This window comes from Porphyrobacter sp. MBR-49 (genome assembly GCF_053628655.1).
The window spans coordinates 55,031-110,244 of the sequence record NZ_JBRJGU010000007.1 but is presented as its reverse complement, the minus strand read 5'-3'; the positions used below and the strand labels follow the sequence as shown (position 1 = coordinate 110,244).

Genomic DNA, 55,214 nt, shown 5'->3' with positions numbered 1-55,214 from the left:
GGACCGGCAACCCGGACAAGGGCGTTGAAATTGCCGAACAGCTCGAAACCGGGACAGTGTGGGTCAACGAATACCTTCACCTTTCGCCCTTCGCACCGTTCGGCGGGCACAAGCAGTCCGGCTTTGGCGCCGAATATGGCAAGGAAGGCCTGAAGGAGTTCACCTATTCGCAGGTTATTACTGTGAAGAAGGACAAAATCCCCGCGTAACGCCATGGGTATGTCACCGGACGAACTGAGCGCCGGGCTGGCGCGGGTCTGTGCCCGCGCTGGGCTCGGCGCTTTGTTGTTGGAGCCGCAGCGGCTCACCGGCGGGGCGGTGATGGAAAGCTGGCGGTTTGTGGCGGACGACAGCGCCTACGTGCTGCGCCGCGCGCCCAGCCTCGCCTTCATGGAGGGGCGGCCTTATGGGCATTCGACCGAGGCGGCGTTGATCGAGGCGGCGCGGTTAGCGGGCGTGACCGCGCCGGAAGTGGTGGCAGTGCTGGAGCCGGCAGACGGCCTTGGTTCGGGCTTCATCATGCGCGCTTTGCCGGGGACGGCTGATCCCAAGGTGATCCTTGGCTGCGACGATCCGAAAGACTTGCTGCGGCAGGCGGCGCGCGATCTGGCGCGCATCCATCGCTTGCGGCCAGCGGTCGTGCCGGACGGCGTGCCGGTGATGGACACCCGCGCAGGCATAGCCGACCTCAAGGCGCAGTTCATCGAGGCAGGCGGGGATCGCCCGATCATTGCGCTCGGCCTCAAGTGGCTGGAGGACAATTGCCCGCCGCCCGTCGAGCCTGTCCTCAACCACGGCGATTACCGGATGGGCAATCTGCTGGTGGAAGGATCGACGCTCACGGGGGTGCTCGACTGGGAAATCGCCCATTTCGGCGACCGCCACGAGGACTTGGCCTTTGGCTGCATGGCGGTGTGGCGCTTTGCCCGGTATGACCGCCCGGCGCTGGGGCTGGGGAGCCTTGAGGATTACATCGCCGCTTACGAAGCCGAGAGCGGCGCCCAAGTTGACCCCGCCCGCTTTCGCTTCTGGACGATCTACCGCACCGTGTGGTGGGCGCTCGGCTGCCTCAAGATGGCGGCGCAATGGCGCAGCGGCGCGGACCGGATGCTCGAACGCGTGGTAATCTCGCGCCGGACGAGCGAGCAGGAACTCGATCTGCTGCTGCTGCTGGAGGAGGATGCGCCGGAAGCGGAGCGGGCGCGTGAGGTCACAAAGCCATTCAGGACACGTGCTCGGACGCTGCCCCCTCAGGGCGATGCGACGATTGCAGAGCTAGTGACTGCGGTCTCCGAATGGCTCGGTAGCGTGAAGCACCGCATGGAGGGGCATGACCGTTTCCAACTGGCGGTCGCTCGCAACGCACTCGGCATCGTCGCGCGTGAAATGGACATTGAATACTCCGGCGTCGATCCGCGAGACATGTCCGAGTATTTCCTGTCCGGCGATGACACCCTCGAGACCAAGGGCGTGCTGGCCAAGCTTCGCTTCGATGCTCTGGAATTGATCGAGGTCGATAGCCCTAAATATCCCGCGCTCGCGGTCGCCCAAAAGAAGTGGCTAGGAGAGAACTAATGGACTTCGCCATCCCCGCCGACCTGCAAGCCTATCTCGATGAACTCGACGCCTTCATCGCGGCCGAGATCAAGCCGCTGGAGCAGCAGGACGACAACATCCGCTTCTTCGACCACCGCCGTGAATATGCGCGGACGGACTTTGAAGCGGGCGGGCTGCCCCGGCACGAGTGGGAGGAACTGCTCAAGGAAGCCACCCGCCGTGCCGACAAGGCGGGCCATTGGCGCTTCTCCGCGCCCAAGCGTTACGGCGGGAGGGATGGCAGCAACCTCTGGATGGCAGTGATCCGCGAACATTTTGCGCGCCATGGCCTCGGCCTGCACAATGACTTGCAGAACGAACACTCGATCGTCGGCAACTTCCCCTTCGTCGCCATGTTCGACCAGTGGGGAACCGAAGAACAGAAAGCCGAATTCATCACCGGAGGCTTTGAACGCACCCGCCGCGTGGCTTTTGGTCTGACCGAAGCGAACCATGGCTCCGACGCCACCCACATGGAAACCGTGGCGGTGCGGGAAGCCCGCGACGGCGTGGATGGCTGGCGGATCGATGGCGAGAAAATGTGGATCACCGGGATGCACGTCGCCACCCACTGCGCGATGTTTGCGCGCACTTCCGGCCAAGCGGGGGATGCGAGCGGGATCACCTGCTTCCTCGTCCCCAATCCCACCCCCGGCCTCGAAATCGAGGAGTGGATGTGGACGTTCAATATGCCCACCGATCACCCGCGCCTCAGCGTCACCAATGTCTGGGTGCCCGACAGCGCAATTATCGGCGTCGAGGGCCGCGGCCTCGCGCTGGCGCAAAGCTTCGTCCACCAGAACCGCATCCGGCAGGCGGCGTCGAGCTGCGGCGCGGCGCTGTATTGCATCGACGAAAGCGTGAAATACGCCCGCGCGCGCAAGCCCTTCGGTGAGGAGCTGGCGCGCAATCAGGCGATTCAGTTCCCGCTGGTGGAGCTGGCGACGCAGGCTGAAATGCTGCGGCTGCTGATCTTCAAGACCGCGTGGGAGATGGACAACATGCCCCACGAACAGATCGAACGCACGATCAGCGACAAGGTATCGATGTGCAATTACTGGGCGAACCGGCTGGTGTGCGAGGCGGCGGACCGCGCGATGCAGGTGCACGGCGGCATCGGCTATTCGCGCCACAAGCCGTTCGAACACATTTATCGCCACCACCGCCGCTATCGAATCACCGAAGGGTCTGAGGAGATCCAGATGCGCAAGGTGGGGGCGTATCTGTTTGGCTATCTCGGGCCGAAGCGGGGGATGTATTCTTAACCCTCCCGCGAGTCCCCGCGCAGGCGGGGGCCTCGTGATGTATGGTGCATGGTTGAATGAGGTCCCCGCCTGCGCGGGGACTCGCAAACGCCCTAGCAATATTCTTTCGCGCCGCTAGTCTCCCCTCCAACAGAGGAGACATTTTCATGCGCCATATCGCCGCCGCCCTGCTCGCCGGGGCCGCCTGCATTGCCACTCCGCTTGCGGCTCAGAGCAAGAAAGCTCCGAAGGCCGAAGCAAGCTGGAGCGTTGAAGCACCCAAGGGTGCCACCATCAAGCAAGTGCCGATCCGCACCGACGAAGGCACATGGATGGATGTCGACGTGTCGCCCGACGGGCAGACGCTGGCCTTCACGCTGCTCGGTGACATTTACACCATGCCGATTTCGGGCGGCACGCCCAAGCGGATTGCTGATGGCCTTGCGTGGGACGTGCACCCGCGCTTCTCCCCCGATGGCACGCGCATCGCCTTCACCTCGGATCGCGGCGGCGGGGACAATATCTGGGTGATGAACGCCGATGGCAGCGACAAGCGGCAGGTGACGAAGGAGGATTTCCGCCTTCTCAACCAGCCCGCATGGTCGCCCGACGGACGGTTTATTGCTGCGAAAAAGCATTTCACTACCGGGCGGTCGCTCGGCACCGGTGAAATCTGGCTCTACCACGTTAGCGGCGGCGGCGGGGTGCAGGTGGTCGAACGCGCGAACGAGGCCTTGCAGAAGGAATTGGGCGAGCCGGTGTTCGCACCCGATGGCAGCGCAATCTACTACACCCGCAACACCACGGGCGGGAACATCTTCGAATACGCGCAGGATTCGCAAAGCGGTATCTTCGCGATCGAACGCCATGATCTCGCCACCGGAGAAGTGACCACCGCCGTCAGCGGCTATGGCGGCGCGGTGCGGCCTGCGCCTTCGCCCGATGGCACGGAACTCGCCTTCGTCCGGCGCGACAAGGATCAGAGCCAGCTATGGATCAAAGACCTCGCCAGCGGGCGTGAACGGATGATCTACGGCCAGCTGGACATGGACGTGCAGGAAACCTGGGCAGTCACCGGGGTCTATCCCAATATTGACTGGCTGCCCGATAGCAGCGGGATCGTGTTCTGGGCGGGCGGGAAACTCAACCGTGTGGCCCGCGACGGGAGCGGTCATGCGGTGATCCCCTTCATGGTCAACGACACGCGCGGGGTGGCCGATGCGCCGCATCCGGTGATCGACGTTGCGCCCGATAGCTTCACCACCACCATGCCGCGCTTTGCCACACTGTCACCCGACGGCAGCCGCGTGGTGTTTGAAAGCCTTGGGCGGCTGCACAGCAAATCCGCGCGCGGGCGTGATGCGCCCGCACCGTTGACCGGCGACCCGGCGGAAGCGCTCGAAGCCTTCCCCGCGTTCAGCCGCGACGGCAGCAGCCTTGCCTATGTGCGCTGGAACGATGCCAGCTTGGGCGAGATCATCCTCGCCGATGCCAATGGGCAGAACCGCCGGGCGCTGACCGGGCCAGGGCATTTTGGCAATATCGCCTTCTCGCCCGATGGCAGCATGATCGCCTTCGAAAAGCGCGAAGGCGGATACCTGACCGCGCCCGATTTTTCCGAGAACGCCGGGATCTATGTGATGCCGGTCAGCGGCGGGCAGCCGCGCCTTGTCAGCCGTAGCGGCGGCAACCCGCAATGGGGCACCACCGCCGACCGGTTGTTCATGCTGGCCAGAGATGGCGGCAAGCTGGCGCTGGTTTCGACCGACCTCAATGGTGAGGCGAAGCGCGTCCACGCCAAGGGCGAACTCGCCAATGACATGCGGATCGCGCCCGATGGCCGCACCATCGCTTTCCGCCAGAATTACGAGGTGTTTGCGATGCCGCTGATCCCCGGCGGCAAGCCGGTCGATGTCAGCGAAAAGGGCGGCCCGCTGCCCGTCACCAAGGTCAGCACCGGAGGCGCGGATTATCTCGGCTGGGCCAATGGCGGCGCGACTTTGTTCTGGTCGATCGGGCCGAGCCTGCAAAGCGCGCAGGTCAGCGATTTCTTCGCCGCCGCGCCCAAGGCGGATGGCGATACGGCCAAACCCTTCACCCCGCCGACCACCGGCATTGCGATGGGCGTGACGGTGCAAAAGGCCAAGCCAACCGGCACCACCGTCATCACCGGCGCGCGGGTGCTCACGATGAAGGCTGGCCTTGGCGCGGATGATGCGGGCGTCATCGAAAATGGCATGATCGTGATCGAAGGCGACCGCATCACCGACGTGCACGATGCCACCGTGGTCAAGATGGCGTTTCCCGAAGGCACGCGGATGATTGACGCCAGCGGCAAGACCATCATGCCGGGTCTGGTCGATGCCCATGCTCACGGGCCTTACGGGGTTGGCGATCTGATCCCGCAGCAGAACTGGACGCTGTTGCAGGATCTGGCGATGGGCGTCACCACCGTGCACAACCCGTCGAGCCAGGCGAGCACGGTGTTCGCCGCTGCCGAACGCCAGCGCGCCGGACTGACGCTGGCCCCGCGCATCTTCTCGACCGGGGAGATTATTTACGGCGCCAAGGCGCCCGGCGTCTATGCCCGGATCGACAGCTTTGACGATGCGCTGGCCCACGTGCGCCGGATCAAGGCGCAGGGCGGCATCTCGGTCAAGAATTACAACCAGCCGCGCCGCGAACAGCGCCAGATGGTCGCGCGCGCGGCGGCGGCCGAGAATATGCTGGTGGTGGCCGAGGGTGGATCGCTGTTCGGGATGGACATGAACCTCGTTGCCGATGGCAATTCGACCCTTGAACACAATGTGCCGGTGGATGTGTTCTACGAAGACGTGTTGCAGTTCTTCGGCCAGTCGAACAGCAATTACACGCCCACGCTGGTGGTCACTTATGGTGGGCTGGCGGGCGATCCCTATTGGCGCCAAGCGATGGATGTGTTCGATCACCCGCTGATGATCCACACCCCGCCCAAGGCGCTGCTCGCGGAAAATGGTCGCCGGGTGAAGGCCCCTGAATGGGCTTTCGTCGACGACAACAACGCCCGCGAGGCGCGCAAACTGGCGCAGCGCGGGGTGAAGGTCAGCATCGGTGCGCATGGCCAGCAGGCAGGCATCGGCGCGCATTGGGAATTGTGGAGCTTCGCACGCGGCGGGATGAGCGCGGTGGAGGCGCTGAAGGCAGGCACCATCACCTCGGCGCAATCACTCGGCATGGCCAAGGACATTGGCAGCATCGAGGTGGGCAAGCTCGCGGACCTCGTGATCCTGTCAGATGATCCCAGCACTGACATCTCCCATTCGGACAATATCGAACAGGTCATGCTCGGCGGGCGGTTGTATGACGCCGCGACGTTGAACGAGGTCGGCACCGGCACCACCACGCGGCAACCCTATTGGTGGGAAGCCCATGGCGGCAAAGGCGCGGGCGGATCGGAAGCGGCGACCGAGGCCGGCCGGGGCCATGCCGATGGGGATGCGGGGTAAGCTGTGGCACAATCGTCATCCCAGCGAAAGCTGGGACCCAGGGCGGCAAGCGTCGGGTTACAAAGCCCTAGGGTTAGCCTGCCGGACAAGCGCGGTCAGCCTTGATCTTGAGCTAGGCTATTCATGGACAAGGTGGCGTATTTCCGGCTTGGTTTCGGAGATAGAACTTTGCGCGTGATCAGGTTGCGTGGTTTGCAGTGTGGGATAAGCCAGCACCGAAGATATAGATATAAATCGTATGAACTCATTGGATTAGACGTCCACATTCACTCCGCCTCCGGCATCACTTTTCCTGACCCGGGAAAAGCGATGGAAGTCCTGGGGTCACGCTTTCATCAGCGTTTCAGGATCAGGTAAAGCGCGCCCTCACCGCCGTGACGGATGTGGGCCTTGCGCACCGCGCTAATCGCACTGCCGTGGCGGCTGGCGGCGAGCCAATCGAGCAGTTTCGCCCGGATCGCCCCGCGCCGCACCATCCGGTCAGCCGGATCGACCGGCCGTTCGCGCCCGGCAATCACCAGCACTACCCGCGCGTTCATCATCCGCGCCTGATCCAGCCCGGCCATGATCCTGTCATAAGCGGCATCGAGCGTGCAATCGTGCAGATCGAGGGTCAGATCGGGATCAAGCCGCCCGCCCTTCATCCGCCGATCCCAGTGCGAATCGAGGCCTGCCCCTGCTTTGTCACCCGCCACTTGAGGCGGTGTTTGGGAGGGGACGGGCCGCGCCATCTTCGGCCGTCGCGCACCCTCCCCCGGCCCCTCGCTCAAGGGAGGGGCGTTAGGCAGCACGGATTTCACCGGGCGGCCCGCCTCCTTGGATTGGGGAGGATTAGGCTGTTCACGCCCCGACATCGGGGTGACGCTTGCGGCAAGATGCGCCCAGGCGGCCTGTTCGCCAGTGGTCAGCCCGCGCAGCAGCCGCGTCATTGACCTGCGCCGAGTCGCGCTGCTGCTCCACGCGGAAGCAGCACATAGGCCCGTCCGCGCCCGCTCATTCCGCCGGCGATCGCCCGCGCGTCATCGCCCGCACCCCAGAAGGTGTCGAATCGGTTCGCGCCCTTGATCGCGCCGCCGGTGTCCTGCGCGACCCACAAGCCGTTTGCCTCCACCCGGTCCAGTTCCAGCCATACCGGCGCGCCCAGCGGCACAAAGGCGGGGTCAGCCGCGACCGAGTTTTCCCGCCGCACCGGCACACCCAGCGCGCCCAAGGGGCCATCCCCGCGCAATTCCGAGAAGAAAATCCAACTTTTGTTGAGCCGCATCAGATCGCGCCCTTCGCGCGGGTTGTCGCGGATATAGGCCATGATGCCCTGCATTGATCCGGAATACTTGCCCGGCCCTTCACCCAGCAGGCCGCGTTCCCGCATTACCCCGCCAATGCCGACATATTCGCGCCCGTTCTGCCCGGCATAGCCGATGCGGATCACCTCACCTTCGGGGGTGCGCAATCGGCCCGAGCCTTGAATCTGGAGGAAGAAGAATTCGACCGGATCAGCCGCCCACGCGATGATCGGAGCCACGCCATTGAGCGCCCCGTCCTCGATCGCCGCGCGGTCGTAATAGAGCACGAACCGGCCCTGTTCGTCATAGCGGCCCAGCGGCGCGCGGCCCGTGCGTTCGGCAGCGGGGACATCATCGGGCCATGCGCGCACCAGATCGGGCGGCATTGCGTAAACCGGCACGGTGAAGCCTTCGCGGCGGGTGCGGCTACCTGCGATCTCAGGCTCGAAATAGCCGGTGGCGAACGCGCGGCCGTCGCCGACCTGCACCGGGGTGAATTGTTCTGCGAAGAATTGCCGCGCACGCGCCGGAGCCCAGCCGCGCGCCGCATCGCAGGGCCGACGCCAATCGCCCACAAGAGTCAATCCGCTGGCATCGTCACGCGTCAGCAGCCGCGGGCAGGATTCGATAAAGCTGGAAAGCGCCCCTTGCGCATCGCGGTCATTGACCGGAAGCGCAGCAACCGCCGGGCCAAGCGCGATCCCGGCAAGCAGGGCATTCGCCGTCACCGGCGCGACTGCGGGGGCTGCGACTGGGGGGGCTGCAACCACTGGCGGCGGCACGCTGCCATTCGGGATAATGCGCCCGCACGCCGCAACGAAAAGCAGCGTTATAAGTGCCAGCACCGACCGCATTTCAGGCTCCTTGAACGATCAAGCGGGGGGGGCACGATCAGGCGGTGCCAGGCCGCCTTGCGATCAACCCTCGTCGGTTTCGTCGAGCACCCAGTTGGGATCGCGCGCTGCGGTGTTGCGCGCGAACGTCCACACGTCGCGGCTTTCAATCGCATCGTCGAGCGACCCTGCGATGACATTGCCGTCCTTGTCGCGGGTGATGGCGGCCACATCGGCCACGAACAGCAGCGCAATCCGCGCCATCCGGCCATCAAGCGAGGCTGAATGGATGCGGGTTTCCTCAATCCGGATCAGTGTATTGTCGAGCGTTTCGCCCGCCGCTTCGCGCGCATCAAGCGCGGCGACGAAGCCCGCATAAACATCATCGTCGCACAATTCGCGCAGCGTTTCGCGGTCGCCCTGCCAGAACGCTTCGAGCACCATCTGGTAGGCACCGCGTGCGCCTTCGAGGAATTGGCCAAGATTGAATGTATTGTCCGCAGCAGCGATTTCGCGAAGGCCCCGTTCGACCGCAGGCATCACGCCTTCAAGTTCGGGCGCGCGCGGGGCGGCAACAGCCGCCGCAGTAGCAGGGTGGACAACGCCAGCGGGCTTATCATCCGCATCGAAGCGCTGTGGCACGGATTCCTCTTCATGCTCCGCCCGGCGTCCAAGCACCGAATAGAGGCGAAGGCCGAGAAACGCGGCGACCATGGCGAGGAGAACGATTTCAAGCACTGTAACAATCCGATCTGCGAACCGGACGCGCACACCTTATGACACGCAAACGTCCATGAACTTCCACTTTAGCCCTAAATGGGGATCGATTACAAATAGCCAACAGCCAATCCGTTGCCGACCGGGCGGGAGTCGTGCAGTTTGCGATGTCATTCTGCACCCTGTTGCGAGCGCGCCGCGCCCCTGCTAGGCGCGCGGCAAGCCGTGTTTGGCGCACGGAAACGGTGTGTCAGACGCAATTCCTGTTACTTAAATTGAAAGACACAATATCCAATGGCCGACGAAGAAGGCGTGCTCACCGATCTGGACAATGCCAACGCTGGTGCGGGCAGCGATCCCAAGCCCAATGGCGCCGATACCCTGCCTGCGGTCGGGATCATCACCCAGTATGTGAAAGACCTGTCGGTTGAAAACCCTGCCGCGCCCGACGTGTTCCAGTGGAATGAGCCGCCGCAGATCGATGTGCAATTCAACATCGCCGCCGAATCGGTGAGCGCCGATGTTCATGAAGTCACTTTGAAGCTGACGCTGACCGCCGCATCGACTCGCGGCACTATGTACATGATCGATCTGGCCTATTGCGGCCTTGTCGGCATGCGCAACGTGCCTGAGGAACAGGCCCACGCCTTCCTTTATGCCGAAGCCCCGCGCCTGCTGTTCCCCTTCGCCCGCCGGGTAGTGGCCGATGCAGTGCGCGATGCCGGGTTCCCGCCGCTGATGGTCGATCCGGTCGATTTCAACGGCCTCTATATGCAGCAATTGGCGGCACGCCGGGCTGAAGAAGCCGCCGGAGGCACCCCGATCGCCCCCGTCAGCGGCAACTCCTGATTTCTGGCGTCGGCGGGCACTCGCGATGAGCCTGCTGAAGAACGTCGGCACCATTGGCGGGCTGACCATGGTCAGCCGGGTGTTCGGCTTTGCCCGCGACATCATGCTTGCCCGCGTGCTCGGCGCGGGGGGGGTGGCGGATGCGTGGCAGCTGGCGTTCCAGCTGCCCAACCTGTTCCGCCGCCTGTTTGCCGAAGGTGCCTTCGCATCCGCATTCGTGCCGTTGTTCAACCGCCACATGGCCGCTGACGAGAGCGAGGCGCGGCGCTTTGCGGGCGAGGTGCTCGCGGTGCTGCTGCCGATTCTTGTGCTGTTCGGCGCGGTGATGATGCTGGCGATGCCGTGGGTTCTCTGGGCCTTTGCCAATGCCGAACTGCGCGGCAATGAGGCAAACTATGATCTGGCGGTGATGATGGGCCGGATCGCGTTTCCCTACCTGATGTTCATGAGCATGGCGACGCTGGTGGCGGCAATCCTCAACTCGCTATCGCGCTTTGCCGCTGCTGCCGCCGCACCGATCCTGCTGAATATCTGCCTCCTGGCCGCGCTGGTGTGGGGCGCGTTTCAGACACCGGGAGAGGCCGCGCGCGCGGCGACCGGGATCGGGCTGGCGATTGCAGTTTCAGTGAGCGGGCTGCTGCAACTCGGCTGGCTTTATTGGTTCATGCGCCGCGCGGGCTTCCGCATCCCGAGGGGGCGTCCGCGGATCACCGCGCGGGTCAAGGAAATGGGCGTGCTGATCGTGCCGGCGGTGTTTGGCGCGGGGGTGTATCAGATCAGCCGCTTCATCGATCTGTTCTTCATTCGCGGGCTTCCCGATGGCAGCCTCACCTACATGGCGATGGCTGATCGCTGGAATCAGTTGCCGCTGGGCATCATCGGCATCGCGCTGGGCACAGCGATCCTGCCCGCGCTGTCCCGCTACATCTCCAAGGCCGAGGATGACGAGGCGGTGCGCCTGCAAGCCAACGCGGTCGAACTCGCCATGCTGTTGACCCTGCCGTGCGCGGTGGCGCTGTTCTTTACCGGGTTTGCCTTCGTCAAGGCGTTCATGCAGGGCCAAGCCTTTACCGCTGAGGACGCGCGCGTAACCGGCATGGTCGTTTCGGCGCTGGTTGTCGGCCTGCCCGCCTATGTGCTGGTCAAGGTGCTGACCCCCAATTTCTTCGCGCGCAAGGATACCCGCACCCCGGTTTATACCGCCGCCGCTTCGCTGGTGGTGACGGTGGGGTTGAATATCGCGTTGGTGCCGATTTTTGGCGTGGTCGGTCTGGCGCTGGCGGGGGCGGCGGGGGCGTGGGTCAATATCATTCTGCTCGGCGGGATTCTGGCGCGGCGCGGGTTTTTCCGCCTGCCCGCGCGGGTGTTTGGCCGGATCGCACGAATCGCGCTCGCCTCAGCGCTGATGGGGGCGGCGCTGATGGCATTGATGCCGGTGATTACCCTGTGGCTTGACGGCCCCTTCACAATGCGCCTGCTGGCAATTGGCGCGATCATGGCGACGGCGGGCGTCACCTATGGCGCAGGCACCGTGGTGCTCGGCGTACTCGACAAGGCGACGGTGCAGCGCCTAATGCGCCGCCAGAACTAACAAAGCAGGACAAATCATGCGCGTCGTTTCCGGCATCCAGCCCACGGGCAAGCCCCACCTTGGCAATTATCTCGGCGCGATCCGCAATTACGTGAAGTTGCAGGATGACGCCCATGCCGCCGGGGGTGAGTGCCTGATTTTCATCGCTGATCTGCACGCGATTTCGATGCCGCACGATCCGGCTGATCTCGCTGCTTCAACGCTCGAACTGGTTGCCACGCTGGTTGCTTGCGGACTTGATCCCGACAAGACGATCCTGTTCAATCAGGCGCAGGTTCCCGCCCACCCCGAACTGCAATGGCTGCTGAGCGGCACCGCCCGCATGGGCTGGTTGAACCGCATGACCCAGTGGAAGGACAAGGCCGGCAAGAACCGTGAGGGGCAATCGGTGGCGCTGTTCACCTATCCCGTGCTGCAAGCCGCCGACGTACTGCTGTATCAGGCGACCCACGTGCCGGTGGGCGAGGATCAGAAACAGCATCTCGAACTCGCCCGCGACATTGCGCAAAAATTCAACAATGATTTCGGGACGGAGGACGCGCCGATCTTCACCCTGCCCGATCCGATCATCCCCGCCGAAGCCGCGCGGATCATGAGCTTGCGCGATGGCAGTGCCAAGATGTCGAAGTCTGACCCGTCCGACATGAGCCGCATCAACCTGTCGGATGATGCCGACACGATGGCGCAAAAGGTGAAGAAGGCGAAAACCGATCCCGAACCGCTGCCCAGCGAAGAAGCCGGGCTGGCTGACCGGCCAGAGGCGCGCAATCTGGTTGGCATCTATGCAGCGCTGTCAGGGCAATCGGCGGCGCAGGTGCTCAGCCAATATGGCGGACAGGGTTTCGGCGGTTTCAAGCCCGCGCTGGCGGATTTGCTGGTCGCAACGCTCGGCCCGATTCGCGAACGATTCGTGGCGTTGAAAGACGACCGCGAAGCCTTGGACGCAATCCTTGCGCGCGGGGCGGCCAAGGCGCGCGAACGCGGAGCGCCGACGCTGAGCGCAGCCTACCGCGCCTTGGGGCTGGTGCGGCACTGATATTGCTCGCGCACCGCGACGAAGCGAGGCGTGTGCACGGCCAATGTTCAATCGCCGTTCATGACTTAAAGATATGATATCGCGTTCAAGCACCAATGCCGTTGTCGCACTGGCGCCAATACAAGGGTTGTGTCATTATGACCGCTATGTCCTCGATCAAATCTCTCGCCCGCCTCGGCCTGCCGCTTGCCCTTGTGCTCGGCGTGTCGGCCTGTGCCACCCCGTTCAAGGCGGAGGTATCGCGTTTCGCGGTGCCATTACCTGCGCCGCAAGGGCAGACCTTTGCCGTGGTCGCGGAAGACCCCAAGCTGGCTGGCGGACTCGAATTCTCGCTCTATGCCGATATGGTCGCGAAAGAACTGGAGCGCATCGGTTACAACCGTGCATCTTCCCCTGAAACCGCCAATATGCTGGTACGCTTCGATTACGGGGTGGATAACGGGCGAGAACGCGTTCGTTCCGACTATGGCGGCTATGGTGGTTACGGCGGCTATGGCGGCTATGGCGGCTTCGGTCGGTTTGGTGGCTTTGGCGGGTTCGGTCATCATCGCGGCTATGCGTATGGCCTGTACGATCCCTATCTCGGTGGAGGCGGGGTGCGCAGCTACACAGTTTACACCAGCGGGATCGACGTGAAGATTGATCGCACTGCCGATGGTCAGCGCCTGTTCGAAGGTAAGGCCGAAGCCGTATCGCGGTCAAACCGCCTGCCCAACCTCGTCCCCAATCTGGTGGATGCAATGTTTACCGATTTTCCCGGTTCTTCGGGTGAGGTTGTGCGGATTACCATCAAGGATGACGAAAAGACCGTGCGCCCCGCCCCGGATGATAGCGGCGGCTACTGATAATAATTCCCTGAAAGGGGACAAACAGGCGGCACCGGGAGATCGGCGCCGCCTTTTTTGTTGTCCTGCGCCGACGCGCGGGAATCAGCGTTCGGCGTGGTGATCGCTGCGCTGCGCACTGTGAGCCCGCGGCAGGCGCGTAAAACGCGAGTGGGCACGTCGCACTTGCCCTGCTCCGGTGCCGCGCGACGCGCTGTGGCGATTGCGATGCTCGCGAAACAACTGGGCCAGCAATACCTGCCCAAAGGCCCAGTCGTCGATTCCGGAATCCGCATTGATATGGCCGATGGAGCCAGCATAGGCGAAGCTCGATCTCCAATCGGTCGCAAACCCGCGCGCCACCCCCAGCGCGCAATAGCGGTCATTCTCGCTCGCGGCGAGGAACGAGGGAAACGGCAAGGTCTGGCGCGGCACAGGAGCGAAGCGGGCAAGCCGCGCATCGACACCTTCGCGCTCGACATCCGGCGGGGCTACGAGCAGCGCGCCGACGACTGGATTGCCCTGTTCAGGCTGTTCGTATTGCGCCCACCATGCCACCGCATGGCACCCAAGGCTGTGCGCCACAAGTATCACCGGGCGCTGCGCACGATGAACCGCGAGATTGATCTTGTTGACCCAGGTGTTGCGATGAGGATCGTCCCACATCCCGAGATCAACGCGCTCGCAATCCGGGATTTTTGCTTCCCAATAGGACTGCCAATGGTGTTCGTTGCTGTTACCAAGACCCGGGATAATGAGGATTAGCGGATCGTCACCGAGCCGGTCAGCGTCGAGTTCAAAGTTGTGGGTCATTTCCTGCTCCTGTTAGGGCGTAAACGACCGTCCATACGTATGGTCCGACAGCAGGAGAGATAATTCAATTGAATTGATTGACAATAGACTTGCGGCAGGCCGTGAGATTTTTTGCGGCGAGCCGATTACAGCTTGGCGTGCCCCCCGGTCGAGCCGAACCCGCCTGCGCCGCGATCTGTTGCGTCCAGTTCGGCGACCTCGTCCCACGCCGCCTGCACCACCGGGGCGAGCACCAGTTGCGCGACGCGGTCGCCGCGTTGAATCGTGAAGGCTTCGTTGCCCAGATTGATCAGGATCACCTTCAGCTCGCCGCGATAATCAGAATCGATCGTGCCGGGGGTGTTGGGGACGGTAATCCCGTGTTTGAGCGCCAACCCTGATCGCGGGCGCACCTGAATTTCGAAGCCTTGCGGGATTGCGACTGCCAATCCGGTCGCCACCGCATGGCGCGCGCCGGGCGTGATCACCACGTCCTCGGCGCTGACCACATCCATGCCCGCCGCGCCCGATGTGGCATAGGCGGGCAGCGGCAGGCCCTCGCCGTGGGGCAGGCGTTTCACCTCGACGAATACAGGTGAACTCATTCGGCAGCTTCCGCCCGGAACGCCGCCGCGATGCGTTCGGCCAGCGCCATCGCGACCGCGCTCTTGGGCATTTCGTCGAGCGTTTCGACCCCTTCGGCGCTGACGATATGCACGCGGTTCATGTCGCCGCCCATCACGTCACCCGAAACATCATTCGCAACGATCCAGTCGGCCACCTTGCGCTTGCGTTTCTGCTTGGCGTTTTCGATCACGTTTTCGGTTTCAGCAGCAAAGCCGATCACCAGTCCGGGGCGTTTGGCACCGGTCGCGAGATTGGTCAGGATGTCGGGATTTTCGGTCAGCATCAGCGCGGGCGGAGCCGATCCGCGCTTCTTGATCTTTTCGCCGCGATATTCCTTGGGCCGCCAATCGGCCACCGCAGCCACCATCACCGCGACATCGGCAGGCAACGACCGCTTGACCGTTTCGGCCATTTCCTGCGCGCTTTCCACGTCCAGTCGCTTGACCCCAGCCGGGGTTTTCAACGCGACCGGGCCCGCCACCAGCGTCACCCGCGCGCCCAGAGCGGCGGCGGCGGCGGCAATGGCAAAGCCTTGCTTCCCGCTCGACCGGTTGGCGATATAGCGCACCGGATCAATCGCTTCCCAGGTCGGCCCGGCAGTGACCAGCACGTGGCGACCCGCCAGCGGGCGGTGCGATGCGGCGATGCCGAAATCGGCGCCTTCAGGCACCTCGCCCAGCACCGCCTCGATCTCGTCGGGCGTGGCAGGGGCGATCGGTTCGGGGGCGGTTTTGCGCGGGTCCACCTCGTGGTTGATTGCGCCAATGTCGATCGGCGGGGCGGCGTTAGCGCTCCCCTTCCGCGCCAGCAACGGGCCGCCCAGATCGGGGGCAAACTCGGGCGCGGGTTCTTCTTCGGGCGGGGGAAGATCGCCTTCATCAAGCGGCGGCAAATCTTCGTATTCGGCCTCGATTTCCTCGTGACTGCGCTTGGCGGTTGAGCGCGGGATGATCCGCGAAAAGAAGCTGCTGAGCGCGCCCTCAGGCATGGCCGCATCGCCGGTGCCATCGTCCCCGCCATCTTCATCGCCCTCAAGCGCTTCGACCGGGATTTCCGGGCGCGGCAGGGCGGTGGGTGCGGGCACATCGATGCCGAGATGATCGGCAATCGCACGCCAGATCGCGCCCGGTTCAGGCAGGCGGCCGTAGCCGAATTCACCGCAGGCCATCGGGCCTTCATCGGGGTGGAGCACAGACACGCCCGCCGATTTCAGCACGGCGATATTGCGCTGGGTCGCTTCGTGTTCCCACATCCGCACGTTCATCGCGGGCACCGCGATCACCGGCTTGTCGGTGGCAAGGATCAACGTGGTCGCCAGATCATCGGCAATCCCGCTGGCCATCTTGGCGAGCAGATCAGCCGTTGCCGGGCACACCACCACCAGATCCGCTTCACGGCTGAGCTGGATATGCCCCATCTCGGCCTCGTTCTTGAGGTCGAACAGATTGGTGTAAACCTGATTTTCGCTGAGCGCGGCGAGCGCCATCGGGGTAACGAATTGCTGCCCGCCCTTGGTGATGACGCAGGTGACATCGCCGCCACCCTTGCGGATCAGGCGCACCAGTTCGCAGGCCTTGTAGGCCGCGATCCCGCCGCCCACGACCAACAGAACCTTTGGTCCCGCTGCGCCCATTCCCGTCACACTCCTTGTTGCCCCGCTGGTCCGGCGCGTCACACACTCCCTAGCGCCCTGCCCCAGTCACGCCAAGCCCAGCAAACGTCATGCTCCACGGTGGTTAATATTGTGCTTATACCAAAGCGCGATGAGCCTGTTTCAACGCGCTGGTATAAAGCGCGTGATAGCCATAAGCTGGTGCGTGAAGGGGATTGATCCATGATTTTTGCATTGCGCATTGTGCTCGCCCTGTTGGGCGTGCTGTTTGTTTCGATGAGTTTCGGGTTTTTGACCAACCCCGGCACCGCCGGGGGCGATTTCGGCATCACCGCATTGGGCCCGCAGGGCATGGCGAGCATCAGGGCGGATCTCACCGCATTTTTCGCAGTTGCGGGCGGAGCGTTCCTTCTGGGTGCGTGGAAACGCAATGGCGGGGCGCTGCTGGTAGCCGCAGCTCTGATGGCGATTGCATTTGCCGGGCGCAGCATCAGTGTGGTGTTTGATGGCACCTATGACGGGTGGTTCGTGCCCATGGGTGTGGAGGCCGTATCGGTGATCCTTGCGCTGATCGGCAGCCGCGTGCTGCCCGAGAAGATTAAACCCTCACCCTAAAGCAGCCCCGCCACCGTCGCACCCCATACCGCGCCTGCGCCGACCAGCCCGGCGATGAAATAGCCGATCCAGCCTCCGCCCGCGCCTTGGCTGCGGTCGGTGAGCAGCGGGATTTCAGGCAGTGGCGGCGGTTCGGGGGCGCCGCCTTTGGGCGGGAATTTTTCCTCCAGCCGCCGGATAAGGCCGGGCAGGCGGAACAATGTCTCGGTATCCTGTTTCAGCCGGTCTGCCAGTGCGGCCTCCGGCCCCAACTCGTCGCGAATCCAGCTGCGCACGTAAGGCGCGGCGGTGTCCCACATATTGATATCGGGGTTCAGCTGCGTGGCGATGCCTTCGACCATCACCATCGTTTTTTGCAGCAGCAGCAGGTGCGGCTGGGTCTGCATATCGAAATCACGGGTGATCGCGAACAATCCGTCGAGCATCTGGCCGACGCTGAGTTCCTTTACCGGCTTGCCGCGCATCGGTTCACCCACCGCGCGCAGAGCCGTGGCGAATTCACCGACCGAATGATAACTCGGCACATATTGCGCCTCGAAATGGATTTCTGCGACCCGCCGGTAATTGCCCGTGGTCAGGCCGTAGAGAATCTCTGCCAGCCATTGCCGCGCGCGCCGGTCGATCCGGCCCATGATCCCGAAATCAATCGCGGCGATAGTGCCGTCATCCTCGACGAACAGGTTGCCCTGATGCATATCGGCATGGAAAAATCCGGCGCTGATCGCCTGCGTCAGAAAACTGATGACCAGTTTTTCCGACAGCGCGGAAAGATCGTGCCCGCGCGCGCGCAATTCATCGACCCGGCTGATCTTGATCCCGTCGATCCATTCGATCGTCAGCACCCGGCCATTGGTGCGATCCCAGTCGATGCCGGGAATGCGATAACCGGGCACGCCCGCCATCTGTTCGGCAAGCTCGCTGGCAGAGGCGGCCTCGCGCCGCAGATCGAGTTCGGAATTGGTCCAGCGTTTGAAATTGGCGATAGTCAGGCGCGGGCGCAGACGCTCGGCCTCCCCGCCGCCCATCGCTTCAAGATGCGCGGCGGCCCATTCATAGGTCTGGATGTCGCGCGCGAATTTCTCGCGGATGCCGGGGCGCAGCACCTTGATCGCGACCTTGCGGCCATCGGTGGTGATGCCCTTGTGCACCTGCGCGATCGACGCCGCGCCGACCGGTTCGGGGTCGATTTCCGCGAACAGCTTGTCAATCGGCTGACCAAAGCTGCCCTCAATCGCCGCCTTGATGTCGGCAAACGGCACCGGCGGCAGGCTGTCTTGCAAGGACAGCAGGTTGTTCGCCGCTTCCTCGCCCACCAGATCGGGCCGGGTGGCGAGGCTTTGCCCCAGCTTGATCGCCGCCGGGCCGATGGCGCGGAACGCTCCGGCATAATCGGGCGTGCCGCGTTTACCGGTTAGCGTGGCGAGCCGCGCCAGCCGCACCATACGGCGCAGCGTTGCGGGCGCGTTGGGATCATTCTCGATCCCCACCAGCGCCCGGCGGCGCGCCAGCGTTACGCCCCAGCGCGCGAGGCGGAAGAGATGCGTTGCGGAACTTGTCACGCGTTAAATCTTCCACCCCGAATGGATCGCCACCAGCCCGCCCATAATCGGTTCGACCCGCGTATTGGCAAAGCCGGCGCTGCGGATCATCGCTTCAAACGCGGGCATCGGCGGAAACTTGCGGATCGATTCGGCCAGATAGCGATAGGAATCCGCATCGCCTGCAATCATCTGCCCCATGCGCGGCAGCAGGTGTTCGGAATAGATATCATAGGCCTGTTTCAGCCCCGACCATTCAACGGTCGAAAATTCGAGGCAGAAAAACCGCCCGCCCGGTCGCAGCACGCGTAGCGCCTCGGCCAGCGCGCGGTCGATATGGGTGACGTTGCGGATGCCGAACGCGATGGTGTACGCATCGAAGGTGTTGGCGGGGAAGTTCACTTCCTCGGCGTTCTGGCAGGTGAAGACGAGGCTGCCATCGTCCTCGCCCAAGCCCCGCTCCAGCGCGCGTTCGGCGCCCACGTCGAGCATATCCTGATTGATATCGGCAACGGTGATATGCGCGCCGCGCTCCGCCATGCGAAACGCGATGTCGCCGGTGCCGCCCGCCATATCGAGGATCTGCTCACCCGCCTGCGGTTTCACGCGCTTGACGAAACGATCCTTCCACAGCCGGTGCATCCCGCCCGACATGGCATCATTCATGATGTCGTATTTGCGCGCGACGCTGGAGAAAACCTCGCCCACTTTGCGGGTCTTTTCCTCAGGCGTGACCTGCGTGTAGCCGAAGGAAACGGTATCGTCAGTGCTCTGTGTCATGCGGCGTTCCCTAGAGGGAATTGAGCCGGGCGCAAAGGGTGTTAGAGGGGTTCCCATGTGCGAAGTTTGCAATGCCTGAACTCCCCGAAGTCGAAACAACGGTGCGTGGCCTCGCGCGGTTCCTCGATGGCGCACGGATCACCCGCGTCACATTGAACCGCCCCAATCTGCGCCGCCCCTTCCCCGCCGATCTGGTGCAGATGTTGTCCGGAGCGCAAGTGACCGGCCTTTCGCGCCGGGCGAAATACGGCCTTATCCATTTGAACCGCGATGCGACGATGATTTTCCATCTGGGTATGAGCGGGCGCTGGCGGATCGATCCCGAAACCTCTGATCCCCACGACCACCTGCTGCTGGAAACCGCCGACCACCGCTTTGCCCTATGCGATCCGCGCCGCTTTGGTTCGGTCGATCTGCTGGCAACAGATGCATTGGATGCCTGGCCGCAATTCGCCGCGCTTGGCCCCGAACCGTTGGGGCCGGGGTTGACGGCGGCGCATCTAAAGGCCGCGCTGGCGGGAAAAACCCAGTCCATCAAACTGTGCCTGCTCGATCAGCGGATCGTGGCGGGGCTCGGCAATATCTATGTGTGCGAGGCGCTGTGGCGCGCCGGTATCCGCCCAACCCGGCCCGCGGGCAAGGTATCGGGGCCGCAATTGGCACGGCTGGTGCCCGCGATCCGCGACGTGCTCGACGCCGCAATCCGCGCTGGCGGTTCGACTTTGCGCGATTACACCCAACCCGATGGTGAGCTTGGCTATTTCGCCAGCAGCTTTGATGTCTATGGCCGCGAAGGGCAGGCCTGCCACAGCGATGATGGCGGGGTAATCGCCCGTATCGCGCAGGGCGGACGCAGCACATGGTACTGCCCGATCTGCCAGAAGTAGGGGAGAAACGTTGACCTTGCGCGCATCAGCGACTATGCGCGCTGCTTTCCGGCGGTAGGGCCATGCGTCCGACCCCTTATTTTCGAGCACACCGAACAGTTTTCCCGGCCCGCTCAGGCGGCTAGAACCAAACGCGAGACAGACACGAATTATGGCCAACACGCCGCAAGCCAAAAAGCGCATCCGCCGCAACACCGCCCGCGCCGAAATCAACGGTGCGCGCATCAGCCGCATCCGCAGCTTCATCAAGAAGGTCGAATCGGCCTGCGAAGCCGGTGACAAAGACGCCGCTGCCGTGGCGCTCAAGGCCGCTCAGCCGGAAATGGCGCGCGGCGTCGCTCGCGGCGTGCTGCACAAGAACACCGTGGCGCGCAAATTGTCGCGGCTGACGCGCCGAGTCGCCACGCTCTGATTCGTTTTGGGCAGCTGCGTAAGCTTGTTTAATGGGCGTTTACGGGTTGCAAAAAATGCAAATGCCTAATCGGGTCGCGCTCAACCAGCGCGGCCCGTTTTGGTTTGTGGCGATTGTGACAGGGCGAACCCTCACAAATGTCAGGATTCCTCGCGATTCGCACAGTATCCCACCCGCTTATTGTGTGAATTCATGCACTTGAATGCAAGTCTGCGGCATTGCGCCGAGTCAACAGGAATATTTCACTTTTTTTAAAAGTCCGTGCTTGCGCAAACCTGCAGGGAGTTCTTTAGATAGTCCCTGTCCGGTGTGGATTAGACCGGGCCTTAACAAACTGGCCGACAGGGGGGGCTTCGGAAACTCGGTTTCCGGAGCAGGCAAACTATTGCCTGTCGCAATGGGGAAGGCATGATTCTGCGATCCATAGGGGCGCGCAGAACAGGCATGGATTGGGGACGAGATTGTGCACAAAATCGACAAGGCACGGACATCCGGCCGACAGGCGGATGAACATCTGATGGAAGACGCAGAAGCCGTAAACCTTGCCGCCGATTGGTCTGATATCAGTCAGGGCCTGCGCAAGGATCTGGGCCACCAATTGCACAGCCAGTGGATCAAGCCGATCCAGCTTGGCAATATCAATCGCGAAACCGGCACGCTCGATCTCTATCTGCCGACCGAATTTTCAGCCAACTGGGTGCGTGACCGATTCCATGATCGGCTGCAACTGGCGTGGAAAATCGCGCGCAGCGAAGTGCGCAGCGTCAACATCCAGGTGCATCCCGGTCGCCGCCATCTGCCCGAACTGCGGCTGGACGATGGCCGCCGCCCCGCCAATGACGGCGCATCGGCAATCGCGATGGCGGCAGGCGCGATGGGCGATGCCAGCTTCACATCATCGGTCGGTCTTGATCCGTCGCTGACCTTTGCCGCATTTGTCACGGGCGAAGCCAACGTGCTGGCCTGCAACGCAGCGCAGCGCATGGCCGCGCTGGAACAGCCGCAATTCTCGCCGCTCTATCTCAAGGCGGCGACCGGGCAGGGTAAAACCCATCTGCTGCACGCCATCGGCCACGCCTATCTGCAAACCCACCCGCGCGCGCGCATCTTTTACTGTTCGGCCGAACGTTTCATGGTCGAATTCGTGCAGGCGTTGAAATCGAGCCAGACCATCGAATTCAAGGCGCGGCTGCGCAGCTTTGATCTGCTGCTGGTAGACGATATCCAGTTCATCATCGGCAAGGCGAGCGCGCAGGAAGAATTGCTCTACACCATCGATGCGCTGCTGGCCGAAGGCAAGCGGCTGGTGTTCGCCGCTGACCGCGCCCCGCAGGCGCTCGACGGCGTCGAACCGCGCCTGCTTTCGCGTCTGTCGATGGGGCTGGTGGCCGATATCCAGCCTGCCGATATCGAGCTTCGCAAGAAAATCCTGGTGTCCAAACTGACCCGCTTTGCTGCGATTGCGGTGCCTGATGATGTGATCGAATTCCTCGCCCGCACCATCACCCGCAATGTGCGCGAACTGGTTGGCGGCCTCAACAAACTGATCGCCTATGCCCAGCTGACCGGGCAGGAAGTGAAACTTCAGCTGGCCGAAGAACAGCTCACCGATATCCTCTCGGCCAACCGCCGCCGGATCACCATTGACGAGATTCAGCGCACAGTGTGCCAGTTCTACCGCATCGACCGCGCGGAAATGAGCAGCAAACGCCGCGCGCGTGCGGTTGTCCGCCCGCGTCAGGTGGCAATGTATCTGTCCAAGGTGCTGACCCCGCGCAGCTACCCCGAAATCGGGCGCAAGTTCGGCGGGCGCGATCATTCCACCGTGATCCACGCGGTGCGCCTGATCGAAGACCTGCGCACCCGCGATGCTGATATGGACGGCGATGTGCGCAGCCTGCTGCGCCAGCTGGAAAGCTGAACAGTTGCAATTGTGCGTTCCGGCGCAATGCAGAGACAATGCTCGACAGGCGGCGCGCAGGTTGTAAACAGCCTGCCCATGCCCACTCGACCGCTTACGCCCGACCAGATCGATCTTCCCGCCAGCGCGTTCCCGGCGCTGTTGCGCGGCGTAAAGGGGCAATGCCCGCGCTGCGGCGCGGCGGCATTGTTTCGCGCATGGCTGAAACCGGTCGATGCCTGCCCGCATTGCCGGCAGGATTGGTCGGTACAGCAGGCCGATGACTTTCCGGCCTATATCGGCATCTTCGTGGTCGGCCACCTGCTTGCGCCAGTGGTGATCGCGATGATCGGCACCTTCGGCATGTCGGCTTGGGCAACGCTGGCGATTATCCTGCCGGTGGCGGTGGTGATGCTGATCGCCATGCTGCAACCGGTCAAGGGCGCGGTGATTGCGTTCCTGTGGTGGCACGGCATCGGCGCGTTCCGGCAGGAACGGCGCGCGGCCCCGCCTGCCCTTGGGGCGCCTACGGACGAACCATGACCCTCTCGCCCGCCCGGCTTGATCGTTTTGCCCGCCACATCGTGTTGCCCGAAGTCGGCGGCGCGGGGCAAGTCAGACTGGCGGGCAGCCACGTCGCGATCATCGGGCTTGGCGGGATTGGCAGCCCCGCATTGCAATATCTGGCGGCAAGCGGGATCGGCAGGCTTACCCTTGTCGATGACGATGTGGTTGATGTCAGCAACCTGCAACGCCAGACGATCTTCACCACCCGCGATGTCGGTTATGGCAAGGCGGTATCGGCGCGGCGCTGGCTCGCCAATTTCGACGATACGCTGGCCGTCGACGTGTCCGACGCGCGGATCACGCCTGAAAACGCCGCCAGCCTGATCGCGGGCGTTGATCTGGTGGTCGACGGCACCGACAATTTCGCCACACGGCTAGCCGTGTCCGATGCCTGCGTGGCGGCAGGGGTTCCGCTGCTGTCGGCCGCCGTCGGGCGGTTTCAGGGGCAGGTCGCCGCCTTCGCCGGGCATTTGCCGGGTGAAGCCTGCTATCGCTGCTTTGTCGGTGATGCCTTTGATGCCGAGGACTGCGATACCTGCGCCGATGACGGGATGCTGGGGGCGATGGCCGGATGGGCGGGCAGCTTTGCCGCACTGCAAGCGGTCAAGGTGCTGCTGGCAGGCACATCGGCGCTGGGCGATCCCGGCTGGGGGCGGCTGCATATCCTTGACGGCCTTGCGCCGGGCCTACGCACGATCCGCATCGCCAAAGATGCGGGGTGCCGGGGGTGTGGGTTAGCTGTTTAGCGCACATTGCGAAGGGCTGCCCTTTTTGAGCGACCTTTGTTAAAGGGGAAAGCGGCCCTTCGACAGGCTCTGGGCGAGCGGAGATTTGGATATGCTGCAATTCGGGGTGATCGGACACAAAGGCCGCATGGGGCAGGCGCTGGAAGCGGCAATTGCCGAAGCGGGGCACGAAATGCGTGTGGGCGTGGATGCCGGGGGCAATCCCGGCCCGCTGGCGGGGCAATGCGATGTGCTGGTCGATTTTTCCGCGCCGGACGCGCTGGCCACCAATCTTGGCGCGGCGAAGGTGGCGGGGATTCCGATTCTGATCGGCACCACCGGATTGCAGGAGGAACATTTCGTCTTGCTCGCCAAAGCCGCCAGTGCGGTGCCGGTGCTGCAATCGGGCAACTTCTCGCTAGGCATCACCTTGATGGCGCATCTGGTGCGGGAGGCGGCGGCGCGGCTGGGGCCGGATTGGGATATCGAAGTGCTGGAAATGCATCACCGGATGAAGGTCGATGCGCCGTCGGGCACCGCCAAGCTGCTGGGTGAAGCCGCAGCCGCAGCGCGCAAGATTGATCTGGCCGCCAATACGGAAAGCGGCCGTCACGGCATGACCGGCGCGCGGCGCGAAGGCGCAATCGGTTTTGCCACCCTGCGCGGCGGCACGGTGGCGGGCGAACATTCCGTGATCTTTGCCGGGCCGGACGAACGGCTGACGATCTCTCATAACGCCGAAGACCGCATGATCTTTGCGCGCGGAGCGGTGAAGGCGGCCGCATGGCTGATCGGTAAGCCCGCCGGGCGTTACAGCATGAACGACGTGCTGGGGCTGTGACGCTTGACCGGCACAGCACCCGGTGTATTGGATAAACAACACACTTGGGAGCCATCATCATGTCGCACGCCTTGACGCCCGCGCAAGAAGCCGCGCGACTTGTCGATACCCTCGGGCCGGAGGCGCTGGCCAAGGCTGAGGCCTATACCACGGGCAATCACTGGCTGCTGTTCGCCGGGGTCGCAGTATCTTTGTTGGTCGCCTGGATCATGGTGCGCCTGCGCCTGCTTGACTGGGTTGCTGAGCGGTTGGAACAGCGCAAACCATTCGTTTCCACCTTCGCGGTCAGCGCTGCGTTCTTCCTGATTTCAGCAGTACTGACCCTTCCGTGGGTCATTTTCACCGATTGGCATCGCCAGCGAAACTACGACCTGTCGCAGCAACCGCTGGGCGATTTCCTCGGGCAGGTGGCGATCAGCGAAGCGATCACAATCATGGTCGGAGGGCTGTTCCTGGCCGGGGTCTACACCCTGATCCGCCGCACCGGGCGGCGCTGGTGGATATGGAGTGGAGGGCTTGCTGCTGTAACGGTGTTGCTGATGTTGCTCGCCGGGCCAAGCCTGATTGAACCATTGTTCAACGAATACAAACCCGTCCCCCCCGGAGAGGTGCGCACGGCGCTCGAGCGAATTGCCGATGATGTCGATATCCCGCATGACCGCATTTTCATGTATGACGGGTCGCGCCAGTCGGAACGGTTCACCGCCAATGTTTCCGGCATCGGCCCAACCGCGCGGATCGCGATTTCCGATGTGGCGCTGAAAGAGGCATCACTTGCCGAAGTGCGCGCAGTGACAGGTCATGAGGCCGGGCATTACAAGCTTGGCCATATCTGGCGTTACGTGGTGATCTTCCCGCTGCTGGCGATGCTGTTCTTCTATCTGCTCAATCGCCTGTTTGCGCCAACGGCGCGATTGCTGGGGAGCGATGCCCGGCTCGGCGAGCCGCGCGGACTGCCCGTGTTCGCTGTGGTGGGATCGGTGCTCGGGTTGCTTATCACGCCGCTCACCAACACCCTCACGCGGGTGGGTGAGACTGAGGCGGATCGGTATTCGCTCGAAACCGTAGGCGAACCCGATGCGCTGGCGAGCGCGCTGGTGAAGACGGCGGAGTATCGTTACCCGCGGCCAAGCCCGCTGGAAGAGGTGCTGTTTTACACCCACCCTTCGGTGGAAAAGCGCGCGCTGCGGGCAATGGAATGGAAAGCCGCGAGCCGTCAAACGGACGGAAAGTAACTTCGGGCGGTCTTCGTGCAATGCATGGTGAAGCCAGCGCAGTGGCTGATCGGCAGGCTCGCTGGGGAAGGAACACGATAGGATGTCATTTCTGACCGGCCCATTTCTGCTCGCACTGGCGCTGACAGCCGTCGCCGGGTTCAGCGCTTTTGCTGGCGCGGCGCTGGGCTGTCTGGATGAAATTCGCGGCGGCGTGCTGTCAGACAAGTGGAAGAACGCAGTCATCGCCTTTGGCGGCGGCGCGTTGATTGGCGCGGTGGGCCTGCTGCTGGTGCCGCATGGGCTTGATTCGCAGCCGGTATGGCTTGCGGCGGGAACCTTTGTGGCGGGCGGCGCGGCGGCGCTGGTGGTTGACCGGGCGCTGCAGCGTTCCGGCACGCCAGCCAGCCAGCTGGTTGCGCTCAACCTGGATTTCATTCCCGAAGCGGTGGTGGTTGGCGCGGTCATTACCCAAAATCGGGCCATGGCGCTGTTTTTGGCGGCAGTGATGATTGCCCAAAACCTGCCCGAGGGTTTCAACGCCTATCGCGAAGTCCGCAACAGCCACGGCGGCTTCATCCGCTCGCATATCCTGCGATTGATGCTGCTGTGCATCGTGATCGGGCCGATCGCCGCAACGCTCGGCTACCTCGTCTTTACGCTTGAGAGCGCGGTGCTGGGCAGCGTGATGACGTTTTTTGCCGGAGGGATCCTCTATCTGGTGTTCGAAGATGTCGCACCCGAGGCGAAGGGCAACGGCGAATGGATGCCGGCGATGGGCGCGGTGGCCGGTTTCATGGTTGCGCTGATTGGTTCGGGGATTACCGGCTGACCTGATGACCCGCGATCAGATTTTCGAATTTTTCCGCCGCCTGGCCGAGGATAACCCCTCGCCCCAGACCGAGCTGGAATATGGCAATGCTTATCAGTTGGTGGTGGCCGTGGCGCTGTCCGCGCAGGCGACCGATGTCGGGGTGAACAAAGCGACGCGGGCGTTGTTCGCCAAGGTTTCAACGCCGCAGCAGATGCTCGATCTGGGAGAGGATGGGCTGAAAGAGCACATCAAGACCATCGGCCTGTTCAATTCCAAGGCCAAGAACGTGATCGCGTTGTCCCAGCTGCTGGTCGATGAATATGGCGGCGAAGTGCCCGATACCCGCGAAGCCCTCACCCGCCTGCCCGGCGTCGGGCGCAAGACCGCCAATGTCGTGCTCAATTGCTGGTTCGGGCAGGAAACCTTTGCGGTCGACACCCACATCTTCCGCCTTGGCAACCGCACCGGCATGGCCAGGGGCAAGACCCCCGAAGCGGTCGAGGCCAAGCTGGAAAAGCGCGTGCCGCAGCCATTTCGCCTGCATTCGCACCACTGGATGATCCTGCACGGGCGCTATGTCTGCAAGGCAAGGACGCCCGAATGCTGGCGCTGCAAGGTCGCTGACCTGTGCAGCTTCAGGAAGAAGGTGCTGGAGGCGCTGCGGGGGCGCGCGGATTAAGCCAAGGTTCAAGCGCCGGGGCGATGATGCGTCGCATATTGGTGGAGAAGCGTGATGAACCTGCGGAACCTGAGCCTTGCCGCTTTACCCGTCCTTGCCGTGGCTTGTGCCCCGGTAGAACAGGCGACCCAGGCCAACCCCACCGCCGGAGCGCCCGCCGTAAACGTGCTTGGCGCGCCGAAGCAATGCCTCACCCGAAGCCAGATCCGCCAGACGGCGGTGCGCAGTGACTGGGTAATCGATTTCGAGATGACCGGCGGCGATGTTTATCGCAGCATCTTGCCGCAACGCTGTCCGGGTTTGAGCTTTGAAGAGGCCATTACCTACGAAACCTCGCTCAACCAATTGTGCACCACGCAGATCGTCTATGCGCTGCAAGATTATGGGGGCGTATTGCAACGCGGGGCAGGCTGCACCTTGGGTGAGTTTGTGCCGGTCGAATATGTGAAAAAGTAAATCTACCTACACATCATCCGCGCTGATCAGTTCGGCCTTGTCGAGTTCGCCCGTCAGGCTCGCCACGGTCACCGCCACCGCGCCATCGCCGGTGATGTTGGTGGTGGTGCGCATCATGTCCATGATCCGGTCAACCCCGGCGACAAAGGCGATGGTTTCCAGCGGCACGTTCACCGCGCTGAACACCAGCGCCATCATGATCAGCCCCGCGCCGGGAATCCCCGCCGCGCCGACCGCGCCGAGCGTGCCGAGCAGCGCGATCATCGCGTAATCGCCCCAGCTCAGATCCACCCCGAAAATCTGCGCCCCGAACAGGGTCGCCAGCCCCAGATACATAGCCGTGCCATTCATGTTCACCGTCGCGCCAAGGCTGATGACAAAGCTGGCAACCGGCTTTGACACGCCCAGATTGCGTTCGGCACAGCGCAGCGTGACCGGCAGCGTCGCGTTGGAACTGGCGGTGGAATAGCTGACCGCAATCGCGTCGATCATGCCGCGGAAAAACCCGATCAATGGCACCTTGGCAATGAATTTGATCATCGCGCCGTAGATCAACCCGATGATTAGGAGGCAGCCGAAGTAGTTGAGGAACACCAGCTTGCCGAGCGCAGCCAGCGCATCGAAGCCCAGCGTCCCCGCCACCCACGCCATCAGCGCGAAAACGCCGAACGGGGTCAGTTCCATCACTACCATGGTAACTTTCTGCATCACCACAGAGCCGCTTTCGAAGATCTTGAGCGCGGGCTCGCCGTCTTCCTTGGCCATCAGGATGCCGATCCCGATCAGCAGCGAGAACACGATCAGTGGCAACACGTTGACGTCCGCCATCACCTGCACCGGGCTTTGCGGGATCATGCCGAGCACCATCTCGCGCCAGCTGGTCTCGGCGGGATCGGGCGCGGCTCCTAGGGTCAACGCGGAGGTATCCACGCCCAGACCCGGCGCAATCAACGTGCCCAGCGTCAGCCCCAGCCACACCGACATCTGACCGGTCACCACAAACAGCAACATCGCCCGCCAGCCGACGCTGCCCAGCTTGCGCAGATCGCCAATACTGGCGACACCCGCCACCAGACTGAAGAAGATCAACGGCACCACCAGCATCTTGATAAAGGCGACGAACACATCGCCGATGATCTTGATGCTTTCCGCCCCCGGCCCCCAAAAACGCCCGACGATAATGCCAAGGATCAGCGCCGCAATCACGCGTTGCCACAGGGGAATTCGCAGCCAGGTGCTCAAATTAATATCCTTCCTCTAACGTCAGCGCGGCGCGGCCGATGCGGGCATAGATACGGGCGAGCGCGGCCAGATCGGAAACCGCCGCAGCCTCGTCACGCTTATGCATGGTGGCGTTGCACAGGCCGAATTCGATCACCGGGCAGACGCTGCGCAGGAACCGCGCGTCGGATGTGCCGCCGGTGGTGGACAGTTCGGGGGCGATGCCGGTTTCCGCCTCAACCGCCGCCGCGACCAGTTTCGAAAACGCGCCCGGTTCGGTCAGGAACGGTTCGCCCGAAATAATCGGTCGCGCATGGCCGCCGTGCTGTTCGGCGATGGCGCAAACCCTGTCGGACAGGCTTTTGCCGCTGTGCAAATCGTTGAAGCGGATCGATATCCGCGCCCGCCCCTGCGCGGGGATGACGTTGTGCGCGGTGTTGGGCGCGGTGATTTCAGTGATTTCAAGGTTCGACGGCTGAAACCACTGCGTGCCTGTATCCAGCGTCAGCGCGTCCAGTTCCGCCAGAATCGCCACCAGTTTGGGCAGCGGATTATCGGCCAGATGCGGATAGGCGACATGGCCCTGCGTGCCGTCCACGGTAATCCAGATATTGACCGAACCGCGCCGCCCGATCTTCACCATGTCGCCCAAGCGGTTGACGGACGTAGGCTCACCCACAAGGCATAGGTCGGGTTGGTGGCCCGCTGCCACCATGTAATCGATCAGCGCGCGGGTGCCGTGCAGCGCGGGGCCTTCTTCGTCGCCGGTGATGATGAAACTGATCGTGCCCGCTTCGGCAGGCACATTGGCGACGGCGGCGACCATTGCGGCAATCGCGCCCTTCATATCGACCGCGCCGCGCCCGTGCAGCAGTTCACCGCGCACTTCGGGGGTAAACGGATCGGTTGCCCAGCCATCTCCCGGCGGCACCACATCCAGATGCCCGGCAAAGGCAAAGTGCCGCGACCCCGGCGGCCCGGCGCGAATGGCGAACAGGTTTTCGACCGGTGCCTCGTCGCTGCCTTCCGGCCCTGCGCCGCGCATGAACCGATGCACCGCAAAGCCCAGCGGCGCGAGCATCGCTTCCAATTCATCAAACACCGCGCCACTTGCAGGCGTCACGGAAGGCGCGGCAATCAGGCGCTTGGCAAGGTCGAGCGGATCGAGCATTCGTGCAGGCCTAGCAGGAGTTGCCGCCAATGCCCAAGCTTGATCTTGACGCCATTCCCCAGACCAATGCGACCGGCTATCCGCCGCCCTATGACGCGGCGGTTGCGGGCCGTTGGTATCGTCGGCTGGCACCGCCTGCGGGCCTGACACAGATGGGGGCGAGCCACGTGGTGCTGGAGCCGGGTGCGTTCTCGTCGCAGCGCCACTGGCATCGCGGGCAAGACGAATTGGTGGTGATGATCGAAGGCCACGCGGTGTTGATCGATGATCGCGGCGAAACCCCGGTCAGCGCGGGTGATGTGCTGGCTTTTCCGGCCGGGGAAGCCAACGGCCACCATCTGCACAACCGTTCGGATAGCCCCTGCGCCTTCGTCGCCATCAGCGCGGGTGTGCGCGATGATGATAGCGGCGAATATTCAGACATCGACATGGTGTTCGGACCGGAAGGCTATGCCCATAAGGACGGAAGCCGCTACGCCAGCGAACGGCTCCCATGAAGCGGCGCGCGGACTGCGGGGAACCAGCGGCATGATGGATATTGCCGGATTTGCGCTTGCCGTGCTGCTGATCGAGCTGACACCGGGGCCGAATATGGGGTGGCTGGTCACGCTTACCCTGGCCGAGGGGCGGCGCGCGGGGCTTGCTGCGATCAGCGGGATTGCATTGGGCCTCGCTGGCAATGCGGCGCTCAGCGTGCTGGCGGCCAGTTTCATCCTCGCGCAAGACGCAATGCTGGCGCAGGCGATGTCGGCGTTGGCCGCGGCCATGATGGCGTGGCTGGCGTTTGAGGCATGGCGCGCATCGGGGGAAAGTTCGCCAGCCGCCACCCCGCACGTCATCGGACGGCGCAATTTCTTTGCGGGATTGGCGATCAACCTTTTCAATCCCAAATCGGCGCTGTTTTTCATCACCGTCATGCCGCAGTTCATCGCCGGAGGCCGGCCAAGTCTGAGCCAGGGGCTGGCGATGGCCGCAGTCAGCGTCATTATCGCCACGTCGATCCATCTGGCGCTGGTGCTGGGAGCGGGGCGACTGCGACCATTGCTGATGGCGCAGCATCGCGCGATGATCGTGCGGCGAGTGCTGGCGCTGGCGATGCTGGGCGTGGCGGCGTGGTTCCTTACCAAAGCATTCGCTTAACGCCGCCGCTGCTCCTCCACCACCAGCGGCCCCGGCGCGAACGCGCTTTCCAACAGATCGGCGATGCGCAGCCCGGCCTGCTGCACGCGGCGTTTGGCAATCGGCACCCCGCGGATGATGTCCTCTTGGCTCAACGCAGTTTCATCGGGCAGCGGGGCGGCGCAAACGTCTTCGGTGTCGAATGCGGTGGGATAGACAAAGCCGCGCGCAATTTCCCAGCTTTCACGGCCCCAGTCGTCGGGCGAGCCGCCGCTCAACTCCGCGCGTTCGGCGGGCGAATAGCGCCGCACCACCGGATCGGCGGGATCGCTGATCGCGCGTTCGGCCAGCGGGCCATCCCAGATGCTGTGCAAGTTATAGCCCGGTCTGATCCCGTAATCCGCCTTGCGGTCATTGCCGCCGCGATCCTCGTTATCGCCCGAATGCAGCGGCATATGCACATCGCCGGCAAAATGCACCACGAAGGCCAGCGCCTCCAGCCGGATCGCGGCGGGCAGGCTTTCATCGGCCAGCATCCGGTGGGCGCGGGTCACTTGCGCGGTGACGCAATTGCCGCCCGCACAATTGGCGCGGGGGTTGAACGCCTGACAGACCGGCGCGGTGCGGTAATGCCACGCGGCGGTAAAGCCCCAGCGCCAGCCTTCGCCGCGGATGCAATCGGCCCACACCGCCGCATCCTCAAGCGATTTGAGCGGGCATTCGGGCGTGCCCAGCGCCGGTTCCGACCGGATCAGCCGCGCGATTTTGGCGCGCACTTGCGGCGAGACATTGGCCTCGGCAATCGCGGCGGTCTTGCGGTGGGCGTAGAAACCCCAGGCATGGGCGGGTGCGGGCAGCATCACCGCCAACGCCAGCACTACGGCCAGCGCCGCTTTCACGCGACCGCCTCGTATTGTTCGATCACCCATTCTTCTTCCCCTGCCGCGCTGATCCATTCGGCCATCCAGTCATGTTCCCAGATCGCCTGCATATAGGCCTGCGCAAATCCCGGCACGCCGATGCCATAGGTGACAAACCGCGTCACCACCGGGGCATAGAAGATATCCGCCGCGCCGAACGTGCCGAACAGATACGGCCCCGCCCCGCCATGGCGCGCGCGCGCTTCGGCCCACAGGCCAAGGATGCGGACGATGTCGTGCTTGGTCGCGTCGGAGAGGCCAGGCAATTCCACCCGGCGGCGAATGTTCATCGGCAGTTCGCTGCGCAAGGATTGATAGCCCGAATGCATTTCCGCCACCATTGATCGCGCCATCCCGCGTGCAACGTTATCCTTGGGCCAGAACCGGTCGCGCCCGACCTTGTCGGCAAGATATTCCATGATCGCCATGCTTTCCCACACCACCGCTTCGCCATCCCACAGGATCGGCATCTTGCCCGATGACGGCTGCATCTCGTCCATGTCCTGTTTCAGCCGATCCCATTCTTCGCCCATCAGCGGCACAGTAAGCTCGTCGAAATGCAGGCCCGATTGCTTGACCGCAAGCCAGCCGCGCAGACTCCAGCTGGAATAATTCTTGTTACCGATGATCAGTTTCATGAGGTCGTCTGCTCCACCTTGCCGGGACTTTTCAGTTATCGAGGTTCGCTTGCGCGACCGGTAGCACCCCTAGATATGCGGGCATTTCCTGTCGAGCATGAAGCGGCTATTGCTGTGCCACCAACAGGAGCTTCGCTGATGACCCTTCGTCCGTTTCACCTCGCCTTCCCGGTTGATGATCTTTCCGCCGCGCGCGCCTTTTATGGCGGGGTGATGGGGTGCAGCGAAGGGCGGTCGAGCGATGAATGGATCGATTTCGATTTCCACGGCCACCAGATTGTCGCGCACCTTGCGCCGGGCAAGGCGGGTGCCAAAAATCGCGATGTTGCCAATACCCACGTTGACGGCCACGGGGTGCCGGTACCGCATTTCGGCCTTGTGCTGGGCATGGACGAGTGGGAGGCACTGGCGGCGCGGCTGCGCGCTGGCGGCTGCGAATTCGTGATCGAACCGACCATCCGTTTCAGAGGCCAGCCGGGCGAACAGGCCACGATGTTCCTACGCGATCCATCAGGCAATGCGCTGGAGTTCAAAGCCTTTGCCGATGTCGGGCAGTTATTCGCGCGCTAAGGGCGGCGAGGCACTTCGTCCCGCAATCCCGCAGCCGCCAGCCGATGCCATCTCTTTAGGCGCAAGGAGCAAGCCATGATCAAATATACCGCCCTGCTGGCTTCCGCGCTGGCAATCGCCGTGCCAGCCCACGCCAATCCTGCACCCGAAACGCAGATCGAAGCTGCGGGGCCGCATGGGCCGCTGGTTGGCACCATGATAGATGCCCCGGCGCGCAATGCAGCCGAAGCGCAGCGGCCGGTGGCACTGATCATCCCCGGCTCTGGCCCGACCGACCGCGACGGCAATAACCCGCTCGGCGTGCGCGCGGCGAGCTATCGCTTGCTGGCGGAAGGGCTTGCCGCCGAAGGCATTGCCAGCGTGCGGATCGACAAGCGCGGGATGTTCGGCAGCGCCGCCGCCATCCCCGATGCCAACGCGGTGACGATTGCCGATTATGTGGCTGACACCGCCGCATGGGTCGATGTGATCCGCACGGCGACGGGGGCGGATTGCGTCTGGCTGCTGGGCCATAGCGAAGGCGGGCTGGTGGCGCTTGCGGCCGCGCAGCAGGTTAAAGGCCTGTGCGGGCTGGTGCTGATCGCTGCGCCGGGCAGGCCGCTGGGCGAAGTGCTCAAGGAACAGCTGCGCGCCAACCCGGCCAATGCGCCGCTGCTTGGTGCGGCGGAAGATGCGATTGACCGGCTCGCCGCAGGCCAGCGGGTCGATGCGGCCACCCTGCCCCCGGCGTTGCTGCCGTTGTTCAATCCGGCATTGCAGGGCTATTTCATCAGCATCATGGCGCTTGACCCGGCAGACCTCGCCGCGCGTGCGCAATTGCCGATCCTGATCGTTCAGGGTGGCAAGGACTTGCAAGTGTCGGTGGCCGATGCGCAGCGGCTGAAGGCCGCCAACCCCTCTGCCACGCTGACGATCCTGCCCGATGCCAGCCATGTGCTGAAAGACGTTGCGGGCAACAGCCCGGCGGACAACATGGCAACCTACACCGCGCCCGATCTGCCACTGGCCAAGGGGATCATCGCCGCAATCGCGGGTTTCATCCAGCAGCCCTGATACCAAGGTTCGAGGCCTGCCTCGAACCGATTGCGGCCTGACCTGAGCCGGCCGTTCATCCCGCTCCCAGCTTGCCCACCCGGTAATCGGCGAGCGCCATCCAATATGCTATCCGCCAGCGCAACCGGTTCAGGAACGTGCTTTCGCGCGCATACCATTCGCGCGTCACCGGCATGCTCGCCGCCTCCAGATGGGCGATCAGTTCACGCAGTTTCGCGGCAAGCGCCGCATCATCGATCCGCACCATCAATTCGACATTGAGCCGGAATGACCGCTTGTCGAGGTTGGCGCTGCCGATGTAGCTCGCATCATCGATCACCAGCAGTTTCATGTGTAACTTGCACGGCAGAAATTCGAAAACCCGCGCGCCTGCCTTCAGCAAGTCTTTGTATTGCAGGCGCGCCATGTCGGTGGCGGGGGCGAAATCGGATTTGCCCGCCATCACCATCCGCACCTCACCCCGCCGGGCAACCCTGGCGATCAGGCGGCGGACACTGCGCGGCGGTGAAAAATAGGCCGAAACGGTGTCGAGCCGCACCGCGCTCACCAGATCCTTGCGCAGACACCACGCCCAATGGCCCTGCCGCACCAGTGGCCCGCCAATCAGCAGCCGCACCGCGCTGCCATTGCCATCAACGCTGCCGTCCCAATCCTTGACGATATCGCGCAAGGCACGCAGGTTCGCGGTGCGTCCGGCGGCATCATTTTCGACCCAGTCTTTCAGCAGACCGAACCATTGGGTGAACCGCTGCACCACCGCGCCTGCGATGGTCACCGACAGATCGCACCAGCCATTATCTACAGGGGGTGCGTAATAATGGTCGGAAACATTGGCCCCGCCGGTCATTACCCGGGTGCCATCGGCAATCACGAACTTCTGATGATTGCGCACCAGATAGCGTTTGCCCAGCCGGGGCGAGAAAATCGCGAAATACCCGCCCGCATCGGTTAGCGGCCGGAAAAATTCGGCCCCTGCATCATTGCCAAAATCATCGACAATCAATTCTATCGAGACCCCGCGCGCCGCCGCAGCCATCAGCGCATCGCGCACTTTGGTGCCCGATACGTCGCTATCGAACAGATAGTAGAACACCTTGAGCGTTTCGCGCGCGCTGCCAATCAGATCGACCAGCGCGGCCAGACGATCCGGCCCGTGCGGGTAAAAGGTAAAACAATGCCCTTGCGCATCAATAGTGAAGGGATCGAGATCGCAATAGGCCGCGCCGTCTTTGGCTGTGGGCTGGGCTTTGTCCATAACCACTGCCTTAGCGCAGGGCGGATAGCTTTGGGTAGAGGATTGGGACGGACGGAGGTTTGCAGCGCCATGTGGAGGCAGGGGGGCTACGCGGTCGCTTTCCCCGCCCATGCCTGCCGCCTGCAAACCTTGACTTCGCGCACCCTCTTGCCTAGCTGCGCATCTTTCCTGCATTCAGTGATTCCAAAAGGGCCGCCCATGGCACGCGTTACCGTTGAAGATTGCGTCGACAAGGTTCCCAACCGTTTCGACCTCGTATTGCTCGCCGCACAGCGCGCGCGTGAAATCTCGGGCGGCAGCGACCTGACCATTGACCGTGATCGGGACAAGAACCCGGTCGTGGCGCTGCGCGAAATCGCAGATGAAACCATCCGCCCGCGCGACCTGCTCGAATCGCTGGTGGTCAGCCTGCAAAAAATCCTCCCCGATGATGAGGATGAGGCCGATGAGATCGGTTCGCTCAGCCAGTCGGCCGAAGCCCTGCGGATCACCGCCTCGGCACCGGCCCGCACATCGTCGCTGGGTGGCGATTACGAAGGCTGATTGGCGCTGCTGTAGGATTGCGGCGGTGTTTGGGGTGGTTTAGACTGGCCCAGACCCGGGCTTGACTGGCTTTGCCCCCTCCTTGACCGCTTCTTGACCCTGGCTTGATCGCGCTTGCCATCGGGTTTTTGCGCCTTATCCCTGTGCCGGTGTAATCAAACCGTCACAGAACAGGGCAGCGCGCAGGCATGGCATCGATCGCGGTTTACAGCGTCAAAGGCGGGGTGGGAAAGACCACGCTGGCGGCCAATCTGGCATGGTGCGCGGCCAGCATCTCGCGCCGCAAAACGCTGCTGTGGGATCTGGATGCGGCCAATGGATCGGGCTTTCTTCTGGGGGTCGATCCCAAGAGAAAACATAGCGCAGACAGTATGTTCGGGGATGGCGGCGATCCGGTAAAGCTGATCCAGCCGACCGCCTATGCGGGCCTTGATCTGCTGCCCGCCGATGAAACCATCCGCAAGCTTGACCGCCAGCTTGACCGGATCGGCAAGAAGAAACGGCTCGCCCGGCTGACGGCGGGGCTGGGTAAGGATTATGACCGGATAATCTTCGATTGCCCCCCTGTTCTCAATGAGTTGAGCGCGCAGGTAATCCGCGCCGCCGATCTCATCATCGTGCCGCTCCCCCCCTCCCCGCTATCCGCCCGCGCCTTTGATGTGGTGGTGGAAGAAGTGCGCGGTTCGGGCAAAGGACACCCGCCGATCTTGCCCGTTCTGTCGATGATTGACCTGCGCCGGACACTCCACCGCGAAGCGCGCGAGGCGAACCCGAACTGGCCCGTCATCCCGCTGGCGAGCGCGGTTGAACAATGCGCGGTGGAACGCAGGCCTGTAGGCGCGTTTGCCCCGCGCTCTCCGGCGGCGCGGGCGATTTCCCAACTTTGGACCGCAATCGAACGCAAGCTCGCCAGCCGATAATCCGCGCGTTCCGGCGGCCTTGACCGCAAGCAAAAAGGGCGCCCGGATCACTCCGAACGCCCATGATTTTGCGATGCGCTGAAGGATCAGGCGCCTTGCGGTGCTTCGTCGCCCTTCCCGAAGCGCTTGCCCGCCTTGGGGATCGAAGATCCTTGAACCGGCTGCGGAATCACCGGGCCGCGCGCGGTATCGGGACGGTCGATCTTGCCGTTTTCGAGCAGCTGGCGAATGTCCTCACCCGTCAGCGTTTCGTATTCGAGCAGCGCTTGCGCCAGCAGGTGCAATTGATCCTCGTGGGTCTTGAGGACGTCCGTCGCGCGGGCGTGCGCGCCTTCGACCAGCCCCTTGATTTCGGCATCGATCAGCTTGTTGGTTTCATCCGAAGCCATCGTCCGAATGGTCTGCCCCATGCCGAGATAACCATCCTGACTAGCCTCATATTGCAGCGGGCCAAGCTTGTCGCTCATCCCCCAGCGGGTCACCATATTGCGCGCCAGATCAGTTGCATACTGGATATCGGACGAGGCACCGGACGACACCTTGTCGTGACCGAAGATGATTTCCTCCGCCACGCGTCCGCCCATCGAGACCGAAAGGTTCGCGTGCATTTTATCGCGGTGGTAGGAATAGCTGTCCCGCTCCGGAAGACGCATCACCATGCCCAGCGCGCGGCCGCGCGGGATGATGGTGGCTTTGTGGATCGGGTCGGAAGCGGCTTCGTGCACCGAGACGATCGCATGGCCGGCTTCGTGATAGGCGGTCATTTTCTTTTCGTCGTCGGTCATCACCATCGAGCGGCGTTCCGCGCCCATCATGACCTTGTCCTTGGCGTCCTCAAACTCCTGCATCGCCACCAGCCGCTTGTTGCGGCGTGCGGCCAGCAGGGCAGCTTCGTTGACGAGATTGGCAAGGTCGGCGCCCGAAAATCCGGGCGTGCCGCGTGCGATCACCCGCGGGTTCACGTCGGGCGCCAGCGGCACCTTCTTCATGTGCACGCCCAGAATCTTCTCGCGCCCGTCGATATCGGGGATCGGCACCACCACCTGACGGTCAAACCGGCCCGGGCGCAGCAGCGCCGGGTCGAGCACATCGGGGCGGTTGGTCGCGGCGATGATGATGATGCCTTCGTTGGCTTCAAACCCGTCCATTTCGACCAGCAACTGATTGAGCGTCTGTTCGCGTTCATCATTCGAATTGCCGAGGCCATTGCCACGCGACCGGCCTACGGCGTCGATTTCATCGATGAAGACGATGCACGGGGCGTTTTTCTTGGCCTGTTCGAACATGTCGCGCACGCGGCTCGCGCCGACGCCGACGAACATTTCGACGAAGTCCGAACCCGAAATGGTGAAGAACGGCACGCCCGCTTCGCCTGCGATGGCGCGGGCGAGCAAGGTCTTGCCGGTGCCGGGCGAACCGACCAGCAATGCGCCCTTGGGGATCTGCCCGCCAAGCTTGGAGAAACGCTGCGGATCGCGCAGGAATTCGACGATTTCCTGCAATTCCTCGCGCGCTTCGTCGATCCCGGCGACATCATCGAATGTCACCTTGCCCGAACGTTCCGTCAGCAACTTCGCCTTGGACTTGCCAAAGCCCATGGCCCCGCCGCCGCCGCCCTTTTGCACCTGCCGCAACGCAAAGAACGCGATGCCGAGGATCAGGATAAACGGCAGAGACTGGAACAGGATGAACAACAGCATGCTCTGCTGTTCGCGCTGCTTGCCGGTGAACTGCACCCCGTTGTCTTCCATCAACTGTGTGATGTCGATGTCGTTGGGCACCGGCACAGTTGTGAAGGATTCGCCGTTCTTGAGCGTGCCGGTGATGAGTTCATCACCCATCTGCACATCCTTCACTTCGCCTTCGGCGACAGCGGCGCGGAAATCTGAATAGCGGATCGCGGTGCCGGGGGTCTGCGCGGCATTGCCGAACATCGTCACCACCAAAAGCAGGGCTAGGAAAATACCGCCCCAGATCATCAGCTGTTTGACCCAAGGGTTGGGGCCATCGCCCTGCGGCTGGGGGTCGTTCTGATCGCTCATTGCACGGGAATCCTTTCGTCACCGACAATGTAGGACGCGCTCTGTGAATGGCAAGATAATGCGCCCGTTTGGCGGAGCGCTGATATTCGATCAGCGTGATGCCAATTATCGATGGCAGGCAGTGCCGTAAGCGGCCAAAAACACATGAACTGCTCCCGCAATCCGGCGTTCGAAGTTTTCCGGAGTGACTGCCGCGCCAAACCGGCGTTCAAGATCGTCCATGCCTTTGCACAGCGAAACGAATTGTTCGGCAGCAAGTTCGGGATCGTCCAGCACCAGATCGCCAGTTTCGGCGCAATAGCGCAGATAGGCGGCAAACCCGTGCTTCATGCGGCGCGGCCCCGCATCCAGAAACACTTCGCCAATCGCCGGCTCGGTCTCGGTCTCGGCGGCGATGCGGCGATCGAACTGGATCATTTCCGGTCGGGACAAGAAAGCGACAATCGCCTCTCCGATCGCGGTCAGACGTTCGCGGATGGTGCCCTGCGGCATCGCATCCAATGAAAAATGGCCGCGCAATTTCTCACATTCGCACGCGACCGCCGCCGCGAACAGCGCGCGCTTGTCGCCGAACTGGTTGTAGATCGTCACCTTGGAAACGCCCGCATCGGCAGCGACCTGTTCGATTGCGGTGGCGGCATAGCCGTGCTCGAAAAAATGCCGCGCCGCCGTATCTATAATGCCCTGCCGCTTGGTCACGTCTGACGGGCGACCCGCCTTGCGGGGGCCTGAACATTCGTTGTTGGCGGATGAACCGCAGGTTGACAAAGTGAACGGCTCCGTTCAATTAAACGCTATCGTTCATAATTGCTCTTCCTAGACCAATCTTGCAACCCCGACTTCACAAAGAGGTTTCCCGCGCGTGATCTGGATCGCCATCAGAATGCTCACCGGTGACGCCCAGAAGTTCTATGGGCTGTTGTTCGGCATCGCCTTTTCGACGCTGCTGATCACCCAGCAGATGACGATTTTCGTCAATCTGGTCGAGCGCGGGGCGAGCGGGGTTTATAATGCTCCTGAGGCCGAAGTGTGGGTGATGGACCCGGCCAGCCGCACCACCGATGTAACCTACGCCATGCCGCCGACCGCGCTTGATAAAGTGCGATCGGTTGAGGGGGTTGAATGGGCGGTGCAACATCTGCGCGCGCAGGCGACGGTGCGCACCAAGGATGGCGATCTGGAAGGCGTGGCGGTGATCGGGGTCGATGATGCCACCCTGATCGGGATGCCCGCGCGCATGATCGAAGGCGACAAGAAAGTGCTGTTCGCGCCCGATACGGTGATCATCGACGATACCGGCACCGCCCGGCTGTTTCCGCCCGGCGCCAGCCCGATCGGCGAACGGCTGGAATTGAACGATCAGCGCGCTGTCATTCGCGGGATTGCCGATGCGATCCCCAGTTTCACCAGCACCGTGGTGCTCTACACCCGCTATTCCAACGCGCTCAATTTCGTGCCGGGCACCCGCAACCGGCAAAGCTTTGTGCTGGCAGGCGTGCGCGATGGGCAGACGGCTGAAGCGGTCGCCGCGCGGATTGAGGCGGAGACCGGGCTGAAGGCTGAAACCCGCGAAGAATTCGCCAGCGCTGGGGTGGATTTCATCATTGAAAACACCGGTATCCCGACCAATTTCGGGATCACCGTGTTCCTGGGCTTTGTGGTTGGCGTGGCGATTGTCGGGCTGACCTTCAGCCTGTTCATCCGCGACAATATCAAGCAGTTCGGGGCATTGAAGGCCATCGGAGTCACCAATGGCAAGATCATGGCCATGGTGGCGGCGCAGGCGGGGCTGGTCGGCATGATCGGCTATGCGTTGGGCGTGATGGGTACGGTGGCGTTTATCGAAGGGTTCAGCGCCAATCCGTTCTTCAAGGGGTTCTATATCCCCTGGCAGATCCCGCTGATCAGTCTGGTGGCAGTCATCATCATACTCGCGATCACCGGCCTGCTGGCGATCCGCAGCGTGCTCAACACCGAACCCGCGTCGGTGTTCAGGTGAGCGCGGCGGCGATCATGGACACCAGATCCATCGGCGGATGCGACCCGCAATCGGCGATCTGTGCGCGCGGCATAACCCGCGATTTCGAGGCCGGGCAAACCACCATCCGCGTTCTGCACGGCATCGATAGCGATATCCGCGCAGGCGAGATGACCTATGTGGTGGGCGAAAGCGGATCGGGCAAAACCACGCTTATCTCGATCATGTGCGGCATATTGTGGCCGACTGCGGGCGAAGTGAAGGTGTTCGGCACCGATATCTACAAACTGTCGGATACCGAGCTGGTCAATTTCCGCCTTAACAATATCGGCTTTATCTTTCAGCAATATAACCTGATCCCTTCAATCGATGCGGTGACCAATGCCGCCGTGCCGCTGATTGCGCAGGGTATGCGGATTGCCGAAGCGCGGGAGCGCGCACAGGTGCTTCTGGACAAACTCAATATCGGGGATGAAGCGCACAAACTGCCCAATCAACTTTCGGGCGGGCAGCAGCAGCGCGTCGCCATCGCACGCGCGCTGGTGCACGAACCGCGATTGGTGGTGTGCGATGAACCGACCGCCGCGCTCGATGCGCGTTCGGGGCGGCGGGTGATGGATCTGCTGCGCGAAGTCGCGGTGACACCTGACCGGGCGTGCATCATCGTTACCCACGATAACCGCATCTTCGATCTGGCTGACCGGATCATCGTGCTCGAAGACGGGCGCATCACCCATGACGGCACGGAAATGCCCGATGACCACTAAATCGCTCTCACGCTCCCGCTCCTTTTCCCTCTTGAACACGCCGAGGATATCATGCTCCGCAACCTGAGCTTTAGTCGCCAGATCCTGCCGATTGCTGCGCTGATCGGCGTAGCCATTGCGGCCTGGCTGATCCTGTTCGGCCTGCCCGACCGGTCAACCATCCCGCCGGGCGAACAACCGCCCAAAGCGTCCGGCGAACTTGTCGATGCGCCGCGCGTGGCCGGGGCCGGGGTGGTCGAACCGGCGAGCGAACTGATCGATATCGGCTCGGCGCTGTCGGGGCTGGTCACTGATATAAGAGTGCAGCCCGGTGACCGTGTGGCCAAGGGCGACGTGTTGTTTCTGGTCGATGCCCGCGCGGCGCGCGCCAGCCTCGCGCAGGCCGAAGCCGCAATCAGCGAAGCACGCGCGGCGATTGCCGAGGCGCAGGCCGCGCAAAAGACCGCGCGCCAGCAGCTCGATCTCTATCGCCAGCTGGACGATCCCGCCGCGGTCAGCCGTGCCGAGGTGATCAACGCCGAAGGCAACGAAGCGGCTGCCACCAGCCGCCTTGGCACAGCACGAGCGCGTCTTTCCGCTGCGCGCGCCAATGCGGCAGCGGCGCGCACCGAGATTGAACGGCTGATCGTGCGCGCACCGATTGCGGGAGAGATTCTGGCGGTCAACATTGATCCGGGCGAATTTGTTTCCACCCAAGCGGGCGGCAATTCTGATCCGCTGATCCAGATGGGCGAAACCACCCCGCTGCACGTGCGCGTCGATATTGACGAAAACGAAGTCGCGCGGGTCGTCATCGGGGAACCGGCGATCATCAGCCCGCGCGGCGCGGCAGAGGTGCAGGTAAAGGCAACATTTGTGCGCGCCGAACCCTTGGTGATCCCCAAACGCTCGCTCACCAACAGCGCATCGGAACGGGTCGATGTGCGGGTGTTGCAGGTAATCTATGCCTTGCCGCCCAGCGACGTGTTCCGCGTCGGCCAGCAGATCGATGCCTTCATCGCGGCCAAGGCTGCGCCAGCGGGCAAGGAGGACTGAGGCGATGTCCCGCCCCGCCCCCACGATCCGCGCGCTGACGAGCGCTGCGCTGCTGCCGCTGATATTGGCGGGCTGCATGGCGCACCCCGCGCCCGAAATCGCCACGCCAACGCCAGATTTGCCCGCAACGTTCTTCTTCGCGCCTGATGCAGACGCGCAAACTGCGCTTGCCACGCTGATGCCAATGGACGATCCGGCTTACAGCGCGCTTACCGATGCCGCGATTGCCGAAGCGCCCAGCTTGGCCGAGGCACTCGCCCGGATCGACAATGCGCGCGCAGGTGCCCGCCGTGCCGGGGCCGAACGCCTGCCCAATATCACCGCCGATGGCAGCGTCCGGCAGAACCGCATCAATACCAACCAGTTCGGCGAAGCGGGGCGGCAAGGCTTCGTACCATCCGAGCAGACCACTTACGGCGCCAACATCACCGCCAGCTGGGATCCGGATATTTTTGGCCAGATCAAAGCGCAGGAACGCGCCGCGCTGGCCCGGATCGATGCCGCGAGCGCGCAGGCACAAGGCGTGCGGCTGGCGCTGCTGGCGGAAATCGCGGGTAGCGTCACCGATTGGCGAGTGCTGGACGCGCGCGCCGCCGCGATCAACGCTGATGTTGCCGCTTCGCAGCAACTCGCCAGCCTTGCCAAGGTGCGCGAGGACGCCGGGATCGCCCCCGGTTTCGACCGCGTGCGCGCCGAAGCCACCGCCAGTTCCTCCGCCGTGCGCCTCGCCGCGCTGGAAAGCGAACGCGCGCGGCTGATCGGGCGGCTTGTCACGCTCACGGGCCAAGATGCGGCAAGCGTGCGCGCGGCGCTGGACACCGCTGCGCCGATCCTTGCCCCCAATGCACCACCCGCTTCGCTCCCGTCCGAATTACTCGCCAACCGCCCCGATGTCGCCGCTGCCGCTGCCAATCTGGCCGCCAGCGATGCCGATCTGGCCGCCGCCGCGCGCGCGCGCTTTCCGCGCATCACCTTGACGGGTATCATCGGATTGGCGGCGTTCGACCCTGGAGACTTTTTCGACGATGATTCGATTATCGGCACGCTAACCGGCGCGATTGCCGGGCCGCTGCTCGATTTCGGGCGGGTGGCGGCCGAAATTGACGGCGCGGCGGCGGACAAGCGCGCCGCCTTTGCCGCCTATCGCGGCGCGGTGTTTCAGGCGCTGGGCGACGCCGAGACAGCCTATGGTCTGGTCACCGCCGCCGATGAAGAGGCGCGGTTGACGGTCAGCGAGCGCGATCAGTTGAACCGCGCCGCTGCGCTCAGCGAAACACGTTACCGCGCGGGCCTCGCCAGTTTTCTCGAAGTGCTCGAAGATCGCCGCGCCGCCGATGCCAGCGGCGAACGTGCGGCGGCAGCGCTGGGCCGCGCGGCGCGCGCGCGCATCCTGTTGTGGCAGGCGCTGGGGGGCGGCGATTTCGGGGCCAGTAATTATCATTGATCACAACCAGTAGCATACGGTTGCGGCGATGCAGATGGCGGACAAGAATGTGTGGGCGCAGCGGTCGTAGCGGGGGGCGACACGGCGCCAGTCCTTGATTCTGGCGAAGACGTTTTCAACCTTGTGGCGCTGTCGGTAGAGCTGCTTGTCGTAGACATGCTGAACCTTGCGGTGGCGTAGCGGCGGGATGCAAGCAGTGATACCGCGCTCGGCAAGCGCGGTGCGGAGCCAGTCGCTGTCATAGCCCTTGTCTCCCAGCAGCACCCTGGCGTTGGGCAGGCTGTCAAATAGCAGCGCCGCGCCCCGATGATCGCTCATCTGCCCTTCGCTGAGCAACAGGATGATCGGTCGCCCCTCGCCATCGCACACGGCGTGAAGCTTGGAGTTCAGCCCACCTTTGGTGCGCCCGATACGTCGGGGAAGAGCCCCCCTTTTAACAGGCTGGTCGCCGTCCGGTGCGCCTTGAGGTGGGTGGCGTCGATCATGATCGTGTCCGGCTCGCCCGCCTCTCCGGTCAGTGCTGCAAAGATGCGGTTGAACACGCCCATACGGCTCCAGCGGACAAAGCGCCCTTCGACAAGCTCAGGAGAGCATTGTAGATGGTCTTGTGCGGCCCATACTCGCGCGGAGCATCGCGCCAGCGCAGACCATTGCGGATCACGAAGATGATGCCGCTGATAATCCGCCGGTCATCAACCCTGGGAACCCCGTGCGACAACGGGAAATATGGCTCGATCCGGCGCATCTGCGCCACCGACAACCAGATCAGATCACTCATGACAACCCCTCCTTGCGCTGCCATTGAATCAATCAATCACTCCCCCTTGCAAGCAATTAATAGGTTCTGAGCCTAATCCCCCTCCATCAGCGCGCGCAGGTCTTTCAACGCCTTGGCGCGCAGCTGGTGGACGCGCGGCACGCTGACTTCCAATACGGCGGCGATTTCGGTGAGGTTCAATTCCTCGACGAAGAACAGCTGCAACACCAGTTTCAGCCGGTCGGGCAATTGGATCATCGCCTCCACCAACCGGTCGCGGTCTTCGGCGGCGCATAGCGCTTCGAACGGATCGGGATCGTCACTGGCAAAGGCGAGGCTGGTTTCGTCATAGGCATCATCGATCGGCGTGAGCCTGACGCCAGATGCTTCGATGGCGAGCAGTTCGGCATCGCTGACCGCCATTGCGCGGGCCAGTTCGGCGCGGCTCGGTTCGCGCCCCAACTGGCCGCGCAAGGCGGCGAGTGCGCGGTCATATCCGGCGCGCTTGGTGCGTGCAGTGCGGCTGTCATGCGCGACCCGACGCACTTCATCCAGCATCGCGCCGCGCACCCGGATCTTGGCATAAGCGGCAAAGCCATCCTCGGTCGGGCCGTTGTGACGCTGCGCACATTCGGTCAGCGCAAGGATGCCCGCCTGCACCAGATCCTCGATCTCCAGCCCTTCGCGCCCGTTGCCGTTGATGTGCCACGCGGCGCGGCGCACCAGCGGCATGAACCGGCGCACCCGGTCTTCGACCACGGCGCGCGATACCGCATAGGGCGCAACGTGAGGGCGGGCAGATGCAAAGGCGGCGTGGTCATGTTTCATGCGGCCAATTCCTGTGTCGGGGGGACGGAAATTGCCGGGGTGTCATCCGCTGCGCCGATCACGCCGACCACCGCAATCGGCTGGGTCGCAGGCAGTTCGGCAATCGACAGGACGAGACAGCGCGGCGCGCGCGGCTTGAGCAAAGCGGCGAGCGCGCGGCGCGCCGGGGGTTGCACGATCAGGGCAATTGCTGCGCCCTGATCGTCGGCGATGCGGTTGACCTCGCGCACGATCATCCCGCCGCAATCAGGCTCGATCAGCGGCTGACCGGTGGCCGGATCGATCATCCCGCCGAGGATTGCGCTTTCCAGCCCGGCATCCAGCGTCACCACCTTCAACGGCTCGCCCGGCGCGGCAATGCGCGCGGTCAGGCGTGCGCCCAAGTCGGCGCGCACCGCGTCGATCACCGCATCGAATTCAGGGTTTTTCTGCAATGCCAGCGCCAGCGACGTGAACAGCGGTTGCGGATGTGCCAGCCCGATCCCGTCGGCCACCAGCGCGCGCAGGATGCGGGTCAGCGCGGCCAGGGGCAGCGGATCGGGATGCACCGCCTCCACCAGCGCGGGCGCCCGCGATTTCAAGCCATCGACCCATTCGCGCACTTCGTCGGGGCCAAGCAATTGGTGCGCTTCGGCCAGCAGTGCCTGATTGGCGTGGGTGGCGATAACGGTTGAGGGGTCGACCACCAGAAACCCTTCGGCAACCGCATGATCGCGCGCAGACGCAGCGATCCACAGCGCCGGGCAATCAAAGCTGGGATCGCGGGTCGCCTCGCCCGTCAATCCGTGGCCCGCGCGCACATCGCCCGCGTCAATCGCCAGCAGCTTGCCGGGACGAATATTACCGCGCGCCGCGCTAACCCCGCCGATCAGCACCGCGTAATCCTGCGCAGCCAGATCGAGCGAATCGCGGATCCGGAACTGCGGCAGAACAAAGCCCAGATCGCGCGACAATTGCTTGCGGATGCCGGTGATGCGGGTGATCAGCGGCGATCCTTGCGCGGCATCGACCAGCCCGACGAGGCCATAGCCCAGCTCAATCGTCACCAGCGTGGCATCGCTGACATCAGCCAGCGCGATATGATCAGGGGCGACCTCTTCGGCGGGCGCTGCGGGCGGCGGCGGGGCGGCGGCGCGGCGTTTCAATTGCCACCAGATGGTCGCTGCGATTGCGGCGCCGGGTAGGAAGATCATCTGCGGCATGGCGGGCACAACCCCGACCGCGCCCAGAATCAGCGCCACCGGCAACCACCCGCGCGGATCGGCGAATTGTCCGCCGATTTGCCCGGCCAGATCGCGCTGATCGGATACGCGGGTGACGATGGCTGCCGCCGCAATCGACAGCAGCAGCGATGGCACCTGCGCCACCAGCGCATCGCCAACCGCCAGCGTGATATAGACCTCGCCCGCCTCACCCGCCGACAGCCCGTGGCTGATCATCCCGACCGCGAACCCGCCGATGATGTTGACGCCGAGGATCAGCAGCGCCGCCACCGCATCGCCCTTCACGAATTTGGAGGCACCATCCATCGAACCGTAGAAATCGGCTTCGACGCTGACTTCACGGCGACGTTCGCGCGCTTCGTCGGCGGTGACGAGGCCGGCGGCGATGTCGGCATCGATCGCCATCTGCTTGCCCGGCAGCGCATCGAGCACGAAGCGGGCGGAAACTTCGGACACCCGGCCCGCACCCTTGGTGATCACGATCATGTTGATGATCATCAGGATCGCGAACACGAACAGGCCGACCGCGAAATTGCCGCCGACCAGAAACGCGGCGAAGCTTTCGATCACCTCGCCCGCCGCCGCGCCGCCTTCGTGGCCATTGACCAGCACCACCCGTGTCGATGCGACGTTGAGCGCCAGTCGCAGCAGGGTCGCGAACAGAAGTACGCTGGGAAAGGAGGAGAAATCGAGCGGGCGCTTGGCGTTGAGCGCCACCATCAGCACCGCAATCGAAATCGCGATATTGAGCACGAAGAAGATGTCGAGCAGCAGCGCCGGGATCGGTAGCACCATCAGCGCCAGCAGCGCGAAGATGCCAACCGGCAAAACCATCGCGGCAGGCATGGCGGCAAGACGGGCCATCGGCCCGGCATGGGTTATGGCGACCACGCTCACAGGCCGAACGCCTTCAATGTGCCATAGGCGCGGCGCACCTGCGCGGGCGCGGCGGCCAGATCACCGCCAAAGGCCGTGCCCAGCACCTGCGACATGGCAGCGCGCCGCGATGCGCGCGGCAGCGGGGGCAGCGATGCCTGTGCGAGGGGCGATGGCAGGCCGAGGCCGCGCGCACCATCATCAGCGATGATCGTGGGCGCGTGGGTGATGCCGCGGGCGGCGGGTAGATGATCGGCGCGGGCAAAGTGCGCCGCCTTCCCATCGCTGGCGCGGCTGAGTGCGCGGTTCAATTTGCCTTCGATCACGTCCATCACCTGTGTCAGACTGCGCGGCGCGCCATCGTTGTTGTAAAATATCGCGCGGTTGGCTGCGGCGGGCCGCGCGAACAGCGCGGGCGCGCTCTGGCCGGGATCAGCCTGCATTTCCGAAAGGAACCGTCCGGCCCCGTCTGCACCGAGGAAATGGGCAAGATAGAGCTCACCGTGGCTGGGTTGGCGGCCGAGAATCGGCATCAGATGCGCGCGGTTATCCTCTGCCAGGCCCGCCGCCATCAGCGATGCAATCTGCGGATCATTGCGCAATGCCAGGATCGCTGACCGCCGCGCCGGATCGGCAACTTTGGCACCGTCCGAAGGCGTCTGCGTAATCTCGTTCGCCAATGCGCCCAGGCCAAACCGCTCACCGTGTTTCTTGACCGTGCCCAGCCATGTGCTGTCGATGAACTGGTATAGCCCGGTCGCGCTCGACGTGGCGGCGCGGGCGGCGGGATCAAGCGAGGATTCAACTTCCGCCTGCGCGAGCAGGTAGTTGAAATCGACGCTGGTCGCGCGCGCTGCATTGGCAATCGCGGCTTCGACCGGAGTATTGGGCTGGGCGCTTGCAATCGGGCGCGCAGCGGGGGCCACGCGGCCATCGCGAGCGGCCTGATGGGCGCGCGCGGCGGTTTCGAACCCGACGCGGATTGATCCTGCCGGAAGGCTAATGGATGAAGACGTCTGGCTCACGCACCCTCTGCCCGATCGGTAGCGCCGCAGGGGGCGACGCTTTCAGGCAGAGCATTTGCAAAGGCCGTGCCAGAATGCGGCGGCACGCCTTAGGTAAGAATCCTCAGGCGCGGGCGTGCGTATAGGTTACGCGGTTCATCCCGCGCTGGCCCCCCAATGCTTCAATCCGCGCCGCAACGTTGGCGGCCAGCAGGTTGCGCACCCGGCGGTTGACGTCGTTCAACTGGTGCGCGGTTTCAGCCAGGCTGCGGGTCTCGCTGTCAAGCGCCTGCGCGCCGATTGCGGCGATCACATCGCACAAACCTTCCTTGTCACGCGCTGCACAGATCAGGTCATCGGCATCGAGCGCGGCAAGCGCTTGCCGTTCGCGTTCGAGCACGGCAATCATCTGCCGCAGGCTGGCGGCGAGCGCGCCGTTATCGGCCGGGGCCGCGCGGGTCATGGTTTCAGCCATCGGATCAGTTCCGATCCGGCAGCGACAGGCTGACCTGCGCGGCGATCATCGCGTCGGCGATCTTGGCTGGCACCAGCGGATATGATCCATCGCGCAGCGCATTGCGGATTTCCTGCACCCGCTCGGCATCGACCGGCGGGGTGGCCGCATCAGCTGCAGCGCTGACTTCAACGCTGATCCCGGCAGCCGGGGCCTTGCCCGGGGTGGCGGCTGGCGGGCGCGCTTCGATCTGCGCGTGATCGCCCGTCGCCAAGGCGCGGACTGGATTGATGCCGGGCAATTTGCTCAGTTCGACAGAGGGCATGACAGATGTCCTTCTTGGGTTCCTGTTAGCCAGAACGGCGCGACGGGAATGAGTTTAAGGGGGCGTTAAAGCGTGCCTCAGTTGGCCGGGATGACGGCAAGGCCGGGGCGTTCGATCCGCGCGCGCAGGGGTTCCGCCTTGCGCGCGGTGCGCACGAAGATCCAATCGCCCACCGCGCCGCCTTCGATCGCCTCGCCCGATTGCTGCACGGAAAACCCGCGCCCGCGCACCATGATGGTCAGCGCATCGCCGCGCTTGATGGCCGGCAGGGCAGGCTTGGCCGCCGCGCCGGGCGCGGCGTTGACAGCGACGAAGATCCGCCAGCTGTTCGGCCCGATGCATTCCACCCGCACCGCGCTGCGGGCCGGGCTGTGCCAGTCAACCGTGAGCGGTGCGGCACACGCCGCAAGCTGCAAGCGCCGGTCGGCGGCCATGCGCGGCCCGCCGGGCTGGCCAATTTCTGACCCGGTAAAGGCGATCACCGCGCGATCAATCGCCGCCGGATCAGTAAGGCCGCTGGCCTGCGCTGGCGGATCGCACAGCGGCAGCAGGATCGGCAGGACAAGCGGGCTGAACCGCCAGCTGCCAAGCCACGAAAATTCAGGCCGGGGAAAGGTCGTGTCCACGCGGGTTCTCCTTGTCATATGCACGAATAATACCGGTTGATACCCGGTCGGTTGCAGAGCCACGTCGAATGCAAAGGCCATGCCAAGCCCGCACTGAGCCGTTCAAGTCCGTGGGCAAGGTCAGGCTTACGCATTCATCCGCAGTAATCAGGCGGCCCAAATTAAGCCTGACGCGATAGGCTGAGCGGCAATGCAAACTGCTGTGATTGCGACCGATAATATGCCTTTTCCCGCTCGATTCCGATCCCGACCTGCCCGCGCTTTCACCGCGCAGGCCGCCGCGCAGGCGGTTTCTGCGCCGGGCACGCGCGCCGACGAAGCGCGCCGCGCGCTGCTGGAACGGATTGCCGATTTCATCACCCGGCATGATTTGACAGTGACCGCGCCCAACCTCGCGACCATATGCGGCGGATTGTCCGGATCGCACCCCGAACTTGCACAGGCCTTTGCTGCGCGCGAAATCGCGGGCGAGCCAATTGACCAGCGCTGGCTGGATACGCTGGCGCGGCTGAATCCCGATGGCGGCACCCGCATTGCCGAGCTTGAAACGCTGATGGACAAGCTTGAATATGGGTTGATGCGGTTCGCGCAGGCTGCGCGTTCGGCGCAGACCGAAACCAGCGACCATCGCGATGCATTGGGTGAACAGATCGAAGCGATGGCCTCACCCAGCGACATTGCGCAGGTGCTTGATCTGTCACGCGCGATGTTGGCCCGGATTGAACAGGTTGAGGCCGCGATGGCGCGCAGCCAAGTAGAAACCGAACAATTGCGCGAAAATCTCGCCAAGGCGCGGATGGAGGCGGATGTCGATCACTTGACCCATTTGCCCAATCGCCGGGCGTTTGAACGGCGCTTGGTCTCGGCCGCAACCGAAGCGCGGGCCAAGGGTGAACCGCTGAGCCTTGCGTTTTGCGATCTCGATCATTTCAAGGCGATCAATGATCGCCATGGGCATGAGGCTGGTGATCGGGTGCTGTGCACAATGGCATCGGGCCTGATCGAATATGCGGGCGACAGCTTTTTCGTTGCGCGCCACGGCGGCGAGGAGTTCGTGTTGCTGTTCTATGGCCTGGATAAAGAAGCAGCGCGGCAGCGGCTTGATGCGCTGCGCGCTGCGCAGGCTGCGCGTCAACTGCTCAACCGCGAAACGGGCAAACCGTTCGGGCGGATCACTTTTTCCGCCGGAGTCGCCGAAGTGACCGAGGATGCCGACAATCGCAGCGCGCTCGCCCGCGCTGACGCCGCATTATATCGCGCCAAGCAGGAAGGGCGCAATCGGGTGGTGGTAGGCTAGGGTCAGGGCCTGCACTTGCCCCGTCCCGCGACCGGTCAGGATAACAATTTCCCCGCATCCGGTGCCTGGGCAACGATTTCATCATAGGCGAGACTGGCGTAAAGTTCCCCGCGCGTGCCCGCTGTAATGATGGTGCGCACCGCCACGCCGCTCGCCTGCGCGTCTTCGGCCAGAGCGGAAGCTGCATCCCACGCCGCCGCTTCGTCGCCGGGAAGGTAGCGGGCAAACACTGTCAGCGTCGCCCGCGGATCGCGCGGCTGGGCGGCGAGCCATTCGGTCAGGCTCGGCCCGCCCGCAACCGGACGGAACAGTGCCTGTGCATTGGCGATTTCGGGCGAGTATGTGTGGCGCAGATCCTTCTCACGCGCATCACGATCGGCAAGCCTGCGTTCGGCCTCGGCTTCGGCGGCAGGCAGGGCCGACAGCGTCAGCAGAAACAGGATCAGCGCCAGATCAGCCAGGATCAGCTGCCAGCCCGGGCCAGCGCGGTTAAATTCTGCTGCGCGGATCATGCCACACCTCGCAGCTGCGCGCGCCGGACTTGCGCCAGGGTGGCGGCTTTCGCGATCTGATCGATGAACCATTCAGCCAGCGCCTCACGCGCGCTTTCGTTGCGCGCGGCGCGCCGGGTGATCGCGGTTGCCAGCGGAAAGCACAGCAAATGCGCCAGCAGCGCGCCATACAGCGTCGAAAGCACGGCAGTGGAAATCGCCTGCATCGTCAGCCGGACGGTATCGCCCCCGACTATCGGAGCCAGCTGGGTGAAGGCATAAAGCGTCCCGATCAACCCGAACACCGGCGCCAGTTCGCCGGCCCAGGCGAACACCTGCGCCGCGTTGGTTTGCTGCGTCGCGTCGATTGCGCGCTGCGTCCGCCGCGCGGTGTGCAGCGATTCAAGCGTGCCGTGGCGCAGATAGGCGTCAAGCATCAGCCCAAGGCTGCGATCAGGCGGAAGCGCCGGATTGGCGCGGTGCGAACCATCGCGCTGGATTTCAGTGAGCGCGAGCGCAAGCGCCTTGCGGTTGGTTTCGGGATTGAACCCGCGCCGCACCAACCCGCCCGCCTGCCGCAGCGCCGCGCCAAAGTCGCGCCATCCGCAGCGTGCAGCGCAAGCGAGCGCGGTGCCCGTGACAACAACGCCCAGCGCCCCTGGGTCGAACAGAGACATGATTGTGTTCGGCATGAGGGCCCCTTTGCTCGCGATCATTCACAGAACGGTGCGCAGCAGCGCGGATTAAGCCCGCAGCGGCAGCGGCTTGCCCACCGCGCACCGGCAGGGGCGGCAAAGGCTTGCCGCTGGCCCCGTCCTGCCGCCGCTCGCACGCCCACAAAGGCATTTGGCACGCTTCCTGCTCCAGTCCGGTGCAACACCACTGCGCGACAGGAGGAAGGCCAAGTGAACGAAGGATTTTTCGGCATTCATGGCGCGGCGCTGACCTTGCGGTCAGAGCGCATGGGCGTGATTGCATCCAACATCGCCAATGCCGCCACCCCCGGTTACAAGGCGCGCGACATTGATTTCAACGCCGCGCTTGATGCCCGGATGGCAGCCTTGCGCGGTGAACCCGGCGATCCGCGCGCCGGAATGGTGTGGCGCACGCCGACCATGCCATCATTGGACGGCAACACGGTTGAATTGAACCGGGAACAGGTTGCCTTTGCCGAAAACGCCATGGCCTACAGCGCCACGCTCAGCTTTGTGCAGGGCAGGGTCAACAGCATCACCCGCGCGTTGAAGGGTGAATGACCATGTCTGCACAACCCCCCATGACGCTGTTTTCGATGACCACCCGCGCGATGCAGGCGCAGATGGTGCGGATGAACGCGGCGACATCGAACCTTGCCAATGCAGGATCGGTTTCCTCCACCGAAGCCGGTGCCTATCGCCCGATCCGTGCGGTTTTCGCGGTCGAGCTTGATCGCGCATCTGGGCTCGCCGGGGTCACGACGACCGGGCTGGTTCGCTCAGAAACCGCCGCCACCAAACGCTATGATCCGGGCCACCCGCTCGCCGATGCCGATGGCAACGTGTTCGAAGCCCCGGTCGATGAAACCGCCGAAATGGTCGAGATCATGGAAAGCGCGCGCCAGTATCAAAATCTGGTGCAGGCGCTGCAGACCGCCAAGCAATTGATGCTCGAAACCCTGAGGAGCCAGTGATGACCACCACCAATACCATAAACCCAGCCGCGCAACCGACGCTTGACCGGCTCAACACGTCATCGCGGCTCAGCGGGAACGGGTTGGAAACGCTTGATCAGGGCGATTTCCTGCGGCTGCTGACCACGCAGCTGACCTTTCAGGATCCGCTTGCCCCGGCCAACAACGAAGCAATGCTGGCGCAGATGGCGCAGTTCTCCTCGCTCGCAGCGACCACCGAAAGTTCGGCCACGCTCGAAGCGATTTCGGCCAAGCTCGACCGGCTGATCGCCGCGCAGGAAGCTGCGCTGCAACCCGCCACCCCGCAACCCTGACCCCTTCCCCAAGCAGAGGAATATAAGCCCATGTCATTCTTTACTTCCCTCAGCGGCCTCAAGAACGCCGAAATGGACCTGCGGGTGATCTCGCACAACATCGCCAATGCCGAAACGGCGGGCTTCAAGAAAAGCTCGGCCCAGTTTGCCGATCTGGTCGCCAGCGGTTCGGCCACCGACCCGCGCCGCACCGCCGGGATCGGCGCAACGGTGTCCGCGATCACGCAGGATTTCGCGCTCGGCCCGCTTGAACAGACCGGCCGCAGCCTTGATCTGGCGATTGATGGCGATGGGTTTTTTGCGCTCGCCAATCCGATTTCGGGCGATTTATCCTTCAGCCGCAATGGCAATTTCCAGCTCAAGGCGACCGGTGCGTTGCAGGATGCCAATGGCAATGGCGTGCAGGCCTTCCCGGTCGATGCGGCAGGCGTGCCGACTTCGACGGTGCCAGGCAATGTGATCGTCCCGCTCACCAACGGCTTGGGTTCTGCGCTGGCCAATGTCACCATCGACAATCGCGGGATCGTCAACGCCGCCTATGCCGATGGCACCACCACGCCTGTTGGACAGATCGCGCTGGCCACCTTCCCCGCGCCCAGCGGACTGCGCGCCATCGGTCAGACCAAGTGGCAGGCATCGGGCGATTCCGGCCCGCCTACATTCGGTAATCCCGGCATCGGCAATAATGGCGAAATGATCAGCGGCGCGCTCGAACGATCGAATGTCGATCTGGCCGAGGAAATGGTGGCGCTGCTGT

General features: G+C 63.5%; 57 protein-coding genes and 1 pseudogene (2 of these 58 running past the window's edge). 34 read left to right on the top strand and 24 right to left on the bottom strand.

Annotation, left to right across the window (positions count from 1 at the left end):
* The 4 genes from ACSSV3_RS11315 to ACSSV3_RS11300 all read left to right on the top strand — a co-directional run.
* A protein-coding gene (locus ACSSV3_RS11315) for an aldehyde dehydrogenase family protein (RefSeq protein WP_354325492.1) crosses the window boundary here: on the top strand, window positions 1-209 show its 3' end. 1,219 nt of this gene lie to the left of the window's left edge; 209 of the gene's 1,428 nt are visible here — the last part of the coding sequence; its start codon lies off the left edge, out of view; the stop codon is at window positions 207-209.
* A gap of 10 nt (window positions 210-219) precedes the next feature.
* Entirely contained in the window at window positions 220-1,575 is a 1,356-nt protein-coding gene (locus ACSSV3_RS11310) for a phosphotransferase (protein ID WP_454184808.1), read from the top strand.
* Window positions 1,575-2,861: an acyl-CoA dehydrogenase family protein gene (locus ACSSV3_RS11305; protein WP_354325488.1), complete on the top strand. Its 1,287-nt coding sequence runs from the start codon at window positions 1,575-1,577 to the stop codon at window positions 2,859-2,861. The genes ACSSV3_RS11310 and ACSSV3_RS11305 overlap by 1 nt, the downstream gene beginning before the upstream one ends.
* Window positions 2,862-3,007: 146 nt before the next feature.
* A complete protein-coding gene (locus tag ACSSV3_RS11300) occupies window positions 3,008-6,325 on the top strand; it encodes an amidohydrolase family protein (RefSeq protein ID WP_354325486.1) in 3,318 nt (1,105 codons plus the stop codon).
* 335 nt (window positions 6,326-6,660) lie between these two features.
* On the opposite strand, the gene ACSSV3_RS11295 is transcribed toward ACSSV3_RS11300, so the two are convergent.
* From ACSSV3_RS11295 to ACSSV3_RS11285, 3 genes are all read right to left on the bottom strand, one after another.
* Window positions 6,661-7,254, bottom strand: a complete 594-nt coding sequence (locus tag ACSSV3_RS11295; RefSeq protein WP_354325485.1) for a Smr/MutS family protein — start codon at window positions 7,252-7,254, stop codon at window positions 6,661-6,663.
* On the bottom strand, window positions 7,251-8,462 hold the full coding sequence (gene mltA / locus ACSSV3_RS11290) for a murein transglycosylase A (protein ID WP_354325484.1): 1,212 nt from the start codon (window positions 8,460-8,462) through the stop codon (window positions 7,251-7,253). The genes ACSSV3_RS11295 and mltA overlap by 4 nt, the downstream gene beginning before the upstream one ends.
* Window positions 8,463-8,525: 63 nt before the next feature.
* Window positions 8,526-9,155, bottom strand: a complete 630-nt coding sequence (locus ACSSV3_RS11285; RefSeq protein WP_454184811.1) for a Tim44/TimA family putative adaptor protein — start codon at window positions 9,153-9,155, stop codon at window positions 8,526-8,528.
* A gap of 297 nt (window positions 9,156-9,452) precedes the next feature.
* Here ACSSV3_RS11285 and secB point away from each other — a divergent pair, with 297 nt between their 5' ends.
* The 4 genes from secB to ACSSV3_RS11265 all read left to right on the top strand — a co-directional run bounded on the left by secB (window position 9,453) and on the right by ACSSV3_RS11265 (window position 13,479).
* Window positions 9,453-10,007 carry a protein-export chaperone SecB gene (gene secB / locus ACSSV3_RS11280; RefSeq protein ID WP_354325481.1) on the top strand — a complete coding sequence of 185 codons (555 nt, stop codon included), beginning with the start codon at window positions 9,453-9,455 and terminating at the stop codon, window positions 10,005-10,007.
* 25 nt (window positions 10,008-10,032) lie between these two features.
* Complete coding sequence (gene murJ / locus ACSSV3_RS11275) at window positions 10,033-11,598, top strand: murein biosynthesis integral membrane protein MurJ (RefSeq protein WP_354325479.1); 1,566 nt, start codon at window positions 10,033-10,035, stop codon at window positions 11,596-11,598.
* Between the two features lie 16 nt (window positions 11,599-11,614).
* On the top strand, window positions 11,615-12,634 hold the full coding sequence (gene trpS / locus ACSSV3_RS11270) for a tryptophan--tRNA ligase (RefSeq protein ID WP_354325478.1): 1,020 nt from the start codon (window positions 11,615-11,617) through the stop codon (window positions 12,632-12,634).
* A 137-nt stretch (window positions 12,635-12,771) separates the two neighbouring features.
* Window positions 12,772-13,479 (top strand): DUF4136 domain-containing protein, encoded by a 708-nt coding sequence (locus ACSSV3_RS11265; protein WP_454184807.1) that lies wholly within the window; start codon window positions 12,772-12,774, stop codon window positions 13,477-13,479.
* 84 nt (window positions 13,480-13,563) lie between these two features.
* Here the strand turns inward: ACSSV3_RS11265 and ACSSV3_RS11260 are convergent, their stop codons facing one another.
* From ACSSV3_RS11260 to ACSSV3_RS11250, 3 genes are all read right to left on the bottom strand, one after another.
* On the bottom strand, window positions 13,564-14,271 hold the full coding sequence (locus ACSSV3_RS11260) for an RBBP9/YdeN family alpha/beta hydrolase (protein ID WP_354325477.1): 708 nt from the start codon (window positions 14,269-14,271) through the stop codon (window positions 13,564-13,566).
* A gap of 125 nt (window positions 14,272-14,396) precedes the next feature.
* Window positions 14,397-14,855: a dUTP diphosphatase gene (dut, locus tag ACSSV3_RS11255; protein ID WP_354325475.1), complete on the bottom strand. Its 459-nt coding sequence runs from the start codon at window positions 14,853-14,855 to the stop codon at window positions 14,397-14,399.
* Window positions 14,852-16,510: a bifunctional phosphopantothenoylcysteine decarboxylase/phosphopantothenate synthase gene (locus tag ACSSV3_RS11250; protein WP_354325474.1), complete on the bottom strand. Its 1,659-nt coding sequence runs from the start codon at window positions 16,508-16,510 to the stop codon at window positions 14,852-14,854. The genes dut and ACSSV3_RS11250 overlap by 4 nt, the downstream gene beginning before the upstream one ends.
* Before the next feature lie 201 nt (window positions 16,511-16,711).
* Here ACSSV3_RS11250 and ACSSV3_RS11245 point away from each other — a divergent pair, with 201 nt between their 5' ends.
* A complete protein-coding gene (locus tag ACSSV3_RS11245) occupies window positions 16,712-17,104 on the top strand; it encodes a DUF4345 family protein (RefSeq protein WP_354325472.1) in 393 nt (130 codons plus the stop codon).
* On the opposite strand, the gene ubiB is transcribed toward ACSSV3_RS11245, so the two are convergent.
* Window positions 17,101-18,663: a 2-polyprenylphenol 6-hydroxylase gene (gene ubiB / locus ACSSV3_RS11240; protein ID WP_354325471.1), complete on the bottom strand. Its 1,563-nt coding sequence runs from the start codon at window positions 18,661-18,663 to the stop codon at window positions 17,101-17,103. The genes ACSSV3_RS11245 and ubiB overlap by 4 nt on opposite strands.
* A 3-nt stretch (window positions 18,664-18,666) precedes the next feature.
* Window positions 18,667-19,422: a class I SAM-dependent methyltransferase gene (locus tag ACSSV3_RS11235; RefSeq protein WP_354325469.1), complete on the bottom strand. Its 756-nt coding sequence runs from the start codon at window positions 19,420-19,422 to the stop codon at window positions 18,667-18,669.
* 71 nt (window positions 19,423-19,493) lie between these two features.
* Here ACSSV3_RS11235 and mutM point away from each other — a divergent pair, with 71 nt between their 5' ends.
* From mutM to ACSSV3_RS11185, 10 genes are all read left to right on the top strand, one after another.
* Window positions 19,494-20,309: a bifunctional DNA-formamidopyrimidine glycosylase/DNA-(apurinic or apyrimidinic site) lyase gene (gene mutM, locus ACSSV3_RS11230; RefSeq protein ID WP_354325467.1), complete on the top strand. Its 816-nt coding sequence runs from the start codon at window positions 19,494-19,496 to the stop codon at window positions 20,307-20,309.
* A 151-nt stretch (window positions 20,310-20,460) separates the two neighbouring features.
* Window positions 20,461-20,721 (top strand): 30S ribosomal protein S20, encoded by a 261-nt coding sequence (rpsT, locus tag ACSSV3_RS11225; RefSeq protein ID WP_354325465.1) that lies wholly within the window; start codon window positions 20,461-20,463, stop codon window positions 20,719-20,721.
* Window positions 20,722-21,238: 517 nt separating this feature from the next.
* Window positions 21,239-22,642: a chromosomal replication initiator protein DnaA gene (gene dnaA / locus ACSSV3_RS11220; protein WP_354325464.1), complete on the top strand. Its 1,404-nt coding sequence runs from the start codon at window positions 21,239-21,241 to the stop codon at window positions 22,640-22,642.
* A 78-nt stretch (window positions 22,643-22,720) separates the two neighbouring features.
* A complete protein-coding gene (locus ACSSV3_RS11215; protein ID WP_354325462.1) occupies window positions 22,721-23,164 on the top strand; it encodes a DUF983 domain-containing protein in 444 nt (147 codons plus the stop codon).
* Complete coding sequence (locus ACSSV3_RS11210) at window positions 23,161-23,934, top strand: HesA/MoeB/ThiF family protein (RefSeq protein ID WP_354325460.1); 774 nt, start codon at window positions 23,161-23,163, stop codon at window positions 23,932-23,934. Before ACSSV3_RS11215 ends, ACSSV3_RS11210 begins: the two co-directional genes overlap by 4 nt.
* A gap of 91 nt (window positions 23,935-24,025) precedes the next feature.
* Window positions 24,026-24,754, top strand: coding sequence for a 4-hydroxy-tetrahydrodipicolinate reductase (gene dapB / locus ACSSV3_RS11205; protein ID WP_354325458.1), 729 nt, complete (start codon window positions 24,026-24,028; stop codon window positions 24,752-24,754).
* A gap of 59 nt (window positions 24,755-24,813) precedes the next feature.
* Entirely contained in the window at window positions 24,814-25,989 is a 1,176-nt protein-coding gene (locus tag ACSSV3_RS11200; protein ID WP_354325456.1) for a M48 family metallopeptidase, read from the top strand.
* An 82-nt stretch (window positions 25,990-26,071) separates the two neighbouring features.
* Window positions 26,072-26,800 (top strand): ZIP family metal transporter, encoded by a 729-nt coding sequence (locus tag ACSSV3_RS11195; RefSeq protein ID WP_354325454.1) that lies wholly within the window; start codon window positions 26,072-26,074, stop codon window positions 26,798-26,800.
* Between the two features lie 4 nt (window positions 26,801-26,804).
* The gene (gene nth, locus ACSSV3_RS11190; protein ID WP_354325452.1) at window positions 26,805-27,461 is read left to right on the top strand and encodes an endonuclease III; all 657 of its coding nucleotides are present in this window, start codon (window positions 26,805-26,807) and stop codon (window positions 27,459-27,461) included.
* 54 nt (window positions 27,462-27,515) lie between these two features.
* Window positions 27,516-27,917 carry a hypothetical protein gene (locus ACSSV3_RS11185; RefSeq protein ID WP_354325451.1) on the top strand — a complete coding sequence of 134 codons (402 nt, stop codon included), beginning with the start codon at window positions 27,516-27,518 and terminating at the stop codon, window positions 27,915-27,917.
* 6 nt (window positions 27,918-27,923) lie between these two features.
* Here the strand turns inward: ACSSV3_RS11185 and ACSSV3_RS11180 are convergent, their stop codons facing one another.
* The gene (locus ACSSV3_RS11180; protein WP_354325449.1) at window positions 27,924-29,159 is read right to left on the bottom strand and encodes a dicarboxylate/amino acid:cation symporter; all 1,236 of its coding nucleotides are present in this window, start codon (window positions 29,157-29,159) and stop codon (window positions 27,924-27,926) included.
* Window position 29,160: 1 nt separating this feature from the next.
* Window positions 29,161-30,309, bottom strand: coding sequence for a succinyl-diaminopimelate desuccinylase (gene dapE / locus ACSSV3_RS11175; protein ID WP_354325447.1), 1,149 nt, complete (start codon window positions 30,307-30,309; stop codon window positions 29,161-29,163).
* A gap of 29 nt (window positions 30,310-30,338) precedes the next feature.
* On the opposite strand from dapE, the gene ACSSV3_RS11170 reads away from it, so the two are divergent.
* Together ACSSV3_RS11170 and ACSSV3_RS11165 are read left to right on the top strand one after the other, a co-directional pair.
* Complete coding sequence (locus ACSSV3_RS11170; protein ID WP_354325445.1) at window positions 30,339-30,806, top strand: cupin domain-containing protein; 468 nt, start codon at window positions 30,339-30,341, stop codon at window positions 30,804-30,806.
* 31 nt (window positions 30,807-30,837) lie between these two features.
* Entirely contained in the window at window positions 30,838-31,449 is a 612-nt protein-coding gene (locus ACSSV3_RS11165) for a LysE family translocator (protein WP_354325443.1), read from the top strand.
* Here ACSSV3_RS11165 and ACSSV3_RS11160 read toward each other — a convergent pair.
* Window positions 31,446-32,327, bottom strand: a complete 882-nt coding sequence (locus ACSSV3_RS11160) for a S1/P1 nuclease (protein ID WP_354325442.1) — start codon at window positions 32,325-32,327, stop codon at window positions 31,446-31,448. The genes ACSSV3_RS11165 and ACSSV3_RS11160 overlap by 4 nt on opposite strands.
* Entirely contained in the window at window positions 32,324-32,986 is a 663-nt protein-coding gene (locus ACSSV3_RS11155; RefSeq protein ID WP_354325440.1) for a glutathione S-transferase family protein, read from the bottom strand. The genes ACSSV3_RS11160 and ACSSV3_RS11155 overlap by 4 nt, the downstream gene beginning before the upstream one ends.
* A 138-nt stretch (window positions 32,987-33,124) precedes the next feature.
* Between ACSSV3_RS11155 and ACSSV3_RS11150 the strand changes: the two genes are divergently transcribed.
* Entirely contained in the window at window positions 33,125-33,556 is a 432-nt protein-coding gene (locus ACSSV3_RS11150) for a VOC family protein (protein WP_354325438.1), read from the top strand.
* 75 nt (window positions 33,557-33,631) lie between these two features.
* Window positions 33,632-34,609 (top strand): alpha/beta hydrolase, encoded by a 978-nt coding sequence (locus ACSSV3_RS11145; protein WP_354325436.1) that lies wholly within the window; start codon window positions 33,632-33,634, stop codon window positions 34,607-34,609.
* 55 nt (window positions 34,610-34,664) lie between these two features.
* Here the strand turns inward: ACSSV3_RS11145 and ACSSV3_RS11140 are convergent, their stop codons facing one another.
* Complete coding sequence (locus tag ACSSV3_RS11140) at window positions 34,665-35,864, bottom strand: phospholipase D-like domain-containing protein (RefSeq protein ID WP_354325434.1); 1,200 nt, start codon at window positions 35,862-35,864, stop codon at window positions 34,665-34,667.
* A 198-nt stretch (window positions 35,865-36,062) separates the two neighbouring features.
* On the opposite strand from ACSSV3_RS11140, the gene rpoZ reads away from it, so the two are divergent.
* On the top strand, window positions 36,063-36,407 hold the full coding sequence (gene rpoZ, locus ACSSV3_RS11135; protein ID WP_354325433.1) for a DNA-directed RNA polymerase subunit omega: 345 nt from the start codon (window positions 36,063-36,065) through the stop codon (window positions 36,405-36,407).
* A gap of 188 nt (window positions 36,408-36,595) precedes the next feature.
* Window positions 36,596-37,327, top strand: coding sequence for a ParA family protein (locus ACSSV3_RS11130; RefSeq protein ID WP_354325432.1), 732 nt, complete (start codon window positions 36,596-36,598; stop codon window positions 37,325-37,327).
* Between the two features lie 86 nt (window positions 37,328-37,413).
* On the opposite strand, the gene ftsH is transcribed toward ACSSV3_RS11130, so the two are convergent.
* Entirely contained in the window at window positions 37,414-39,369 is a 1,956-nt protein-coding gene (gene ftsH, locus ACSSV3_RS11125; protein ID WP_354325431.1) for an ATP-dependent zinc metalloprotease FtsH, read from the bottom strand.
* 105 nt (window positions 39,370-39,474) lie between these two features.
* A complete protein-coding gene (locus tag ACSSV3_RS11120) occupies window positions 39,475-40,068 on the bottom strand; it encodes a TetR/AcrR family transcriptional regulator (RefSeq protein WP_354325430.1) in 594 nt (197 codons plus the stop codon).
* A 163-nt stretch (window positions 40,069-40,231) separates the two neighbouring features.
* Here ACSSV3_RS11120 and ACSSV3_RS11115 point away from each other — a divergent pair, with 163 nt between their 5' ends.
* Genes ACSSV3_RS11115 through ACSSV3_RS11100 form a run of 4 tightly spaced genes read left to right on the top strand, consistent with a single transcriptional unit; the run spans window position 40,232 to window position 44,593 of the window.
* Window positions 40,232-41,368: an ABC transporter permease gene (locus tag ACSSV3_RS11115; RefSeq protein WP_354325428.1), complete on the top strand. Its 1,137-nt coding sequence runs from the start codon at window positions 40,232-40,234 to the stop codon at window positions 41,366-41,368.
* A 14-nt stretch (window positions 41,369-41,382) separates the two neighbouring features.
* The gene (locus ACSSV3_RS11110) at window positions 41,383-42,114 is read left to right on the top strand and encodes an ABC transporter ATP-binding protein (RefSeq protein WP_354325426.1); all 732 of its coding nucleotides are present in this window, start codon (window positions 41,383-41,385) and stop codon (window positions 42,112-42,114) included.
* A 51-nt stretch (window positions 42,115-42,165) separates the two neighbouring features.
* Complete coding sequence (locus ACSSV3_RS11105; protein WP_354325424.1) at window positions 42,166-43,149, top strand: efflux RND transporter periplasmic adaptor subunit; 984 nt, start codon at window positions 42,166-42,168, stop codon at window positions 43,147-43,149.
* Window positions 43,150-43,153: 4 nt separating this feature from the next.
* Window positions 43,154-44,593, top strand: a complete 1,440-nt coding sequence (locus tag ACSSV3_RS11100) for an efflux transporter outer membrane subunit (RefSeq protein ID WP_354325422.1) — start codon at window positions 43,154-43,156, stop codon at window positions 44,591-44,593.
* Here the strand turns inward: ACSSV3_RS11100 and ACSSV3_RS11095 are convergent.
* The 7 genes and pseudogenes from ACSSV3_RS11095 to ACSSV3_RS11065 all read right to left on the bottom strand — a co-directional run bounded on the left by ACSSV3_RS11095 (window position 44,594) and on the right by ACSSV3_RS11065 (window position 50,686).
* Window positions 44,594-45,371, bottom strand: a pseudogene (locus ACSSV3_RS11095) (IS5 family transposase). It abuts the gene before it with no gap.
* A 72-nt stretch (window positions 45,372-45,443) separates the two neighbouring features.
* Complete coding sequence (locus tag ACSSV3_RS11090) at window positions 45,444-46,178, bottom strand: sigma-70 family RNA polymerase sigma factor (RefSeq protein WP_354325420.1); 735 nt, start codon at window positions 46,176-46,178, stop codon at window positions 45,444-45,446.
* Entirely contained in the window at window positions 46,175-48,265 is a 2,091-nt protein-coding gene (locus ACSSV3_RS11085; RefSeq protein ID WP_354325646.1) for a flagellar biosynthesis protein FlhA, read from the bottom strand. Before ACSSV3_RS11085 ends, ACSSV3_RS11090 begins: the two co-directional genes overlap by 4 nt.
* Before the next feature lie 29 nt (window positions 48,266-48,294).
* Window positions 48,295-49,302, bottom strand: coding sequence for a transglycosylase SLT domain-containing protein (locus ACSSV3_RS11080; RefSeq protein WP_354325419.1), 1,008 nt, complete (start codon window positions 49,300-49,302; stop codon window positions 48,295-48,297).
* A gap of 103 nt (window positions 49,303-49,405) precedes the next feature.
* Window positions 49,406-49,756 carry a flagellar protein FlgN gene (locus ACSSV3_RS11075; RefSeq protein WP_354325418.1) on the bottom strand — a complete coding sequence of 117 codons (351 nt, stop codon included), beginning with the start codon at window positions 49,754-49,756 and terminating at the stop codon, window positions 49,406-49,408.
* A gap of 4 nt (window positions 49,757-49,760) precedes the next feature.
* Window positions 49,761-50,060 (bottom strand): flagellar biosynthesis anti-sigma factor FlgM, encoded by a 300-nt coding sequence (flgM, locus tag ACSSV3_RS11070; protein WP_354325416.1) that lies wholly within the window; start codon window positions 50,058-50,060, stop codon window positions 49,761-49,763.
* A gap of 77 nt (window positions 50,061-50,137) precedes the next feature.
* Entirely contained in the window at window positions 50,138-50,686 is a 549-nt protein-coding gene (locus tag ACSSV3_RS11065) for a flagella basal body P-ring formation protein FlgA (RefSeq protein WP_354325414.1), read from the bottom strand.
* 190 nt (window positions 50,687-50,876) lie between these two features.
* On the opposite strand from ACSSV3_RS11065, the gene ACSSV3_RS11060 reads away from it, so the two are divergent.
* The gene (locus tag ACSSV3_RS11060; RefSeq protein WP_354325412.1) at window positions 50,877-51,983 is read left to right on the top strand and encodes a GGDEF domain-containing protein; all 1,107 of its coding nucleotides are present in this window, start codon (window positions 50,877-50,879) and stop codon (window positions 51,981-51,983) included.
* A 35-nt stretch (window positions 51,984-52,018) separates the two neighbouring features.
* Here ACSSV3_RS11060 and ACSSV3_RS11055 read toward each other — a convergent pair whose 3' ends face one another.
* Complete coding sequence (locus ACSSV3_RS11055) at window positions 52,019-52,495, bottom strand: hypothetical protein (RefSeq protein WP_354325411.1); 477 nt, start codon at window positions 52,493-52,495, stop codon at window positions 52,019-52,021.
* A complete protein-coding gene (locus tag ACSSV3_RS11050) occupies window positions 52,492-53,166 on the bottom strand; it encodes a MotA/TolQ/ExbB proton channel family protein (protein ID WP_354325409.1) in 675 nt (224 codons plus the stop codon). The genes ACSSV3_RS11055 and ACSSV3_RS11050 overlap by 4 nt, the downstream gene beginning before the upstream one ends.
* A gap of 213 nt (window positions 53,167-53,379) precedes the next feature.
* On the opposite strand from ACSSV3_RS11050, the gene flgB reads away from it, so the two are divergent.
* The 4 genes in view from flgB to ACSSV3_RS11030 are tightly spaced (at most 30 nt apart) and all read left to right on the top strand, a layout consistent with a single transcriptional unit that may run on beyond the window.
* Window positions 53,380-53,730 carry a flagellar basal body rod protein FlgB gene (flgB, locus tag ACSSV3_RS11045; RefSeq protein ID WP_354325407.1) on the top strand — a complete coding sequence of 117 codons (351 nt, stop codon included), beginning with the start codon at window positions 53,380-53,382 and terminating at the stop codon, window positions 53,728-53,730.
* Entirely contained in the window at window positions 53,727-54,143 is a 417-nt protein-coding gene (gene flgC / locus ACSSV3_RS11040) for a flagellar basal body rod protein FlgC (RefSeq protein ID WP_354325406.1), read from the top strand. Before flgB ends, flgC begins: the two co-directional genes overlap by 4 nt.
* Window positions 54,143-54,457: a flagellar hook assembly protein FlgD gene (locus tag ACSSV3_RS11035; protein ID WP_354325404.1), complete on the top strand. Its 315-nt coding sequence runs from the start codon at window positions 54,143-54,145 to the stop codon at window positions 54,455-54,457. The genes flgC and ACSSV3_RS11035 overlap by 1 nt, the downstream gene beginning before the upstream one ends.
* Before the next feature lie 30 nt (window positions 54,458-54,487).
* On the top strand, window positions 54,488-55,214 hold the 5' portion of the coding sequence (locus ACSSV3_RS11030; protein ID WP_354325402.1) for a flagellar hook-basal body protein. It continues 86 nt past the right edge of the window; only the first 727 of its 813 coding nucleotides appear in the window; it begins with the start codon at window positions 54,488-54,490; the stop codon falls past the right edge of the window.

Excerpts from the sequence above, each read along its gene's own strand:
- ACSSV3_RS11310 (WP_454184808.1), top strand. The coding sequence starts at position 220 with ATGTCACCGGACGAACTGAGCGCCGGGCTGGCGCGGGTCTGTGCCCGC.
- ACSSV3_RS11305 (WP_354325488.1), top strand. The coding sequence starts at position 1,575 with ATGGACTTCGCCATCCCCGCCGACCTGCAAGCCTATCTCGATGAACTC.
- ACSSV3_RS11300 (WP_354325486.1), top strand. The coding sequence starts at position 3,008 with ATGCGCCATATCGCCGCCGCCCTGCTCGCCGGGGCCGCCTGCATTGCC.
- ACSSV3_RS11295 (WP_354325485.1), bottom strand. The coding sequence starts at position 7,254 with ATGACGCGGCTGCTGCGCGGGCTGACCACTGGCGAACAGGCCGCCTGG.
- mltA (WP_354325484.1), bottom strand. The coding sequence starts at position 8,462 with ATGCGGTCGGTGCTGGCACTTATAACGCTGCTTTTCGTTGCGGCGTGC.
- ACSSV3_RS11285 (WP_454184811.1), bottom strand. The coding sequence starts at position 9,155 with ATGGTCGCCGCGTTTCTCGGCCTTCGCCTCTATTCGGTGCTTGGACGC.
- secB (WP_354325481.1), top strand. The coding sequence starts at position 9,453 with ATGGCCGACGAAGAAGGCGTGCTCACCGATCTGGACAATGCCAACGCT.
- murJ (WP_354325479.1), top strand. The coding sequence starts at position 10,033 with ATGAGCCTGCTGAAGAACGTCGGCACCATTGGCGGGCTGACCATGGTC.
- trpS (WP_354325478.1), top strand. The coding sequence starts at position 11,615 with ATGCGCGTCGTTTCCGGCATCCAGCCCACGGGCAAGCCCCACCTTGGC.
- ACSSV3_RS11265 (WP_454184807.1), top strand. The coding sequence starts at position 12,772 with ATGACCGCTATGTCCTCGATCAAATCTCTCGCCCGCCTCGGCCTGCCG.
- ACSSV3_RS11260 (WP_354325477.1), bottom strand. The coding sequence starts at position 14,271 with ATGACCCACAACTTTGAACTCGACGCTGACCGGCTCGGTGACGATCCG.
- dut (WP_354325475.1), bottom strand. The coding sequence starts at position 14,855 with ATGAGTTCACCTGTATTCGTCGAGGTGAAACGCCTGCCCCACGGCGAG.
- ACSSV3_RS11250 (WP_354325474.1), bottom strand. The coding sequence starts at position 16,510 with ATGGGCGCAGCGGGACCAAAGGTTCTGTTGGTCGTGGGCGGCGGGATC.
- ACSSV3_RS11245 (WP_354325472.1), top strand. The coding sequence starts at position 16,712 with ATGATTTTTGCATTGCGCATTGTGCTCGCCCTGTTGGGCGTGCTGTTT.
- ACSSV3_RS11235 (WP_354325469.1), bottom strand. The coding sequence starts at position 19,422 with ATGACACAGAGCACTGACGATACCGTTTCCTTCGGCTACACGCAGGTC.
- mutM (WP_354325467.1), top strand. The coding sequence starts at position 19,494 with ATGCCTGAACTCCCCGAAGTCGAAACAACGGTGCGTGGCCTCGCGCGG.
- rpsT (WP_354325465.1), top strand. The coding sequence starts at position 20,461 with ATGGCCAACACGCCGCAAGCCAAAAAGCGCATCCGCCGCAACACCGCC.
- dnaA (WP_354325464.1), top strand. The coding sequence starts at position 21,239 with ATGGAAGACGCAGAAGCCGTAAACCTTGCCGCCGATTGGTCTGATATC.
- ACSSV3_RS11215 (WP_354325462.1), top strand. The coding sequence starts at position 22,721 with ATGCCCACTCGACCGCTTACGCCCGACCAGATCGATCTTCCCGCCAGC.
- ACSSV3_RS11210 (WP_354325460.1), top strand. The coding sequence starts at position 23,161 with ATGACCCTCTCGCCCGCCCGGCTTGATCGTTTTGCCCGCCACATCGTG.
- dapB (WP_354325458.1), top strand. The coding sequence starts at position 24,026 with ATGCTGCAATTCGGGGTGATCGGACACAAAGGCCGCATGGGGCAGGCG.
- ACSSV3_RS11200 (WP_354325456.1), top strand. The coding sequence starts at position 24,814 with ATGTCGCACGCCTTGACGCCCGCGCAAGAAGCCGCGCGACTTGTCGAT.
- ACSSV3_RS11195 (WP_354325454.1), top strand. The coding sequence starts at position 26,072 with ATGTCATTTCTGACCGGCCCATTTCTGCTCGCACTGGCGCTGACAGCC.
- nth (WP_354325452.1), top strand. The coding sequence starts at position 26,805 with ATGACCCGCGATCAGATTTTCGAATTTTTCCGCCGCCTGGCCGAGGAT.
- ACSSV3_RS11185 (WP_354325451.1), top strand. The coding sequence starts at position 27,516 with ATGAACCTGCGGAACCTGAGCCTTGCCGCTTTACCCGTCCTTGCCGTG.
- dapE (WP_354325447.1), bottom strand. The coding sequence starts at position 30,309 with ATGCTCGATCCGCTCGACCTTGCCAAGCGCCTGATTGCCGCGCCTTCC.
- ACSSV3_RS11170 (WP_354325445.1), top strand. The coding sequence starts at position 30,339 with ATGCCCAAGCTTGATCTTGACGCCATTCCCCAGACCAATGCGACCGGC.
- ACSSV3_RS11165 (WP_354325443.1), top strand. The coding sequence starts at position 30,838 with ATGATGGATATTGCCGGATTTGCGCTTGCCGTGCTGCTGATCGAGCTG.
- ACSSV3_RS11155 (WP_354325440.1), bottom strand. The coding sequence starts at position 32,986 with ATGAAACTGATCATCGGTAACAAGAATTATTCCAGCTGGAGTCTGCGC.
- ACSSV3_RS11150 (WP_354325438.1), top strand. The coding sequence starts at position 33,125 with ATGACCCTTCGTCCGTTTCACCTCGCCTTCCCGGTTGATGATCTTTCC.
- ACSSV3_RS11145 (WP_354325436.1), top strand. The coding sequence starts at position 33,632 with ATGATCAAATATACCGCCCTGCTGGCTTCCGCGCTGGCAATCGCCGTG.
- ACSSV3_RS11140 (WP_354325434.1), bottom strand. The coding sequence starts at position 35,864 with ATGGACAAAGCCCAGCCCACAGCCAAAGACGGCGCGGCCTATTGCGAT.
- rpoZ (WP_354325433.1), top strand. The coding sequence starts at position 36,063 with ATGGCACGCGTTACCGTTGAAGATTGCGTCGACAAGGTTCCCAACCGT.
- ACSSV3_RS11130 (WP_354325432.1), top strand. The coding sequence starts at position 36,596 with ATGGCATCGATCGCGGTTTACAGCGTCAAAGGCGGGGTGGGAAAGACC.
- ftsH (WP_354325431.1), bottom strand. The coding sequence starts at position 39,369 with ATGAGCGATCAGAACGACCCCCAGCCGCAGGGCGATGGCCCCAACCCT.
- ACSSV3_RS11110 (WP_354325426.1), top strand. The coding sequence starts at position 41,383 with ATGGACACCAGATCCATCGGCGGATGCGACCCGCAATCGGCGATCTGT.
- ACSSV3_RS11105 (WP_354325424.1), top strand. The coding sequence starts at position 42,166 with ATGCTCCGCAACCTGAGCTTTAGTCGCCAGATCCTGCCGATTGCTGCG.
- ACSSV3_RS11100 (WP_354325422.1), top strand. The coding sequence starts at position 43,154 with ATGTCCCGCCCCGCCCCCACGATCCGCGCGCTGACGAGCGCTGCGCTG.
- ACSSV3_RS11090 (WP_354325420.1), bottom strand. The coding sequence starts at position 46,178 with ATGAAACATGACCACGCCGCCTTTGCATCTGCCCGCCCTCACGTTGCG.
- ACSSV3_RS11085 (WP_354325646.1), bottom strand. The coding sequence starts at position 48,265 with ATGGCCCGTCTTGCCGCCATGCCTGCCGCGATGGTTTTGCCGGTTGGC.
- ACSSV3_RS11075 (WP_354325418.1), bottom strand. The coding sequence starts at position 49,756 with ATGGCTGAAACCATGACCCGCGCGGCCCCGGCCGATAACGGCGCGCTC.
- flgM (WP_354325416.1), bottom strand. The coding sequence starts at position 50,060 with ATGCCCTCTGTCGAACTGAGCAAATTGCCCGGCATCAATCCAGTCCGC.
- ACSSV3_RS11060 (WP_354325412.1), top strand. The coding sequence starts at position 50,877 with ATGCAAACTGCTGTGATTGCGACCGATAATATGCCTTTTCCCGCTCGA.
- ACSSV3_RS11055 (WP_354325411.1), bottom strand. The coding sequence starts at position 52,495 with ATGATCCGCGCAGCAGAATTTAACCGCGCTGGCCCGGGCTGGCAGCTG.
- ACSSV3_RS11050 (WP_354325409.1), bottom strand. The coding sequence starts at position 53,166 with ATGCCGAACACAATCATGTCTCTGTTCGACCCAGGGGCGCTGGGCGTT.
- flgC (WP_354325406.1), top strand. The coding sequence starts at position 53,727 with ATGACCATGTCTGCACAACCCCCCATGACGCTGTTTTCGATGACCACC.
- ACSSV3_RS11035 (WP_354325404.1), top strand. The coding sequence starts at position 54,143 with ATGACCACCACCAATACCATAAACCCAGCCGCGCAACCGACGCTTGAC.